Source organism: Pseudomonas fluorescens (assembly GCF_001648775.1).
In the GTDB taxonomy this organism is placed as follows: Bacteria; Pseudomonadota; Gammaproteobacteria; order Pseudomonadales; family Pseudomonadaceae; genus Aquipseudomonas; species Aquipseudomonas fluorescens_M.
In genome coordinates this window covers 226,939-284,436 of the sequence record NZ_LVEJ01000016.1, presented here as the reverse complement: position 1 = coordinate 284,436, position 57,498 = coordinate 226,939, and the positions used below count along the sequence as shown (strand labels likewise).

The following is a 57,498-nucleotide window of genomic DNA, read 5'->3' as shown; positions in this document are numbered from 1 at the left end:
AAGCCTTGGCACGTTGGCTGGCGCAGATTCTCGGGTTCAAATTCGGCGGCAGTTACGACCCGGAAAAACATCGCGGCCGTGACCTGTATTTGTTACCGACGCAAACCATCGTCGGCGCCGCCCAGGCTCACGAGCTTGGCATCAAGGGCCCGGAGGATCTGTGGGGCGGCTTTGTCGAACACGACTTCATCTGCACCAAAGCCATCAGCCACGGCTTGCGTAGTCATCTGGCGCACGCCCCGCAAGGCTGGGCGCCGCTGTTTTCCGAGCGGGTGCGCAACGTGGTACTCGATGGTCTCAGCGTGTTTGCGCTGGAAGATGCGCGACCCGCCGCCGAGCATCTTCTGTACAACGGCCCGATCCGTTTGAAACCGATCCATGCCTGCGCCGGTCGCGGCCAGGAAGTGATCAAAAGCCTCGACGCCTTCGACGAAATCCTTGCTCGCCCCGACATTGAAAAACAGTTCAGCGAAGGCGTGGTGCTGGAGCAGGACTTGAGCGACGTGATCACCCACAGCGTCGGCCAGTCATTCATCGGCGACAAGGTGCTGAGCTACTGCGGTGATCAATACTTGACCAAAGATGCCCATGGGGAAGAGGTTTACGGCGGCTCGAATCTGCTGGTGGTGCAGGGTGGTTATGACGATTTGCTGGCGCTGGAATTGCCCGTCGATGTGCGACTGGCCATCGAACAGGCGCAGGTTTTCGACAACGCTGCGGATGAAGCCTACCCTCGTTTTTATGCCTCGCGGCGCAACTACGACATTGCCCAGGGTTTGGACAGCAACGGTAAATCCCGTAGCGGCGTGCTCGAACAATCCTGGCGCATGGGCGGCGCCAGCAGTGCCGAAGTCGCGGCACTGCAAAGCTTTGTCAATGATCCGGCGATGCGCGCGATTCGCGTGTCTTCGGTGGAAACCTACATCGATCAGCCGCTGCCGGCGGACGCCATCGAGGTCTATCGCGGCCCGGCTGAGAACAGCGAATTTCTCCTCAAATACGTAACGGTCAAATCCTATGACGGCTAGAAGCGAAAGCATTCAAATCGACATTGATGATGAGCAGATGAGCGGGACATTTCTCAGTCCCAAATCGAAAGTGCCGGGGGTGCTGTTTGTCCATGGTTGGGGCGGCAGTCAGGAGCGCGATCTTGAACGGGCCAAAGGCATCGCCGGGCTGGGTTGTGTGTGTCTGACGTTCGACTTGCGCGGCCACACCGGCGGCACCGGGATTCCGCTGACCCGGGTCACCCGCGAAGACAACCTGCGCGATTTGCTGGCGGCCTATGATCGGCTGCTCGCGCATCCGGCGCTCGATACGTCGGCGATCGCCGTGGTCGGCACCAGTTATGGCGGTTACCTGGCGGCGATCCTTACGTCATTGCGCCCGGTGCGCTGGCTCGCGTTGCGGGTGCCGGCGCTGTATCGCGACGAACAGTGGCACACGCCAAAACGCGATCTGGATAAAGCGGATCTGCGTGATTATCGGAGCACGCTGGTGCGCGCCGATAGCAACCGAGCGCTGCATGCGTGCTCGCAATTCACCGGTGATGTGTTGCTGGTGGAATCGGAAACCGATGATTACGTACCGCATGCGGCGATCATGAGTTACCGCGCCGCGTGTCAGCAGACCCACTCGCTGACGCACCGGATTATCGACGGCGCCGATCATGCGTTGAGCGAACCGGTTTCGCAGCAGGCCTACACCTCGATTCTGGTGGACTGGATTACCGAGATGGTTGTTGGGGAGCGGTTGAGCATTATTCAGTCGGCTTGATCTTTTAGTGTTCTTGCGGACGCCTTCGCGAGCAAGCTCGCTCCCACAGGGGATCGCGTTTCAAATGTGGGAGCGAGCTTGCTCGCGAAGGGGCCATCAACTTCACCGAAAACTCAAGAAGGTTTCTTCTCGATCCGCAGCGCCTTGGCTTTGGCCTCGACCACCAGATACATCACCACCGTAATCAGCAACGGCAGCAGAAAATAAATCGCCCGGTACGCCAGCAATCCCGCCACCAGACTGCCCCGCGAAGCCTCATGTTGCAGCAGCGCGACAAACACCGCTTCGAGCACGCCAAGCCCCGCCGGAATGTGCGTAATGACCCCGGCAATCGCACTGATCAACAACACGCCGAGTACCAACGGATAATCGAGTTTGCTCGGCAGCAAAGTGAAAATCACCGCCGCCATCAACGACCAGTTCAGCGCGCCCAGCAGCAGTTGCAGGACGGCCATGCGCAACGACGGCAGATTGATTTCCACGCCACGAATCGACCATTCGCGGCGCTTGGAAAACTGGCACGCCGCCAGATACCCGGCGCTGGTCAACAGCAATAAAACCCCGATGCCTTGCAACGCATCACTGCTGACTTTCCATCCCGGCGGCATGCTCACCAGTCCGCTGCTGAACACCGCACCGGCAATGGTCATGTAGCCAAACCAGTTCGTCGCCAGGCTCAAGCCGAGAATCTTGGCGATGTTGCCTTTGCTCACACCGAGGCGCGAATACAACCGATAGCGCATGGCGATGCCGCCGACCCAGGCGCTGAGATTGAGATTAAAGGCGTAGCTGATGATCCCCACCGGCAGGATCTGTTTCCAGGTCAGGTCCTGGCGGATGTAAGTGCGGCCGATCAGGTCGAAACTGGCGTAAACGAGAAAACTCAGCAGCGTCAGGCCGGCGGCAATGATCAGCGTGCGCACCTTGAAGTCGGCAAGGGTTTGCAGCACTTCCGCCCATTCAATGCGCGTAGCGAACAGCGTCAGCAAGACAATCAGGGCGAGGAAAAACAGCAGCGTCAGCGGACGTTTCCAGCGACTCCATTTCGAGTGCGTCGCTGGCGCCGAATGACCACTCGGGTGCGCTTCGGAATGGCTCATGAGTGGTCACCTCGAAACGGCTTGAGCCGCGGTTTGTGCGCCGGCAGCCAACCGGCCATCGCAGGAAAATGCCGCAGAAAGTGGAACACCATAAACCCCACGGTCATGTGCCAGATGCGCCCGCGCGGGGATTTGCTCGCGTCCATGGCTTTGCAGTGATTCTGGCTGAGGTCTTCGAGGCGCTCGAACAAGTGCTGATTAAACGCGCGGTCGCGGATCAGCACGTTGGCTTCCAGGTTCAGCGACAGGCTCAGCGGGTCGAGATTGCTCGAACCGACGGTGCTCCATTCGTCATCCACCAGCGCCACTTTGCCGTGCAGCGGGCGCTGGCAATATTCGTGAATCTGTACGCCGGCCTTGAGCAGGTAGTCGTAGGTCATGCGCGCCGCGAGTTTGGCCACCAGCATGTCCGGCTGGCCTTGCAAGATCAGGCGTACATCAACACCGCGACGTGCGGCATTGCGGATTTCCCGTAGCAAGCGGTAACCGGGGAAGAAGTAGGCGTTGGCAATGACCACGCGGCGTTTGGCGCGGCGCAGCACCTGCAAATACACGTCTTCGATATCGGTGGGGTGCTGATCGTTGTCGCGGAACACCAGCCGTACTTGTCCGTCGTGATCGTTGAAGGCCATTTCCGCGCGCCGCTGGCGTCGGCGCTGCCACCAGAATCGCGCGCGGCCCGGGCGACCGCTTTGCAGCAGGGCGAAATGATGAATGTCGGCGACCGCCGGGCCCTGAACTTCCACCGAATAATCCTGCTTGGCCTCGGGGCCGAAATCGGCCAGATGATCACCGGAAAAATTGATCCCGCCGATGAACGCAATCAGGCCATCGACCACGACGATTTTGCGATGCAAGCGGCGGAACCAGTTGGTGCGGATGCCCAAACGTTTGGGTGCCGGATCGAAGATCTGCAAATGCACGCCGGCCTCGCTCAGCGCGGTGAGATAACCGGTGCTCAACTCACCGCAACCAAAGCCATCGAAGCTGACGGTGGTGCGCACACCGCGCTTTGCCGCATCAATAAGAATCTCCTGTAACTCGGCGCCGACCTTGTCTTCGAAAACGATAAAGGTCTCCAGGAGGATTTCACTCTTCGCCGCACGCATCGCTGCGAAGACCCGAGGGAAATACTCCTCGCCATTTTCCAGCAACTCGACACGGTTGTTGCCCTGCCAGCGGTACTCGACCTCGACTTGGCCCGGCTCGCGTATCGGCGGGGTGATGGCTATCGGTTCCACGGCGGATTTCTCCAGCGGCGCGCTGCTCATAACTCGATCTCCACCGATAACGGGACATGGTCGGACAGGTGTGACCAGGGTCGATTCGCCAAGACTTTTGGCTGGCTGGTCTTGAGGTTGCGCACGTAGATGCGATCGAGGCGCAGGGTCGGCAGACGCGCGGGAAAACTGCGCGCCGATTTGCCCTGATGCTCGGCGAAGACTTCACGCAGGCCGCAGGGTTTGAGCAGGGCGTCGGCGCGCTGGCGCCAGTCGTTGAAGTCACCGGCGACGATCACGGGGGCGTCGTCCGGCAGTTCGGCGAGACGCTCGCCCAACAACGTCAACTGTGCGTTGCGATGACTTTCGCGCAGGCCCAGATGCACGCAGATCGCATGGATCTCGGTGCCGTCGCCGGGCAGGCGCAACACGCAATGCAGTAAGCCACGGTTCTCATGGCCGCTGATCGACACGTCGAGATTGTCGTGGCGGATGATCTGGAATTTCGACAGCAGTGCATTGCCGTGATCGCCCTCCGGGTACACCGCGTTGCGCCCGTAAGCGAACTGCGGCCAGAGGCTGTCGGCGAGGAATTCGTACTGCGGCATCGTCGGCCAGTTGGAGTAGCGCTTGGGGTGATGCTCGTGAGTGCCGTGGACTTCCTGGAGGAACACCACGTCGGCGGCGACGCTGCGCACCGCCTCCCGCAATTCAGGCAGGATGAAGCGCCGGTTGAGGGCGGTGAAGCCCTTGTGGGTATTGACCGTCAGCACGGTGAAAGTGCGCACCGTTGGCGCGACCACCGAGCCTTCATCGGTGAAGCCGACCGGTTCTGGAATGCTCATGACAACACTCCTTCGCCTGCCACTTCACCGGGCGTGGTGGCGAGGTCTTTATCCAGCTCGAAGCGCTGCAGCAGATCGCGGGCGTCATAGGGCGCGCGGACTTTGATGTCGTTGTCGAAATAGCAGAACACTTCGCGGGATTTGCGTGCGCGTGGCTTTAGGCGCGGCGCGATCAGGTGCGCATCTTTGGGTTGCTGGCCGTGGTGCCAGGCGTCGATGCGCTCGGCCCAACGTTTGAGCGCTGGCGCGGTATAGCCGCTGGCGTAAAGCTCTTCGGCGCCGTGCAGGCGCAGATAAACGAAGTCGCTGGTGAGGTCTTCGCGGTACGGCCATTTGCCGGCGGTGTCAGCGATCACCAGCGCGGTGTTGTGGCGTTTCAACAGGCGCACAAAGTCGGGATCGATAAAGCTGTCGTTGCGGATCTCCACCGCATGGCGCAGTGGTTTTTTGCGCCAGGCTTTCATGCTCGCGTGGCCGTGCAGGTGGGCATCGTGCTGATGGGCGAGGGTGGCGGCGGCTTCGGTATCGTGGGGCAGTTGAGCGAGAAACTGTTCGAAACGCTCAGGCTCGAATTTGAAGTTGGGCGGGAACTGCCACAGGATCGGGCCGAGTTTTTCCTTGAGTTCCAGCACCCCGGAGGCGAAGAAATTCGCCAGCGGTTTTTCGATCTCGCGCAAGCGACGGATGTGGGTAATGAAGCGCGGCGCCTTGACGCTGAAAACGAAGTCGTCAGGGGTTTCGGCGTACCACTGGGCATAGCGTTCGGGGCGTTGCAGGGCGTAGAACGATCCATTGATTTCGATGCTGTTGACCGCCCGCGAAGCGAACTGCAATTCGCGTTTTTGCGCCAGTCCCTTGGGGTAGAAGTCCCCGCGCCACGGCTCGTAGCGCCAGCCGGAAATACCGATGTGAATCGTCGCCATGCCACCCTCCCGTCGAAAGTCCTCGTGTTGCCGGTATCTTTTGATGACTGCGGGCGGTTCGGGAAAGTTTCGATGGCGTTACGGACGGTCACTTCGAAGGCGAAGATCAATAGCACTCCCCCTCACCCCAACCCTCTCCCCCAAGGGGGCGAGGGGGAAGGGAGCTGATCTTCAGGGTTTTCGGGATTTGAGTTCGACTCCGGATTTGCAAGTCGGTGTACTTCTCGCAGGCAACTCGGTCAGCTCCCTCTCTCGCAGTGAGAGGGGGAGGGGGAAGGGAGCTGATCTTCAGGGTTTTCAGGGTTTGAGTTCGACTCAGGACTTTCAGGCCAGTGCAGCAAGATCAGACAACCCGGTCGGCGCCCTCTCCCTCCGGGAGAGGGCTGGGGTGAGGGCGCTCTTGAACTTGCCGTACAAATATCGATCAGTTCCTTACAGGTTCAGCCACGGGAGATCGGAGTTTTGATCAAGTTCAGGATCGCCATTCTGCTGGGAGCATTGCTGTTTCTCGGTGCCAACGAACTGGAGGCCGCCGCACTGCCGGGCGTCCCGGCCGCCGCCGAAGAGCCGGCCAAACCCGAGCCGCTGGTGCAGGGCGGGCTGCTCGGTGCGATCAGTTCGAGCATCGATGACGTACAAGACAAACTCGACCTCAACGAACATCTGGTCGACGCCTGGCGCCTGCGCGCCGACCGCGCCGCCGATGAAGTCGACAAACTGGTCAACCAGCCATCGAACCGCTCGGGCTGGAGCGTCGCCGGGGATTTCCTCTCGTTGTCCGGCACCTGGCTCGGCAGTTTCGCGCTGTTGACCGTGCTCGGCAGCCTGTTGACCAAGCGTCTGCGTGAGGGCCGCTGGTTGCGCACCCGCCAGCGCAGTCAGGATTTGATCGGCTACTTGCTGCCGTACACCGTGCCGGCGCTGATCTGCCTGCCGCTGACCCTGTACGTCAGCCATTTTCTCCAAGCCTCGGTAGGCCGTGCGCTGGCGCTGTGTCTGGCCTACGCCACCAGCAGCGGCATTTTTTCCACCTCGATGTTGTTGTGCGTGGTGGTGATGTTCAACGTCGGCCACAAACGCCCGGCCGCGCGGATTATCCGCAACTATTGCCCGCGACCGCTGTTCCTGATCGGCTTTCTCGCCGCCCTCAGCGATGCGCTGACCAGCCCGCAGATCGCTCGCCAATTGGGCGGCAATATCACCAGCAGCATTGCGGTGTTCACCGGGCTGATCGCCTCGGTGATTTTCGGCTTGCTGGTCATTCGCCTGCGCCGCCCGGTGGCGCATCTGATCCGCAACCGCTCGCTGAGCCAACGCCTGAAACAGCCTTCGTTGCAAGAGTCGCTGCGGATTTTTTCCGGGCTGTGGTACTGGCCGATTGTGTTGATGGTGCTGGTCTCGGCGGTGAATCTGATCGGCATCGGCGAGGACAATCAAAAAGCCCTGCGCTGCGCGCTGTTCACCACTGTATTGCTGATCGGCACAGTGTTTCTCAGCACGATCCTGCAGCACTTGTTCAAGTCGCGAAAAGCCGAAGCGATCCAGCGCAGCAGCGCCTACAAAGAACGTTTTCTCAGCCTGTTGCACGCCTTGCTGCGCATTGTCATCGCCATCGCTTTCATCGATATCCTCGGGCGAATCTGGGGCGTCTCTCTACTCGATTTCGCCCAGAGCAGCACGGTCGGCCGGGCTATCAGCAATGCGCTGAGCAGCATCGGCCTGATCTTCCTGGTGACGTGGTTGCTGTGGGTGGTGCTCGACACAGCGATTCAGGAAGCACTGAAACCGCCGCTCAGCAAACGCGCGGCGCGCCAGCCGAGTACGCGGGTGAAAACCATTCTGCCGCTGCTGCGCAACGCGATCAAAATCATCCTCGTGGTGATTTGCGCGATCACCACCATGGCCAATCTGGGGATCAACGTTGCACCGCTATTGGCCGGTGCCGGGGTAGTCGGTCTGGCCATCGGTTTCGGTTCGCAGCAACTGGTGCAGGACGTCATCACCGGGCTGTTCATTATCATCGAAGACACCCTGTCGATCGGCGATTGGGTGGTGCTCGATTCGGGGCATGCCGGCACGGTCGAAGGGCTGACCATTCGCACGTTGCGGCTACGTGACGGCAAGGGTTTTGTGCACTCGGTGCCGTTCGGGCAGATCAAGGCTGTGACAAACCAATCGCGGCAGTTCGCTTTCGCGTTTTTCTCGGTGCAGTTCACCTACGACACGGATGTCGACAAAGCCATCGAACTGATCCGCGAGACCGGCGATTCGATCCGCGAAGACCCGTTCCTCAAGTACAACCTGCAAGGGCCGCTGGACGTGTTTGGCGTCGACAGGATGGATTTGAACGGGGTGGTGCTGACGGCGCAGTTTCGTACGGTGTCGGGCGGGCAGTATGCAGTCAGCCGGGCGTTCAATCAGCGTTTGAAGAAGCTTGTGGATAACACCGCGACGGTGCATTTCGCGCAGACTTATCCACAGCAGGTTTTGTTGCCGAAGCGGCAGCAGGGGAGTGAGGTGGTGGCGAGCGAGGTGCCGCAGGAATCGCGGACTTAACGCAAGATTAGTGGTGCAGTGCCGGCCTCTTCGCGAGCAAGCTCGCTCCCACGGGGGGAACGCGATCAAACTGTGGGAGCGAGCCTGCTCGCGAAGGGGCCAGTGAGGACAACCTCAATGCTGGATAAGCCTGTTTCGTATCTCAGCCATTTCCGGCTGATCCAGCTCCAGCCAGAACTGCGGCTTGCCGGCAATTTCCGCCGCCGCCGGCAACCCATCGCGATAGACCAACCGATTACTCACCAGCGCCGGCACTTTCACCCCCGGCAACAACGTCCCGGCCAGGTTCAACGGATCAACCCCGCACACCGCCACCAGACTGCCGTCATGCGGCCGCCGCCGTACCTCGCGCAACAATGGAATCGCCTCCGGCAAGGCAAACTGCTCGCCCGCCAGCCCACTGACAAATCGCCCGCCACGGATCTCGCCCCGCGCCTCCAACCGATGAAACGTGCGCAGCAATTCCCGCCAACTCGGCAACCAGTCTGCCTCACGTTCGAGCAGACGCCAGAACACCACGCCGTATCGTCGCAACAAGGTCATGGCGACATGTTCCAGGGTTGCGCTGTTATCCACAGCCGCTCCGCGCCGCAATAACGCCCAACGCCCGGCATCGTCCATGCCACCGATAAACGCACCGCGGCCACGCCGACTGCTGCGCTGCTGGCGCTTGCTCGCCGGGGTGATCAGCGCGCGCAGGCCGGCGAAGCTGTCGGCGTTTACCAGGCCGGCGCCGACCAGTTCCTGCAAGGCGATTTCCAGCTCTGTGCGCAGCAGATGCGCTTCATGAATCAGCTCATCGAAAAACAACGCGCCGTGCTGGCTCAGTGCTTCAAACACTTTCTGGGTTTTCGGCGACAGTTCGCTCACCGGCGTCTGTTCCGCCAACGCACTCCACAATCCCACCTGATTGCGCGGCAGCAACACGATCGGCGTGCTGCGCAACGCCGTGCCGCTGATTTTTTGCCGGGCACTGAGGCGCGTCCACACCAGTTTGCCGTTGCGGCACAGGTCATCCAGCCAGCTCGGCGAATAGTCTTTTAATCGCGCCGGGAGGAGGTCGCTGTCCCACGCCGAAGCCGCCGCCGCGTAGCCTTCGAACTGGGCGACAATCGCTGGCAACACGGCGCTGCCCTGACCGCGAGTCGACGGCGAAAGATGCTGCCAGTCGAACAGAAAACGCATGAAATCCTGCAACGCCACCGGTTCGATTTCCCGGCGCAGGCGCTTGACCGTGTAGCGGTGAATGCGCGCGAGCAGATGCCGTTCGCACCATTCCTCGACATTGACCTTGGGCGTGAATTGACCGCGCAGCACATAACCTTCGCGCTCCAGTTGCGCGAGGGCTTGCTGGACTTGAGTAGTCGGCAACGCGAGCGGCTCGGCAATGGCGGATAACGGCAGAGGGCCGAACGCACCGAGGCGCGCGCGGAGCACTTCGACCAGCGCCTCATCGAACGTCCAGGCTTGATCGAATCCCGGCAACGTCTCCAGCTCGGGTTGCATTTTGGCCTGTGGATAAAGCGCTTGCAGGCAGGTCAGGCGTTCGCGGGCAAGCCACACGCCATGCTCCGGGTTGATCTGCAAACGGCAGGCGCGACCACTGCTGGCCAAGGTCTGCAACCATTCACGCCAACCTTCGTTTGCCTGAACTTCCGCCTCGCTGATGCACGCCAGACTCATCAGCGCTTCATGCATTTCATCGACAGCGTTCGGCGTCGGCCACGCTTCCTCACGCACAGCGTTTATGGCGTCGGCATCCAGCGCACCGAGATCGTCGGTCGATTGCGGATCGCTCCAGCGCCGGTTGATCACCGCTTGAGTGCGACGTTCCTCCAGCGGCGCATCGTCGAGAAAGGTGTACGGCCGCGCACTGAGAATTTCTGCCGCGAGCGGCGAGGGTGCCGGCAGGTCGCGGCTGATCAAGCGCACCTCGCCACGCTCCATGCGCCGCAGCAGATTCAGCCAGCCTTCGCTGTCCATCGCTTCGTGCAGGCAGTCGTCGAGGGTTTGTTCGATCAACGGGTGCTCGGGAATTTCGCGTTCACCGGCGAGGTTTTCCAGGCAGGCAATCTGATCGGGAAACACGCTGGCGATCAGGTCTTCGCTTTTCATCCGCTGCAACTGCGGGGCGACTTTGCGCCCGCCGGTAAAGCGCGGCAGCGCCAACGCCACCCCGGCATTCCAGCGCCAGCGCACGCCGAATAACGGCGCGTCGAGTACCGCTTGAATCAGGATGTGCTCGGCACTGTTGCTGTGCAGGTAGCGCAAGATGTCATCCAGTTCAAAACTGTGGCTGGTGGACAGCGACAACACGATCGCGTCTTCGCTGGCGGCCGCCTGCAATTCGAAGTTGAAGGTGCGGCAGAAACGCTTGCGCAGGGCCAGGCCCCAGGCGCGGTTGATGCGGCTGCCGAACGGCGAATGGATGATCAGTTGGGTGCCGCCGGACTCGTCGAAAAAACGCTCCATCAAAAGCGTGTCTTGCGAGGGCAGGGCGCCGAGGGTCTGGCGGGCGCGGCCGAGGTATTCGACCAGTTGTTCGGCACTGGCGAGGTTGAGGCCAAGGGTCTGCGTCAACCAGTCGAGCGCCGGGTGCAGATCGCCGGGGCTGGCGCCCAGCAGTTCGTCGAGCTGCGCTTGCAGACGCGCTAGCGCGAACGACAATTCATCGCTGCGCCCCGGCGCTTCGCCGAGCCAGAACGGAATGGTCGGCGGCTGGCCGTGGGCATCCTCGACGCGCACCTTGCCGGTTTCCACGCGCAGGATCCGATAGGAGGTATTGCCGAGCTGGAACACATCGCCGGCAATGCTTTCCACGGCGAAGTCTTCGTTGACGCTGCCGATGTTCAGGCCTTGCGGCTCGAGCATCACGCTGTAATCGGCGTTGTCGGGAATGGTGCCGCCGCTGGTCACGGCAGTCAGTTTCGCGCCACGCCGGCCACGCAAGGTGCGGCTGACGGCGTCGCGGTGCAGATAGGCGCTGCGGATGCCCTGGCGACCGTTGTAGCCTTCGGCGAGCATGCTCAGCAGGGCTTGATAGTGTTTTTCGTCGAGGTCGCGATAGGGCGAGGCTTGGCGGAACATCGCCAGCAAGGCGTCTTCTGACCATTCCAGACAGCTGACTTCGGCGATGATTTGCTGCGCCAAAACATCCAGCGGCGCGACGGGGATGTGCAGGGTGTCGAGTTCGCCACGGCGCACGCAGTCGAGCAGGGCGGCGCATTCGATCAGGTCGTCGCGGGTGGTCGCGAACAATCGACCTTTTGGCGTGCCACCGACCTGGTGCCCGGAGCGGCCGACCCTTTGCAGAAAACCGGCAATGGAGCGCGGCGAGGCGATCTGGCAGACCAGATCGACTTCGCCGATGTCGATGCCCAATTCCAGCGAGGCAGTGGCGATCAGCACTTGCAGTTCGCCGCGCTTGAGCCGTTGTTCGGCGTCAAGACGGAATTCCTTGGCCAGACTGCCGTGGTGCGCCGCTACCGCGTGCTTGCCGAGGCGCTCGCTGAGGTGTCGGCTCAAGCGTTCGGCGAGGCGCCGGGTATTGACGAAAATCAGCGTGGTGCGGTGCTCGCGGGCCAGTTCGGCGAGGCGGTCGTAGACCAGTTCCCAGACATCATTGGCCATGACGGCCGACAACGGCACGGGCGGCACTTCGATGCCCAGATCCCGTGGGCGGGCGTGGCCGATGTCAATGATCTCGCAGGGGCGATCATGGCCGACCAGAAATTGCGCCACGGCTTCGACCGGTTTCTGCGTGGCGGACAGGCCGATGCGGGTCAACGGTTCGGCGCACAGCGCTTGCAGACGCTCAAGGCTCAGGGCCAGATGACTGCCGCGTTTGCCCGCTGCCATGGCGTGGATTTCGTCGATGATCACCGTGCGCGTGGTGCCGAGCATTTTTCGCCCGGATTCCGAGCCGAGCAGGACGTAGAGCGATTCCGGCGTGGTCACCAGAATGTGCGGCGCGGTTTTGCGCATGGCCGCGCGTTCTTTCTGCGGGGTATCACCGGTACGCACGGCGGTGGTGATGTGTACTTCCGGCAGGTTCATCTGCCGAAGTTGCTCGGTGATACCGGCCAGCGGATTTTGCAGGTTGAGGCGGATGTCGTTGGACAGCGCCTTCAGCGGCGAGACATAAACGACGAGCGTTTCGTCGGGCAGACCTTCAGGGTTTTCCAGGCCACGGTGGACGAGGTCATCAAGCACGGCGAGAAACGCGGTGAGGGTTTTGCCGGAGCCGGTGGGCGCGGCGATCAACGTCGAGCGGCGCTGGCGGATCAACGGCCATGCACGGGCCTGGGCGGCGGTGACCGTCGGGAAAGTCTTACTGAACCAGGCGCTGACGGCGGGGTGAAAGCCTGCCAGGGCCGCGTCCGTGGGGATGGGCAGATTCATGGCTTAAGTTATGCGGGCGCAGGGGGGAAGATGCAAGTACCGCTCGGGATCCTCAGTGTCTGGCAGGGCCCCTTCGCGAGCAGGCTCGCTCCCACACTGGATTTATGAGCGCCGCGCATCCCTTGTGGGAGCGAGCCTGCTCGCGAAGGGGCCAGATGCCACAGCACAAATCCTTGGGATGAACACTTTACGGATGACGGTTGCGCACTAAACCCGCAAAATGCAACGATTCCGGCAATTATCGACGACGGTTCCACAAGATCCGTCGCTACAGCCATCGTTCCAATCAGACTGGGCCTGCTGACTCTATGCGAATGCGCCTTATGTTACTGGGCGGCGGAAATGCCCTTGGGCAGGCGCTGATTCGCCTCGGTGCGGAAGAAGACATCGGTTTCCTCGCCCCCCGCCCGCCCGAAGACGGCTGGGATGCCGCGAGCCTGACCCAATTGCTCGACGACACCCGTCCCGATGCGTTGATCAACCTCGCCTACTATTTCGACTGGTTCCAGGCCGAGGCCGTCAGCGAAAGCCGTATGGCCGGTCAGGAGCGTGCCATCGAACGGCTGGCCGAACTGTGCCAGCACCACAACATCGTTCTCGTGCAACCGTCGAGTTATCGCGTGTTCGACGGCTCGCGCGCCACTGCCTACAGCGAAAAAGACGAGCCCGTGCCGCTGGGCTTGCGCGGGCAAGCGTTGTGGCGGATCGAACAAAGTGTGCGCGCCACGTGCCCGCAACACGTTTTGCTACGATTTGGCTGGTTGCTCGATGACAGCCCGGATGGCACCCTCGGTCGCTTCCTTGCGCGTGCCGAGCAGCCAGAAGAATTGCTGCTGGCCGATGATCGCCGCGGTAATCCGACGCCGGTCGATGACGCCGCACGGGTGATCATTTCGGTGCTCAAGCAACTTGATTGCGCGGCGCCGCTGTGGGGCACTTATCACTACGCCGGCCACGAGGCGACGACGCCGCTGGCGCTGGGGCAAGCTATTTTGACCGAAGCCCGCAGCCTGCATGCGCTTGCTATCGAAGCACCGACCGCCCAGGCACACGCCGCGCGCCCGGACGCTGCCGAAGAGCCACAGCACGCGGTACTGGCCTGTAAAAAAATTCTGCACACTTTCGGGATCAAACCCCGCGCCTGGCGCGCGGCACTCCCGGGCTTACTGGATAGGTTCTACCGTCATGGCTGAATGGACTGTTTTAATCACCGGTGGCGCCGGCTTCATTGGCTCGCACCTGACCGACGCCTTGCTCGCCAAGGGGCATTCGGTGCGAGTGCTCGATGACTTGTCGACCGGCAAGCGCAGCAATCTGCCACTGGATAATCCCAAGGTTGAACTGATTGTCGGTGACGTCGCCGACGCCGCCCTGGTTGCACGGGCGATGCAAGGTTGCAGCGCCGTCGCCCACCTGGCGGCCGTGGCCTCGGTGCAGGCTTCGGTGGACGATCCGGTGAAGACGCATCAGAGCAACTTCATTGGCACGCTGAACGTCTGCGAGGCCATGCGCCTGGCTGGTGTCAAACGTGTGCTGTACGCCTCCAGTGCAGCGGTGTACGGCAACAATGGCGAGGGCGCGTCGATCGATGAAGACACGCCCAAGGCTCCGTTGACGCCTTATGCCTCGGACAAGCTGGCGGGCGAACATTATTTCGATTTCTATCGCCGCCAGCATGCGCTGGAACCGGTGATTTTCCGCTTCTTCAATATCTTCGGCCCGCGTCAGGATCCGTCCTCGCCGTACTCCGGGGTCATCAGCATTTTCAGCGAGCGTGCGCAGAAAGGCCTGCCGATCATGGTGTTCGGCGATGGCGAGCAGACGCGTGATTTCCTCTATGTCGAAGATCTGGTCGATCTGCTGGTACAGGCAATCGAAAAGCCTGAGGTGGAAGTCGGTGCGGTGAACGTTGGCTGGAATCAGGCGATGAGCCTCAAGCAGATGCTCGGGGCGCTTGAAGCAGTGGTGGGTGAGTTGCCGCCGATCAGCTATGGCCCGGCGCGCTCCGGTGATATCCGCCACTCGCGGGCGAACAACGCGCGCTTGCTGGAGCGGTTCAAGTTGCCTGAGCAGACGCCGATGAGCGTGGGTTTGGCGCGGTTGCTCGGTCGTTCCTGAAAAGAACCCTCACCCTAACCCTCTCCCTGAGGGAGAGGTGACTGATCGAGGTGTACTTTCGAGTTACGCCGACGTGAAATACCGAGTCGAGCTCAGTTGTGCAGAGCACACAAATCGGCTCCCTTTCCCCCTCGCCCTGAGGGAGAGGGCTGGGGTGAGGGGGATGGATCTCAAACTCACCACGCATTCCAGGCAGACATGAAAAAGGCGCCCTTTGACAGGCGCCTTTTTCACGGCCGGAATATGTCGCTACTCCTGTGGCGAGGGAATGTTATCCCCCGATCAACTGCGTACGGTCGCCGTCAGTTCTATGCCTGCTCACCACCAAGCCTCATCCACCACCACGTGAACGTTCGGTCAATCGACTTAGAACTTATAGCCCAAACCAACCATGTAGATGAACGGATCCACATCCACATTGACCCGAGCGCGAGTGCCTGGCGCCACCGCGTTGTTCTCGACGGTAGCGCGGGTGTCGATGTCGATGTAACGCACTTGGGCGTTGAGCATGATGTTGTCGGTCAGCATGTAGTCGGCACCGACCTGCCAGGCCAGACCCCAGGAGTTTTTCGCCTTGAAGTTGCTGAAACCGTTGGCGCTGGCTTCGCTGCCGACGTGTTCGTCATAGATCCAGGTGTAGTTGATACCGCCACCGACATACGGCTGGAACGGCGACTTCGAGTCCAGCGGGTAGTAGACGACGCTGAGGGTTGGCGGCAGGTGTTTCAGGGTACCGAGCTTGCCGTTGGCCGCTGGCAGGGCAGTGCCCTTGAGCTTGACGTCATGCTCGAACGGCGTCGCCGCGAGCAGTTCGAGGCCGACGTGATCGGTGAGCATGTAAGCGAAGTTGAGACCCAGTTGGGTGTCGCTGCTCATGGTCGCCTTGCCGCCCAGATTGGTGCCGCTCAACGGACCCTGATCGACCTTGACGCTGGAACTGTCGGCCTTCGGGTTGACGGTGATCGCACCGGCGCGGATGAGGATGTCACCGGCTTCATGGGCGTGGGCGAGCGGGGCTGCGAGCGCGAGGGCAAACAGCGAGGCGCTGAGCAAGGACTTGTTCATGGGGGCTCCGAAAGGACGTTAAAAATGTCTGATGTCCTATGGTACGAAGCCAACTGATACGGTCTTTTGACTCAGCTCAATGAAACAGTGAAGGGGCGGGTTTCTGTGGAACCTTTGCCGGCCTCTTCGCGAGCACGCTCGCTCCCACCCTGGAATGTGATTTCCTGTGGGAGCGAGCCTGCTCGCGAAGACGATGGATCAATCAATACAAAACCGCCGGACTCACTCCGGCAGTTCATACACATAAATCTTGTCGGCATCCATCTGATACCCCGCATCCGCCAACTCACTGCTCGACGCCTTGACTTGCAACGGCCCCTCGACCCAGTACGGCTGATACAACTCATCAAGCTTCACGCCCAACTCGCTTTTCACATGCACGATCTGGTTCGACGGCGGTGGCGGCACGTGGATGCACGCGCCGAAATACGGCACCAGCAAAAAGTCCGTGGTGCGTCCTTCTTCATTGACTTCCAGCGGCACGATATAGCCCGGCAAACGAATGTTCTGCCCGTTCAGCGCCTTCACCACCGGCGCGTTCGGCAGGTCCTGCTTGGCCGCTGGTGCGGACTCGGCAGACAGCGCATCGCTCATCTTCGACATGTCGTGCAGCGGGGTCATGTTCGGCACTTCCGGCGCGGCGTCCGGCGGGATCATCTCCGACCACGTCAAGTCTTTCGGCGCCGCTGCCCACACGGGCAGGGCGACCAGCAACAGCAGCGCAAGCAAGGCGCGGGGCATGGTGAACATCCTCATAAACGGATCGACAGGCCATCGGCCAGGGATTGGCGATAAGCGCGCCAGGCCGGCACGCTGCCCATCAGCAGCGCGGCCGCCAGAATGCCACCGAGCAGCGTCCATTCATACTCGCTCGGCCACGCCAGCGGCAGGAACAAACCGTAATTGGCCTGCACGTAACCCTGCGCGGCGGCAATGCCGATGTACAGCAAAGCCACCCCGGCAATCACCCCGGTCAGCGCCAGTGCAAACGCCTCGAGCACCAACAGGCTCGCGATATGCCACGGTCGCGCCCCGACCGAGCGCAGAATCGCCATCTCGCGGCGCCGCTCGTTAAGGCTGGTGAGAATCGCCGTGAGCATGCCGATCAACCCGGTCAACACGACAAACAACGAGACCACGAACAGCGCTTTTTCAGCGGTACTCATCAGGCTCCACAACTCCTGCAAGGCCACGCCCGGCAGGATCGCCAACATCGGCTCGCCACGGAATTCGTTGATCTCGCGTTGCAGCGCAAAGGTGGAAATCTTGCTGTTGAGGCCGAGCATGAACGCGGTGATCGCTTGCGGCGTCAGGTCCATGTTGCGCGCCTGATCCGCCGTGATCCGCCCATTGCCGCGCGCCGGCACGCCGTTGTGCCAGTCGATGTGAATCGCCTCCATGCCGCCGAGGCTGATGTGCAGCGTGCGATCCACGGGTGTACCGGTACGCTTGAGAATACCGACCACGGTGAACGGTTTGTCGTCGTGCTTGACCAGACTGATCGCCGCCACGCCGTGGGCCAGCACCAGTTGGTCGCCGAGTTTGTAATGCAGCGCATCGGCCACTTCAGCGCCGAGCACCACTTCAAACGGATCAGTCGCGAACGCGCGACCGTCAGCCAGCTCCAGATGCTGCTGGCGACCGTACTGGTAATGCTCGAAATAGGCTTCGGTCGTACCCATCACTCGGTAGCCGCGATGGGAATCACCGAGGGACATCGGGATCGCCCACTTCACTTTCGGGTTGCTGGCGAAGTGTTCGAAGCTGTCCCAGCGGATATTGTTGGTGGCGTTGCCGATACGGAACACCGAGTACAGCAGCAGATTTACCGAGCCGGAACGGGCGCCAACGATCAGGTCGGTGCCACTGATGGTGCTGGCGAAACTGGCTTTGGCTTCGGTGCGCACCCGTTCAACGGCGAGCAACAGGCACACCGAGAGGGCGATGGCAAAAGCCGTGAGCAAAGCAGTGAAGCGGCGGTTGGCCAGGCTGGCCATGGCCAGACGAAACAAATACATCTCAGACCTCGGCAGACGTGGCGGCACGATTGAGTTCGGCCAGGGACAGATGACGGTCGAACAGCGGTGCCAGACTCTGGTCGTGGCTGACGAACAGCAGACTGGAACCGGCCTCGCGGCATTCAGCGAACAGCAAGCGAATGAAGTTTTCCCGGGCGTCGTAATCCAGTGCCGAGGTCGGTTCGTCGGCGATCACCAGCTCAGGCTGACCAATCAATGCGCGTGCGGCGGCAACCCGTTGCTGTTGGCCGATCGACAGTGAATCAGCACGACGACTAAGGATGCTTTCATCTTTCAAGCCCAAGTGGGCGAGCAGGGTCGCGGCGGCTTGATCAACGCTGCCGTGGCGCTGTTTCGCTCGCTGGGCGCGCAGTTTGGAAAAGTGGCAAGGCAGTTCGACGTTCTCACGCACCGAGAGAAATGGCAGCAGGTTGAACTGCTGGAAGATGTAGCCGGTGTGATCGACACGGAACGTGTCGCGGGCGCCGGCGGAGAGTTCGGTGAGTTCCTTACCGAGCAGGCGAATGCTGCCGCGACCGGGTTTCTGCACGCCGCCGAGCAGGCCGAGCAGGGTGGTCTTGCCGCTGCCGCTGGGGCCTTTGAGGAACAGGGTTTCGCCGGCTTCCAGACGAAACGCCGGGATGTCCAGCAGCGGCGGATGACCGGGCCAGTTGAAGCCCAGGTCGGACAGTTCGATGAGTGCTTGGGTCATGGCACCAGTTTCATGAGGTGAACACATAACCCCTGTGGGAGCGAGCTTGCTCGCGAAAGCGGCAGATCAGTCAATTCAAAGGCGCCTGACGAGTCGCATTCGCGAGCAAGCTCGCTCCCACAAGGGGATTCCGGTGAGGCTTAGAATTTCAACGACGCAGCCTTGGCCGTCACTTCGGTGCCTTGCTGGCCGCTGGCGCTGATCAGTTGTACCTGAATTTTCTGCGTCGCCGGGAAGGTATTGAAGACGTTAGCCAGATCCAGCGTCTTCAACGCACCCGGTGTGGCGCAGCTGAATTGGTAATGCGCGTGGATTTCGCTGTGGTCGTGGTGATGCTCGTGACCGTCCTTGTCCGCTTCATCATCGTCATGGTCGTCGGCATCCGGTTTATCGCCGAACAGTGGGCTTTCCAGTTCCTGACTGACCACTTTGCACCCGGCGGCTGCAGGGAGGCTGAACAGGGCCAAGGGTTTTTCCAGTTGCGCACGGGCAGCGGCGACCTTGGCCTTGTCGGCATCCGAAGTGGCGACGTGCTCGAAACCCACGAGGTTCATCGCCGGGCTTTCCAGCTCAAGCTCCAGGGTCTGGCCATCCAGCGCCGCGTTCAAGCGACCGACGCCGTGTTCATGCGCGCCAAGGCTGCCGTGTTCATGATCGTGATCGTGGTCATGCTCATCAGCCGCGTGGGCGATGGCCAGCGGCAACAGGGCAAACGGCAAAGCGAGCAGCAGACGACGCATGGCGGTCTCCGGGAAGTAAAGTGAAGAGTTTGTTATGTAATCTTATAACGAAAGTGCGCAGAGTTTGCCCGTGCGCTTGGCGTTGCACAAGTCCCGTGGGAGCATGCAGGTCAGAAATGTGCGGGAGCGAACTTAATGTTGCGGATACGCGGAACCGTCGGCGACGTGCCGGTGGACTTGACGGTGGAACTGGATGACGGCGATTGGGCGAAGCTCGGTTCGGCGCTGAGTGGGCAGGCGCCGGTCGCTCAATCTGAGGCGGTCGCATCAGCCCCGGCGGCGAAACCGCTGAATCAGGACGATGCGTTGTGGCAGGTGGCCAAGGATCTGTTGCGCAAGGCCGGGCAGCTCAGCGGGCCGGACCTGCTCGATCAACTGGAAGGGCTGACCGGCAGCGCGGTGGCGGGCAAGCGCTTGCTGGTGCGTTTGCGCCATAGCGCGGACGTGAAAGTGGCGAGCGGCGGGGATACGCCGCTCTATAGCTGGATCGAATGAGCGCTTAGTACAGCGCCGCGAACATCTTGCGGCGGTAAACGCTGACCAGCGGGTGATCATTGCCCAGCAGCTCGAACACCTGCAGCAAGGTTTTGTGCGGCAGGCCTTCGCTGTAACTGCGGTTGCGGATGAACAGCTTCAGGAGTGCATCCAGCGCCGCTTCATACTGCTGGCGAGCGAGTTGCTGGATCGCCAGTTGATACACCGCTTCATCGTCCAGCGGATCTTTCGCCAAGCGCGCTTTGAGGTCAGCGGCATCCGGCAGGTCGCGCGCCAGACCAAGGAACTTGATCTGTGCCTTGGCCCCGGCCAGTGCGGCCTTGTGCTCATCGCTCTTGACCGCATCGAGTACGGTTTGCGCTTCGTCCAGTTCGCCGCGCTCAGTCAGGCAACGCGCATAGAGAATCAGCGCTTTCGCGTTGGTGTTGTCTTCAGTGAGCATCACCACCAGCGCCGCTTCGGCATCGGCGTAACGGCCGTCATCGAACAACGCTTGAGCCTGTTCGAAAGGGTCGGCAGCGGCCGGCGGTGGCATTTGCACATGCGGCTCAAGCAGGGCGCGCACGGCGGATTCCGGTTGTGCACCGGCAAAGCCGTCGACCGGCTGACCGTCCTTGAACAGCACCACGGTCGGCAGGCTGCGAATGCCGAAACGGGCGACGATGTCCTGCTCGATGTCGCAGTTGACCTTGGCCAGCAGCAACTCGCCCTGATAGCTCTCGGCAATGCCTTGCAGCATCGGCATCAACGCCTTGCACGGCGCACACCATTCGGCCCAGAAATCCACCAGCACCGGTTTGTTGAAAGAGGCTTCGATCACCGACTGGTCGAAATCGGCCGTCGTGGCGTCGAAGATGTACGGCGTTTGCTCACTCATGGGGGATCTCGTCAAAGCGTGGATGGGGCAACTATACGGCTTGGCGGGGGGTGGCCGGAAGGCAGAGATGTGTTGTCTGGCAGGACGCCTTCGCGAGCAGGCTCGCTCCCACAGCGGAACGCATTCCAAATGTGGGAGCGAGCCTGCTCGCGAAGCTTTTAGTCACGCCGCGCATGATAAAGGCTGACATGCCGAAACTCTTCCGGCTCCGCCAGATCGGGCAACGTCATCGCTTCAAGCATCTCAATGCGCTCATACAGCGGATGCCGAAAATCCCTGACCCGCGAATCCGCCACCAACGCCTCACGACCGCGACTGAGAAACGCATCGAGCAACGGCAGATTCGCCCGGTCGTACAACACGTCCGCCACCAGAATCAGATCAAAGCGATCGGCCTCAGCAAAGAAATCCGTCGAATAACCCATCTCGACGTTATTCAGCGCGGCGTTCGCCCGGCATGCGGAAATCGCCAGTGGATCGAGATCGCACGCCACCACCTCCAGTGCCCCGGCCTTAACCGCTGCAATCCCGGCAATCCCCGATCCGGCGCCGAAATCCAGCACGCGCTTGCCGCGTACCCACTCGGGGAACTCGGCCAGGTAACGCGCCACCGCCAGACCGCTGGCCCAGCAAAATCCCCAGTACGGCGGCTCATGCAGGATTCGCTGAGTTTCTTCCTGACTGAATTGGCGACCCATGTTGTCGCCATCGATCAGCCATAGCTGCAAATCGGTGTCGGGCAACGCACAGACCTTGAGTCTGGCGTCGCCGAGCAATTCACCTAACGCCTGTTGCAGGTCAAGCGGTGCATTCATGGTGCTTTGACAAATTGCAGTTGGCCGAGCGCTTGAGTGGTCGCCTGGGTGATGGTTTGCGACGGCAGGTGCAGGATCAACTGGCCGGACTGGCTGGCGCGACCACGCAGCTCAACCCGCGCACCGGCCGGGAATGCGTCCGGGTTGAAGCGCAGGCGAAACGGCAGGATCTGGTTGTTGCCGATCAGGCTGGAACTGGCGAGCAATTGTTGCGGGCGATCCTTTTCATCGATCACCAGCAGCGCCAGTTCGACTTCGGCGCCGGCCGGCACGCCTTGCAGGGTACCGCTTAGCTCGCGCTGATAGGCCGGCAGCGGGCCAAGCTCGGCAGCTTCCTTGGCTTTTTTCTGTGCCTGTTGCGGTGCAGGGCCCGGCGTCGGCGGCTGGGGCTTGGGTGCATCGCTGCCGCAGGCCACCAACAGGCTGAAAAGACTGAGCAAAACGAGCGGACGTAACGGCATTGGAGGCTCCGGCAAAATGAAATCCATGGATCAAACGATCATGCCGTTCTGTATACCGCAAAGCCTATGGCTTGTCTTGCCACCGGGATGCGCTACCATGGCCCTCCCTTTTTTTGTTGCCAGCCACCATGCACTGTCCCTTCTGCGGTGCCAACGACACCAAGGTCATCGACTCGCGTCTGGTCGCCGAGGGCGAACAGGTGCGCCGCCGGCGTGAATGCCTGGCCTGCGGCGAACGTTTCACGACGTTCGAGACGGCCGAACTGGTGTTGCCGCGCCTGATCAAAACCGACGGCAGCCGCCAACCGTTCGACGAAGAAAAACTCCGCGCCGGCATGCAACGCGCGCTGGAGAAACGTCCGGTGAGCGTCGAGCGTCTCGAATCCTCTCTGGTCCACATCAAGCACAAGCTGCGCGCCACCGGCGAACGCGAGGTCAAATCCCTCGTGGTCGGCGAGTTGGTGATGGCTGAATTGCAGAAGCTTGATGAAGTCGCCTACATCCGTTTCGCTTCGGTGTACAAGCGCTTCCAGGACCTCAACGAATTCCGCGAAGAAATCGACCGCCTCGCCCGCGAACCGGTGAAAGAATGACCACCGTCGCCGAGCAGGCCATCCTCGACGCCCACTTTATGGCGCGTGCGCTGGAACTGGCGCGCAAAGGTCACTACACCACCCATCCCAATCCGCGGGTTGGCTGTGTGGTGGTACGCGATGGGCAGATTGTCGGCGAAGGCTGGCACGAACGCGCCGGCGAACCGCACGCTGAAGTCCACGCGCTGCGCGCTGCCGGTGAGTTAGCCCGTGGGGCCACCGCTTACGTGACTTTAGAACCGTGCAGTCACCACGGGCGTACGCCGCCGTGCGCCGATGCGCTGGTGAATGCCGGTGTCGCCCGTGTGGTAGCGGCGATGCGTGATCCGAATCCGCAAGTCGCCGGTCGTGGTTTGCAGCGTCTGGCCGATGCCGGCATCGCCACTGAAAGTGGTGTGCTGGAAGCGGAGGCGCGCAAGCTCAATCAAGGTTTTCTCAAACGCATGGAACACGGCTTGCCGTTCGTGCGGGTCAAATTGGCCATGAGCCTCGACGGTCGCACGGCGATGGAAAGCGGCGAGAGCCAATGGATCACCGGTCCCGCCGCACGTTCGGCCGTCCAGCGTTTGCGCGCTCAGGCCGCTGTGGTGCTGACTGGCGCCGACACGGTGCTGGCCGACGGCGCGCGTTTGACCGTGCGTGCCGACGAGTTGGGTCTGGATGCCGAGCAAACCGCGCTGGCCATGAGCCGTCCGCCGCTGCGCGTGTTGATCGACGGCCGCCTGCGGGTACCGCTGGATGCGCCGTTCTTCAAGGCCGGCCCGGCGTTGGTCGCCACCTGTGTCGCGATCGAAGAGCAATACGCTCACGGCCCCGAGTGTCTGATCGTGCCGGGTGATGACGGTCAGGTCGATCTGCATCAATTGCTGATCGAACTGGCCAACCGTGGCGTCAACGAGGTGCTGGTCGAGGCCGGTCCGCGTCTGGCCGGTGCTTTTGCTCAGCTTGGTCTGGTCGACGAGTTCGTGATCTTCATCGCCGGCAAGTTCCTCGGTTCTTCAGCGCGTCCATTGCTGGACTGGCCGCTGGCCTATATGAAGGACGCTCCCGAGCTGAAAATCACTGAAATTCGCGCGGTGGGCGATGACTGGCGAGTCACTGCCATCCCTGTCCTTTCGGCGAGCGTATAATTCCCGGCCATCGCGTTAGCGCTGGCTCAGTTCTCAAGGAGAACCCCATGTTTACCGGCATCATCGAATCCATCGGCAGTATCCGCGCACTGACCCCAAAGGGCGGTGATGTGCGGGTCCACGTCGCCACCGGCAAGCTCGACCTGAGCGACGTCAAACTTGGCGACAGCATCGCGGTCAACGGCGTCTGCCTGACGGCCGTCGAGCTGCCGGGCGACGGCTTTGCCGCCGACGTCAGCCGCGAAACCCTCGACTGCACCGCCATGAACGACCTGAAAAGCGGCAGCCCGGTCAATCTGGAAAAAGCCCTGACCCCGAGCACCCGTCTCGGCGGGCATCTGGTCAGTGGCCACGTCGACGGTGTCGGCGAAATCGTCTCGCGTTCCGACAATGCCCGCGCCGTGGAATTTCGCATCCGCGCGCCGAAAGAACTGGCCAAGTACATCGCCCACAAAGGCTCGATCACGGTCGACGGCACCAGCCTGACCGTGAACGAAGTCGATGGCGCCGAATTCATGCTGACGGTCATTCCGCACACCCTGAGCGAAACCATCATGGCGTCCTACAAGCCAGGTCGCCGGGTGAACCTGGAGGTCGACTTGCTGGCGCGTTATCTGGAGCGTCTGCTGCTTGGCGACAAGGCTGCCGAACCAAGCGCTGGCGGCATCACTGAAAGCTTTCTGGCCGCCAATGGCTACCTCAAATCCTGACTGAAGGGGGTGCCTTGTGGCGCTCAATAGCATCGAAGAACTGGTTGAAGACATCCGCCAAGGCAAGATGGTCATCCTCATGGATGACGAAGACCGCGAGAACGAAGGTGACCTGATCATGGCCGCCGAATGCTGCCAGGCCGAACACATCAACTTCATGGCCAAGCACGCCCGTGGCCTGATCTGCATGCCGATGAGCCGCGAGCGCTGCGAACTGTTGAAGCTGCCACTGATGGCGCCGCGCAACGGCTCCGGTTTCGGCACCAAGTTCACCGTCTCGATCGAAGCGGCCGAAGGCGTGACCACCGGTATTTCCGCTGCCGACCGTGCGCGCACCGTGCAAGCGGCTGCCGCCAAGGATGCCAAGGCTGAAGACATCGTCAGCCCGGGCCACATCTTCCCGCTGATGGCTCAGGCCGGCGGCACCCTCGCTCGCGCCGGCCACACTGAAGCCGCCTGCGACCTCGCGCGCATGGCCGGCTTCGAGCCGAGCGGTGTGATCTGCGAAGTAATGAACGACGACGGCACCATGTCCCGTCGCGCCGAACTGGAAGCTTTCGCCGCTGAACACAACATCAAGATCGGCACCATCGCCGACCTGATTCACTACCGGATGATCCACGAACGTACCGTTCAGCGGATTGCCGAGCAGCCACTGGACAGCGAACTGGGTCAATTCAACCTGGTGACCTATCGTGATTCGGTGGAAGGCGACGTGCACATGGCGCTGACCCTGGGCACTGTTTGCGCCGAAGAGCCAACGCTGGTTCGCGTGCACAACATGGACCCGCTGCGCGACCTGCTGATGGTCAAACAACCGGGCCGCTGGAGCCTGCGCGCCGCCATGGCGGCGGTTGCCGAGGCCGGCAGCGGTGTGGTGTTGTTGCTCGGTCACCCGCTCGATGGCGACGTGTTGCTGGCGCATATCCGTGAAACCGGTGATCAGCCCGCGCCGAAAAAACCGACCACTTACAGCATCGTCGGTGCCGGTTCGCAGATCCTGCGCGACCTCGGTGTGCGCAAAATGCGCTTGATGTCTGCACCAATGAAATTTAATGCGATATCCGGTTTCGATCTGGAAGTTGTAGAATACGTGCCCTCCGAATAATGACCGGTTGTTTCCGGACGCCAATTCGCGGCAAATAAATCACTGAGGGACGCGTAGCAGACGCGTCCCGGCTCTTTAAGAGAACTGACGAATGACCCTGAAGACCATCGAAGGTACCTTCATCGCCCCTAAAGGCCGCTACGCTTTGGTAGTGGGCCGTTTCAACAGCTTCGTTGTTGAAAGCCTGGTCAGCGGTGCAGTTGATGCCCTGGTTCGCCACGGCGTGAGCGAAAGCGACATCACCATCATCCGCGCACCTGGCGCCTTCGAAATCCCGCTGGTTGCGCAGAAAGTCGCCCAGAAAGGCGAGTTCGCAGCCATCATCGCCCTCGGCGCGGTCATTCGTGGCGGTACTCCGCACTTCGAATACGTGGCAGGCGAATGCACCAAGGGTCTGGCCCAGGTGTCCATGGAGTTCGGCGTGCCGGTCGCTTTCGGCGTCCTGACCGTTGATTCCATCGAGCAAGCCATCGAACGTTCCGGCACCAAAGCCGGTAACAAAGGTGCCGAAGCTGCCCTGTCCGCTCTGGAAATGGTCAGCCTGCTGGCACAGTTGGAGGCCAAGTGATTAGCGACGAAAGCGATCGTTTCAACCCGCGCGAACCGCGTCCAACGGACGCCGGCAAGCCTTCGAAAAGTGAAAAGCGCCGCGCTGCCCGTCAGTTGGCGACGCAAGCGTTGTACCAGCGCCACATGGCCAGTACTTCGCTGAACGAAATCGAAGCGCAGTTTCGCGTCGACAACGATTTCACCTTCGCCGATGCCAGCTACTTCCACGACATCCTGCACGGTGTTCCGGCCAGTCTGACCGAGATCGACAATGCGTTGGCGCCGTGCCTGGACCTGACCATCGAAGAGCTCGACCCGGTTGAACTGTGCGTACTGCGCCTGTCGACCTGGGAACTGCTCAAGCGCGTCGACGTGCCGTACCGCGTGGTGATCAACGAAGGGATCGAACTGGCGAAAGTCTACGGTTCCACCGACGGTCACAAGTTCGTCAACGGCGTGCTCGACAAGCTGGCCCCGCGCCTGCGTGAAGCTGAAGTGAAGGCGTTCAAGCGCTGATTGGCGCTTGAAACGGCTATGGGCGAGTTTGAGCTGATCCGCAATTTCTTCGCCGCCGCGCCTTGTGCGCAGGGCGGCGAAGGCGTTGCTCTGGGGATCGGCGATGACTGCGCCTTGCTTGCTGTTCCTTCCGGGGAACAGCTGGCGATTTCTACCGATACGCTGGTGGCCGGTGTGCATTTTGCCGACCCCTGCGATCCGTTTCTGCTCGGTCAGCGCTCGCTGGCCGTTGCGGTCAGCGATCTGGCCGCCATGGGCGCCACGCCCGTTGCCTTTACCCTTGCCCTGACTGTGCCGACGGTGACCGCCGATTGGCTGCAAGCCTATGCCCACGGTTTGAACCGGATGGCGCAGAGTTGCGGCATTGCACTGGTGGGCGGCGATACCACGCGTGGGCCGTTGAGTCTGACGGTTACCGTGTTTGGTCGCGTGCCTGCGGGCCAGGCGTTGACCCGCTGCGGTGCGCAGCCGGGTGACTTGCTTTGCGTCGGTGGTGAGCTGGGCAATGCTGCTGGCGCGCTGCCGCTGGTGCTCGGTCAGCGTGACGCCGAACCTCATGTCGCCCAACCGCTGCTCGATCATTACTGGTCACCACAGCCACAACTCGCCCTCGGTCAGGCCCTGCGCGGCAAAGCCACCTCGGCACTGGACATCTCTGATGGCCTGCTCGCCGACTGCGGCCACATCGCACTGGCGTCGAAGGTGCGGCTTGAGATTGAACGCGAGCGCGTACCGCTGTCGGATGCTTTAGTGGCGTTTCTTGGTCAGCGTGGCGCCGAGCGCGCGGCGTTGAGCGGTGGCGATGATTACGTGCTGGCCTTCACCCTACCGTCCGTCGAGTTGCCGGCGCTGCTGGCCAATGGCTGGCCGATCCATGTGATCGGTCGTGTGTCAGAAGGTCAGGGCGTGGTCCTGCTGGACCGTGAAGGGAAGGACATCACCCCGCAAATCCGGGGCTATCAACATTTTCAGGAGACACCGTGACAGATCACCCGAAACAGGTTCCGGCCGAATTCGTTCCGCCGTCGGTCTGGCGCAATCCCTGGCATTTCCTCGCGTTCGGCTTTGGTTCCGGCACCCTGCCGAAAGCCCCGGGCACGTGGGGCTCGTTAGTTGCGCTACCCTTTATCCCGTTGTGGCAGATGTTGCCCGACTGGGGTTACTGGCTGATGCTGGGGATCACCATGCTGTTCGGCTTCTGGCTGTGCGGCAAAGTCGCCGACGATCTGCGGGTGCACGACCACGAAGGCATCGTCTGGGACGAGATGGTCGGGATGTGGATTACCCTGTGGCTGGTACCGGAAGGTTGGTACTGGTTGCTCGCGGGTTTCCTCGTGTTCCGCTTCTTCGACATTCTCAAGCCGTGGCCGATCCGCTGGATCGACCGGCATGTGCATGGCGGCGTAGGGATCATGCTCGACGACGTCCTGGCCGGCGTGTTCGCCTGGCTGGCCATGCAGGGACTGGTGTGGATTTTCGCCTGATTCCAAGGGATATCAGGGGCAAGTGAGGGGACAAGGGATGGCTCGACGCTGGTTGGCGCTAGTGGTTTTGGCTTTGCTGAGTACCGTGGCCGGTGCGCAGGAAGCTGCGCCGACGCCGGCGGTCATCCATCTGGCCAGCGAAGACTGGGAAGACTACACCGCCGCCGACGGCCATGGCCTGGGCTGGGACGTGCTGCGCAAGGTGTTCGAACCGGTCGGGGTCAAGCTGGATATCCGCACCGTGCCATACACCCGTTCGGTCGGTCTGGTGCAGTTGAAGGAGGTCGACGCGCTGGTCGGCTCCTATCGCGATGAAGCCGAGCAGGTCCTGTATCCGCACTGGAATTTTGATTCCGACCACATCTATGCGTTGGGTCTGGCGAGCAATCCTTCGCCCACCCAGGCGACGCTGGGCAAGTATCGGCTGGCCTGGGTGCGCGGTTATCGCTATGAAAACTACCTGCCGAACATCAAGCGTTACAACCAGATCGAACGCCGTACCGGGATTCTGTTGATGCTCAAGCAGGGGCGGGCGGATTACTACATCGATGCACTGACCGAGATTGAAGCGGTGGTGAAAACCGCAGCTGATCCATCCCAGTATCGTTATTCACACTTGGCCGAGTTGCCGCTGTTTCTCGGCTTCGCCGACACGACTCAGGCGCGGGCGCTGATGGCGCTGTATGACCAGCGCATGGAGCAGTTGGTGAAGAGCGGTGAGCTAAAGCCGATCTTCGAGAAGTGGAAGCAGCCGTATCCGTTCACCTCGAACTGACCACTTACCCCTGTGGGAGCGAGCTTGCTCGCGAAAGCGGTGGTTCAGTCAGCATTGGGGCGATGGACATGACGCCTTCGCGAGCAGGCTCGCTCCCACAGGGGATCGAGGCAACTCAGTAGTTATCAAACTTTTTGATCGTTATGCCCGATAATTCAGCCTAAGCGTCTGTAGGAACCTGCTGTTACAATGCCGGCCTGCGAATTTTCAGACTCTTTAGATCAGGAGCACACCGGTGCCTGTCGTCTTTGTCGCCGCTTCCAAGCTGCCAACGCCTTTTGCGCAATTCACCATGCACGGTTTTCTCGATGAAGCCACCGGCCGCGAGCACGTCGTGCTGAGCCTGGGTGAATTCGCCGACGGCGCCCCGGTACTCGGCCGTTTGCACTCCGAATGCCTGACCGGCGATGCCTTGTTCAGCCAGCGCTGCGACTGCGGCTCGCAGCTGGAAGGCGCCCTCAAAGCCATCGCCCGCGAGGGCCGTGGCGTGTTGCTGTATCTGCGTCAGGAAGGTCGCGGCATCGGCCTGCTGAACAAGATCCGCGCCTATGAGTTGCAGGACGGCGGCGCCGACACCGTTGAAGCCAACGAACGTCTGGGCTTTGCCGCCGATCAGCGTGACTACGCGATGTGCCTGCCGATGCTTGAGCATCTGGGCGTGAAATCCCTGCGGCTGATGACCAACAACCCGCGCAAGGTCAAGGCGTTGACCGACATGGGCATCACCGTCGCCGAGCGCGTGCCGCTGCACACCGGCCACAATCCGCACAACAAACTCTATCTGGCGACCAAGGCCAGCAAGCTCGACCACATGATGGGCAATGAGCATCAGGGCGAGGTCGACCGCGCGTGACCCGCGGTCAGGTGCGGCGCCGGTTGTCGGTCGATTGGTGGAAATACCTCGCACTGGCGCTGCTGCCGCTGTTCGTGCTCAACGCCCTGTTCGGTCAGGGCGAAGGGATTCTGCCAGTGCTGGCGATGCCGTTCTTTATTGCCGGCGTGGCGTCGATGTTTGTCAGCCTGAAGTTTTTCAGCCGCTACAAACATGCACTGATCGCCACACAAAAAGCCCTCGATACCCCGGATGAGCCGGCAGCGTGGATTGCTCTCGCAGCACGTCGTCGCACGGCTTTTCTCGCGGCAGCGTTGCCGGCGTGGATCGGCGCACTGGCGGTGTTTGTCGGCCTCGAAGCCGTGCCGCTGATGCTGCTGGCGTTGTCCACAGCAGTGCTGTTCTATCTTTACCGTATCCCGCGTCAACTCGGCTGATGCGCCTTCTCTGGCTGGCGCTTCTGCTGCTGGCCGTCTCGGCTCCGGTGCTGGCGAACCTGCGGGTGGTCAGCCTCGCGCCGTCCCTTTCTGAAATCGTTGTCGAGCTGGATTCGGCTGACTTGTTGGTCGGCGTGCTGGATGCCGGTGAGCGTCCTGCCGAGATTGCCAATGTGCCGTCGGTTGGGCGCTATGGCCAGCTCGACATGGAGCAGTTGCTCAGCCTCAAACCTGACCTGTTGTTGCTCTGGCCCGGCAGTGTCGGCCCGGCGCAGCGTGATCAACTGAAGCGTCTGGGCATTCCGATCTTCGTCGCCGAATCGCATTCGTTAGATCAACTCTCCATGCAGATAGAAGCCATTGCCACGCAATTGGGCAGGCCTGAACGTGGGCTGAAACTGGCTACAGATCTGCGGCAAACACTCACCGACCTACGCCAGCGCTATCACCGGGAAGTGCCCTTGCGGGTGTTTTATCAGGTGTGGGACAAGCCGCTGTACACCGTCGGTGGCGGGCAGATCATCAGTGATGCGCTAGAGGTGTGTGGCGCGCGTAATGTGTTCGCCGACCTGAGTCTACCGGCGCCGCAGGTGAGTATCGAGGCGGTGTTGCAGCGTGATCCTGAGGTGATTCTGGCGGGGGATCAGGCGCAACTCGATGCGTGGAAAACCTGGCCGCAGGTAGCAGCAGTGAAGCAGGGAAAACTACTGTTGGTTACCGATAAAGGCCTTGAGCGCCCAAGCGGCCAAATGATCGATGCCACCGCCAAACTCTGCCAATTGATCGCGCCTGACCGCTGAAACCGGTGTGACTTCTTCGCGAGCAGGCTCGCACACAGGGGATTGCATTCCAAATGTGGGAGCGAGCCTGCTCGCGAAGGGGCCAGTCAAATCACCGAAGATTCAAATCAAAGCTGGGGAGTCCAGGTGACCCCAAACATCCACGCCCGACCTTCCTCACGATAACCATACTGACTGCCGTCATAGCTGTAATTCGCCCGGCTGTAGCCTTTGTCGAAAACGTTATCCACTTTCAAATCCAGCTTGATCTCGCGGTTCAGCGCCCAACTGCTGCGCAAGCCGAACAACGCATAACCACCCAGCGGGTTTTCATTTTTCAGATCGTCATAGCTGCTGCTGACCGCCTGCCAACTGGCGCCGAGTCTGATCTGGTCAAACTGACGATCCAGATCCCAACTCACCGTGCGCCGCGCACGCCGTGCCAAGGTGTGCCCGGTATCGCGATCGCGTGGATCGATGATCGAAACACCAAGGTTGCTCTGCCAGTCGAACAGTTCCTGCTTCAGCGCTGCTTCGAAACCGTTGATTCGCGCCGAAGCTACGTTCTCCGGACGTGAATGGCTGCCGAAGATGATCGCGTCTTCCAGGTCGGTACGGTAAATCGACGCTTCCAGGCGGCTGCTGTCGCTCAACTGGCTGCGCCATTGCAGCTCGTAGCTTTTCGAGGTTTCCGGTTTCAGATCCGGGTTACTGAAGTCCGGGTAGTACAGGTCGTTGAAGGTCGGCGCGCGGAAGCCTTCGCTGTAGCTCAGCAACAGATCATTGTCCGGGTTCAACGGCAGGGTGAACGTGCCGCTCCAGGTGTTCTGGCTGCCAAACTGCTGGTTATCGTCATGGCGCAGGCCCAGCTCGGTGGAAAAGCTGTCAGCCTGATAACGATGCTGGATGAAGGCGGCACGGTTCCAGCGGCTGTCCTCATCGAATGCGGTGCTACTGTTGACCCGATCTTCGTACCAGTCGCCACCGAGTATCAGGCTGTTGCGCGGGTCCAGCGTCAGGTCGTTCTGCCAGTTCACCGAGTCACGGTAGGTGTTGAACACCGTGCGCTCGTCGCTGAGCTTGTCGAGGGTCTTTTCGCGGTTCTCGGTATGGCCGAACTCGACGCGGGTTTTCCAGGTTTCGTTGACCCGCGCATCGACGTAACTGCTGACGCTACTGACGTTGAAATCGCTGTACGGCTGCTGTTGCACCGACTCGAACGTGTTCATGTCGAAGCGGCCGAACGGGTTGTCGAACTCGCTCTTGCCACGGTTATCCAGCAGATTGGCGCCGATTTCGATGTCATCGGTCAGCGCATGGCTGAGGCTCAGGCTGATCGATTTGTTGCGATAGGCATCATGATCGCCATCGCTTGGGTATGACTCGTTAGTGCGGTCAATCCCGGCAGTTTCATCGAGGCTGGCGCCGAGATTGAAACGGGTTTGCTCATCGCCGCCGGACAAGCCAACGCTGCGCTCCCAGGTCTGGTTACTGCCAAAACCGACGTGCATCCGTGGCTGCAAGCCTTGCTCGGTGCCGCGCCGGGTGAAAATCTGAATCACCCCGCCAATCGCATCGCTGCCGTAAATCACCGAACGCGAACCGCGCAGCACTTCCACTCGCTCGATCTGCTCGATGTTCAGATGCTGCAGATTGCTGTCGCCGGAGGTCGAGCTGCCGATGCGCTGGCCGTCGACCAGCACCAGGCTCTGCGCCGACTGCGTGCCGCGAATGTAGATCCCCGGCAGACTGCCGCGCCCGCCGGTCTGCGCCACTTGCACGCCGGGGACGCGACGCAGCAAGTCCGGCACGTCGCTCGGTTGCAGGCGGTCGATGTCTGCGCGGGTGAACACGGTGTTGGCGGCGCTGCTGTCGTTGCGGGCTTCGACCTGACGGTTGGCGCTGATCAGCGTGTCGGGCAGTTTCAGCGCCTGATCACGTTCGAAGGTATCGGCGAGGGCGTTGGCGGTTGGCAGCAGGAAGAAGGGCAGGGCTAGGCGCGAGAGTTTCATGGACAGTCCACTGGTGTTTCAGGTGTACACAAATCAAATGTGGGAGCGAGCTTGCTCGCGAAGACGGTGTGTCAGTCAAAAATGAGTCGACTGACAGTCCGCTTTCGCGAGCAGGCTCGCTCCCACAAGGGTATTGCGTTTATTTGTCGAGTAAGGCCAAACGCTGACGAATCGACGACTCGATCCCGGCCTCATCCAGCCCGCACTCGGCCAGCATTTGCGCAGGCTTGGCGTGTTCGACGTAAACATCAGGCAAGCCCAGATGCAGCATCGACTTGAGGATGTTCTCCCGCGCAAGGAATTCGCTGACCGCACCACCGGCGCCGCCCATGATCGCGTTCTCTTCGATGGTTACCAGCAACTCATGGCTGCCGGCAATCTCGCGCACCAGTTCTTCGTCGAGCGGTTTGACGAAGCGCATATCGACCACGCTGGCATCCAGCTTTTCAGCGACTTTCAGCGCCTCGGCCAGTTGCACGCCGAACACCAGCAAGGCCACTTTGCTGCCCTGACGACGGACGATGCCTTTACCGATTTCAATCGGCTCAAGATCTTTCTCAATGGTCGCATTCGGGCCGCTACCGCGTGGATAACGCACAGCCGCCGGGCCGTTGTACAGATGGCCGGTGGTGAGCATTTTGCGCAATTCGTTTTCATCGCTCGGGGTCATGATGACCATGCCCGGGATGCAGCGCAGGTACGACAGATCGAAGCTGCCGGCATGGGTCGGGCCGTCTTCGCCAACCAGGCCGGCACGGTCGATGGCGAACAGCACGTCGAGGTTCTGCACCGCCACATCATGGACGAGCTGGTCATATCCGCGCTGGAGGAACGTCGAGTAGATCGCCACCACCGGTTTTGCGCCTTCGCAGGCCATGCCGGCGGCGAACGTCACCGCGTGTTGCTCGGCAATCGCCACGTCGAAGTAGCGCAGCGGGAAACGTTCGCTGAACGCCACCAGGTCCGAGCCTTCCTTCATCGCCGGGGTAATCCCGACCAGACGCGGGTCAGCCGCCGCCATATCGCACAGCCACTCACCGAACACCGCCGAATACTTCGGCCCGCCGGCTTTCTTCGGCGCAGCGGCCGGAGCGTCCAGTGGTTCCAGTTTGGTGATGGCGTGGTAACCGATCGGGTCGACTTCCGCCGGGGCGAAGCCTTTACCTTTCTTGGTGACGATGTGCAGGAACTGCGGGCCTTTCAGATCGCGCATGTTACGCAGCGTGGCGATCAGCGTTGGCAGGTCGTGGCCGTCGATCGGGCCGATGTAGTTCCAGCCCAGCTCTTCGAACAGGGTGCCGGGGACCAGCATGCCTTTGGCGTACTCTTCGGTGCGACGGGCGATTTCCCAGGCGCCGGGCAGGCGCGACAGGACTTTCTTGCTGCCTTCACGCATGCTCGCGTAAGTACGGCTGGAAAGAATCTTCGCCAGATAATTCGACAGGCCGCCGACATTGCGCGAGATCGACATGTCGTTGTCGTTGAGGATCACCAGCATGTTGGCGTTGACTTCCGGCGCATGGTTCAGCGCCTCGAAAGCCATACCGGCGGTCAACGCGCCATCACCGATCACGGCAATCGCCTTGCGATCACTGTTTTGCAGGCGGGCGGCAATCGCCATGCCCAGCGCAGCGCTGATCGAGGTACTGGAGTGGCCGACGCCAAAGGTGTCGTACTCGCTCTCGGCGCGACGCGGGAAGGCAGCAATGCCGTCCTTCTGGCGCAGGGTGCCCATGCGCTCGCGGCGACCGGTGAGGATCTTGTGCGGATACGCCTGATGACCGACGTCCCACAGCAGACGATCGTCCGGCGTGTCGAAGACGTAATGCAACGCGATGGTCAGCTCGATCACGCCCAGGCCGGCACCGAAATGCCCACCGGTCTGGCCGACCGTGTAGAGCAATTCCAGGCGCAACTCATCGGCCAGGGTTTCCAGCTCGGCTTCGCCTAACCGGCGCAGGCCGTCCGGCGTATTCGCGCGGTCGAGCAGGGGCGTGGTCGGGCGCTTGCGGGGAATCTCATGAAACGTCGTGGGCATCAGGCGAATCGTTATAGGTATAAAAGATGCGGCAGTTTACCTGATGCATCGCCCCCTGCCCACGCGTTGGTCTTTTTTGGCTGATTCGCCGTCAGTTGCGCCGCTCAACGATATACCGGGCCAGCTCACGCAATGGCTCGGCTGCCGCGTCAAACGGTCGCAGGGCGTGCAGGGCCTGATCGCGCAGTTCCAGCGCGTAGGTCTTGGCGGCGTCGAGACCGAGCAGCGCCGGGTAGGTCGGCTTGTCCCGAGCGATGTCGGCGCCCTGGCGTTTACCGAGGGTTTCGGTATCGCTTTCGACGTCGAGGATGTCGTCCTGCACCTGAAAGGCTAGGCCGATCGCCTGTGCATAAGTCTGCAGGGCCTTGAGTTCGTCCTTTTCGGCACGACCGCTGGCCAGCGCACCGAGTTTGACGCTGACTTCGATCAGCGCGCCGGTCTTGTGCCGGTGCATCTGTTCGAGGGCTTTCTGATCGAGTTTCAGACCCACCGAGCCGAGGTCGATGGCTTGGCCTCCCACCATGCCTGCCGGGCCTGCAGCCTGGGCCAGCGCGGTGACCATTTGCAGGCGGATGTCGCTGCTGCAATCGCTCAGGCGCGGATCGAGCAGGGCGCTGAAGGCCAGGCTCTGCAAACCGTCACCGGCAAGAATCGCGCAGGCTTCATCGAATTTTTTGTGGGTGGTCGGCTGGCCGCGGCGTAAATCGTCGTCGTCCATCGCCGGCAAATCGTCGTGCACCAGCGAATAAGCGTGGATCAACTCAACCGCGCAGGCCGCGCCGTTGGCTTGCTCAGCCTTGCCACCCAGTGCTTCACACGCCGCATAGGCGAGCAGCGGACGCACGCGTTTGCCGCCGTTCATCACGCTGTAGCGCATGGCTTCATAAAGCCGCGCCAACTCCGGCAGCGGCGCATTGAACAGAGTTTCCAGCGCTGCATTGACCCGGGTCTGGCTGGTCGCCGTGTACGCCGCGATCATTCTGGCTGTTCCGCGTCGAAGGGTTCCTCGGCGAGTTCGCCATCGCGCTCCAGCAGCACCTGCACCTTCTGCTCGGCTTGCGCCAGCGCTGCCTGGCAGTCACGGGTCAGGCCGATGCCCTGCTCGAAAGCGGTCAGCGAGTCTTCCAGCGACAATTCACCGTTCTCCAGACGCTCGACCAATGTTTGCAGGTCGGCGAGGGACTGTTCGAAATCCAGTGCAGCTTTTTTGCGGGCCATGGCGGCGATTTCCGGTTGACGTTAAACCGGCGCGACACTAGCAGATAGGGGGTTTATGGGCAAATGAGCAGGGTGCGACCGGGCCTTTTTCCTGAGGCGATTCTGGAAGGCTGAAACCTATTCGGCTCATTTTGTGAGCCGAATAATCTCTCTATTCGGCTCACACCCCTTAAAAAGCAGGTTTCCTACAGCAACAGCACATGTATCTGATTGTTAAAAAACCGCCGAATCGCTAATCTTCGCGCCTTCTACGACCCGATAGTCACGGGTCTTTCAGACGAAACGCAGTTTCACCGCTGTGAAGTACCGAGGATCGGGTGCAAGGTTTCGTTCAAGCATGGCAGGAGGCATTACATGCGTTCATTTCTTTTGCTGCTGATCGGGTTGGCCTGTGCGCCTGCGCTGATGGCCGCGCCGACGGCCGAGTTGTCGGAACCGGTCGGTGGCTGGCGCTATCACGGTCTGCTCGATCGCACGGAAAACCCGCAAGTCGCCTACCCGACGCCGCCAATCGATCGTGGCATCCAGCGCAATCGCACAATGATCCAGGGCGAGCTCAAGGCCATTGGGCATATGCGCCCGCCGCACAGCCTCGCGGTTAATGGCAATCCATTGAATCTGTACACCGACGATCAGGGCCGTTTCGCTCGCCCGTACGCGTTCGGCGCGGGCTCCAACAGTGTCGAAGTGATCAGCGCCGAAGGCCAGTCGCTCAAGCGCGTGCAATTTTATGAAGCAAATAACTTGCGCACGCCGGCGCGAATTCGTCTTGTCTTGGGATGGGACGACCCGAAGGCCGAGCTCGATCTGCACATTGTCACGCCCGATGGTCAGCATGCCTTCTGGGCGCAGCCGGCGCTGAGCAATGGCGGTGGCCTCGACCCGGATGGCGTCGATGGCCCGGGCCCGGAAATGTTCACCATGACCGCGCCGCTGCACGGCACTTATCTGGTTTACGTCAACTATTGGGGCAACTTCGGCAACGGCGGCTATAACTTCGAGGAGACCAGCAATCAAAACGAGGTGATCACCTCGCAGATCACCCTGGTGCTCAACGAAAACACCGTCGACGAAAAACGCGAAACGTTCATCGTGCCCCTGCGGGCGATCGGTGATCTGCTGCTGGTCAAGACTTTCAACTATTAAGCATCCCGCCACGGATGAAATCGGGTTTTGTTAACGATGAGTGATAACACTGTGACTCCAGTTGCCGCTACGCCAGCGACTCCACCTTCCCGGAAATGGCCGTTGCTGCTGGCCGGGCTGTGCCTGGTGGCCGGGGTGGCGGGCGGTCTTGGCTGGTTTTTGCACAAGCCCAAAGCGCCGCCGACGGATTTGGCCAGTGACAAGCTCGGCTTGAGCCGCCCTGACGCGTTGCTGGAAACCCGCTCGTTGAGCCAGTTGCCCAAGGACCTGCTGACGGTGCCGTTCCTCAAGGCCACGCTCACCGAAGATTTTGTCTTCTATTACGAGACCCACGCGGATCGCCTCGGCTTGATCGGCAGCCTGCGCCGGATCATCTACGAGCATGACCTGAAGCTGCAGGACAGCCTGATCGAACAGCTTTTCGATCAACCGGCTGACGTAGCGTTGTGGCGTGGCGCGGATGGTCGCTTGAAGGATTTTCTGCTGGTGATGGATCGCGGCGGGCTGGCGAAACTGCTCGAACCGCTGGCGAAAGTCGCGCTGGATGACACGCAGCTCAGTCAGATGGGCGAACTCAAAGTCGGCGGCGATAGCGTGCCGCTGTACCAACTGACCTATAACGCCAGCAAAGCCCTGCTGTTTGCCTCCCACGGCGACAAACTGGTGGTGCTGTCCAATCCGGCCAAGTACTACGACCCGCAAAGCGGCGCCTCTGAAGAGTCCGGCCACGTCTCGCCACAAGCGCTGGCGGCGTTGCTCAATGGCGAAAAACTGTTCCCTGAAGCGTTCGGCCTGCCGGCGAAAACCGCGGAAACCAAACAGCGCCTGTCGGTTAATTCCAGTGTTCTGGCCATGGGTTATCAGCGTTTCATCCCGAACTTCGCCGGGCTGCGTTTCGACATGGACGACAAGGGCTGGCACAGCTATCTGGCCATGGACGAACTGGATAACCAGCCAGACTTCGATTTCAAACCGGTCTGGCAAGCGATGCCGCTGGGTGCCAGTGCCTGCGTCACCTTGCCGGTCGCGGCCGAACCGCAAAAACCATTGTTGGTAAAACTCGGCGCCGAAGAAGCGGTGGCGCAAACGCTCACCGAACACGTGGCCGGCGCGGCAGGCCTGTGCTGGTACGCCGATTCGCGTTTGTACACGCCGTTGCTGGTGGCCAGCCTGAAAGATGAGGACAGCAGCAAACTCGATGGCGACCTCGGCAAGCTGTTCGGTTCGATGGTCGGTGCGTTCGAGGCCAACGTCGACGAAAACGTGTTCCCGGTAGTAGAGAAGCAGGAAGGCCAGAACCACGTCTGGCAGCGTCAGGTCAGCTCCAATTTCGGTCCGTACGCGGCGAAGACTGCGGAAAACCCGGACGCGATTTCCGGCAAGGCGTTCATGAAGGTCAGCCTCGCCCGTCATGGCTCGACCCTGCTGTTCTCCCTCGACGACAAACTCGTCGACAAGGCCCTCGGCACCCTCGACAAACGCTTCCCGCCGATGGCCGACGTGCTGCCCAAAGATGTACCGATGCCGATCTACTTCGGCCCGGATTCGATGGCGCAACTGATGCAGCAGGAAACCCTCGACAGCCTGCCGCAGGACATGGAGCCGGTGTTTTACAACGCCGCGCAAACCTACCTGATCCCGAAACTGCGCACCCTCGGCGGCTACGGCAAATATACCCTGACCTTGCCTGAAGGCAGCGAGCCCGATGGCCACTGGCAATGGTTGCCGCTGGAATGGAAAGCGCTGTGACCGCACTGATCCGCAGCCTCGGCTTGCTCGCGCTGTTACTCAGTGCGGGCGCCCGAGCCGTCGAAGCGCCAGCGCTGGATCCGGCGCAATCCCAGGTGTTTCGTGCCTGGTTCGTGCGCATCGCCCAGGAGCAACTGAGCCAGGGCCCGAGCCCGCGCTGGTATCAGCAGGACTGTGCCGGGTTGGTGCGCTTTGCCGCCAATGAGGCATTGAAGGTCCACGACGACAAATGGCTGCGCAGCAATGGCCTGTCCAATCGCTATCTGCCCCCGGAACTGTCGCTCAGCGATGAGCAGCGCAAGCTTGCCCAGCAATGGCAGCAGGGCGGCGGCAAGGTCGGGCCATACGTCAATGCGATCAAACTGATTCAGTTCAACAGCCACTTGGTTAGTCGCGACGTGTCGCAGGCACGGCCCGGTGATCTGATGTTTTTCGATCAGGGCGACGACCAGCACCTGATGATCTGGATGGGCCGTTACATCGCCTATCACACCGGCACCACTACCCCAACTGACAACGGCATGCGTTCGGCAAGCCTGCAGCAACTCATGACATGGAAGGACACCCGATGGATACCCGACGCAGCCAACCCCAACTTCATCGGCGTCTATCGACTGAACTTTCTCTCCCAATGACCGGTGCCCGCATGTTGCGACTCTGTTCCCGAATTCCTTTGCTGCTGGCGCTGTTGCTGCCAGTGGCCACCGTTAGTGCCGAAGATTCGGTCGAGCCGAGCGGCTATACGCCGGTCTCGGGCGAAAGCTTTTTCCTGCTGGCCGATAGCAGTTTCGCGGCCGACGAACAGGCGATGGTGCGCCTCGAAGCGCCGGGTCGTGACTACCGTCGTTTCCGCATGGAACCGTATGGCGGCGCCGACATCCGCGTGTACCGCATCGACAAGCCGCTGGATTTCCTCAAGCGCCAGAAGAACCTGCATCGCGTGGTCAGTGACGGTCAGTTCAAGGGCGAAGGCTTGTCCAACACCCTCGCTTACTTGTGGGACAACTGGTACCGCAAATCCCGTCGGGTGATGCAGCGCGCGTTCTCTTATGAATCGCGCAAACAGGTCACCGAAGAAGTGCCGGAACTGAAGATGGGCAACGCCATCGCCGCGCCGACACCGTACGACGCGCAGCCGCAATTTGCGCTGATTCCCGGTCTGCCGGTGGTCAGCCAGTTCCGTTATCCGTTGTGGCAGGCCAAGCCGATCGAGCCTCCGGCCGGGGTCAATCTGGCCGGGTCTTCCAGCGATTTCGTCAGCGTCGCGCCGGGCAACGTTTACATCCCGTTGGGCAATTTGAAGCCGGGTCTGTATCTGGTCGAAGCGCTGATCGGCAAGTACCGCGCGACCACCATGGTCTTCGTTTCCAATACCGTCGCGGTAAGCAAGATTGCCGGCGATGAATTGCTGGTCTGGGCTGCGCGCAAACACGAAGGCAGTTCGGTACCGAAGGTCAACGTGCTGTGGACCGATGGCCTCGGCGTGATGAGCAGCGGCGCTACTGACGCCGATGGTTTGCTGCGCCTGAAACACGTCAGCCCGGAGCGTTCGTTCGTGATTGGCGAGGACGAAGAGGGCGGTGTATTCGTCTCGGAAAACTTCTATTACGACAGCGAAATCTACGACACCAAACTGTATGCCTTTACCGACCGGCCGCTGTATCGCCCGGGCGATTGGGTGTCGCTGAAAATCGTCGGTCGCGAATTCAAGAATGCGCGGGATTCGGTGTTGCCGGGCGCGGCAGATGTCACGGTCAGCGTGCTCGATGCTACCGGTACCGAGTTGCAGCACCTCGATCTGAAACTCGATTCGAAGGCCGGCACTCAGGGCCGTTTCCAGTTGCCGGACAACGCGGTGGCGGGCGGTTACGAGATTCGTTTCAACTATAAGGATCAGGCTTACAGCAGCGCCTTCCGTGTGGCCGAATACATCAAGCCGCATTTCGAGATTTCGCTGAATCTGGCCAAGCAGGATTACCGCACCGGCGAACCGGTCAAAGGCAGTCTGGTGTTGCTCTACCCGGACGGCAAACCAGTGGCCAACGCCAAACTGACCTTGAGCCTGCGCGCCCAGCAACTGTCGATGGTCGACAACGAGCTGCAATACCTCGGGCAATTCCCGGTGGAACTGACCAGCACCGAACTGACCACCGACAGCAAAGGTAACGCGACTCTCGACCTGCCGGCGGCCGACAAACCGAGCCGCTACATGCTTACCGTGTTCGCCAGCGATGGCGCGGCGTATCGGGTCAAGACCACCAAGGAAATCCTCATCGACCGTGGCGCCGCGAGTTTTCTCTTGAGCGCGCCGCAACGCTTCAGTGCGGTCGGCGACAAGGTTGCGTTCAGCTACGCCAACGAAGGCGGCAGCGAGCAAAGCAAAGCGGTGACGCCGAGCACGTATGGCTGGGTGCGTCTGGAAGACCAGAGCACTGGCGAAGGCAAACTGGCGGCGACGGATAAAGGTTTCAGTCTGGCCTTTGAGCGTCCGGGTACCTACAACCTGACCTTGAAAGATCAACACGGTCGCGTGCTCGGTGCCACTGGGCATTCGGTCACTGGCGACGGCGTCAAAGCGGTGCCGGGCACCGTGGAAATCGTCCTCGACAAGCCTGAGTACAAGGCGGGCGATGAAGCGCTGGCGCTGATCACGTTCCCGGAGCCGGTCAGCGATGCTCTGCTGTCGCTGGAGCGCGACAAGGTCGAAGCCACCGCGCTATTGGCCAAGGGCGGCGACTGGCTGAAACTGGAAAAACTCAGCGACACCCAATACCGCGCGCGCATCCCGGTGAAGGACAACTTCGCGCCGAACCTGACCTTCTCGGTGCTCTACACCAAGGGCGGGCAGTACAGCTTCCAGAACGCCGGGATAAAAGTGGTCGCGCCGCAAATCGACGTGGCGATCAGCACCGACAAAGCGGTGTATCTGCCGGGCGACACGGTCACGGTTGACCTGACTACGCAGTTCGCCGGCAAAGCGGTTCCGGCGCATCTGACCGTCAGCGTCGTCGACGAAATGGTCTACGCGCTGCAACCGGAAGTCGCGCCGACCATCGACCAGTTCTTCTACCACCCGCGCCGTAACAACGTGCGCACCAGCGCCAGCCTGTCGTTCATCAGTTACGACGTTGCTTTGCCGGGCAGCCCCGGCGCACCCGGCAAAGCCAACCGCAGCGAGCGCGGGGTGAAAGTGCTGGAACGTCCGCGTCGTGAGGACGTCGACACCGCCGCGTGGCAGCCGGAGTTGTTGACCGGTGCCGACGGCAAAACCCGCTTCACCTTCAAGATGCCGGACTCGCTGACCCGCTGGCGCATCACTGCCCGCGCGATCGCCGATGACGGTCAGGTCGGGCAGAAGAAGCAATTCGTCCGTTCGGAAAAACCGCTGTACCTGAAGTGGAGCGGCCCGAGCAAATTCCGCAAAGGCGATCAACCGCAACTTGGTGTGTTCGCGTTCAGTCAGGCCGATAAACCGGTCAAGGCTGAACTGGTCACTCACTACGCCGGTGCCGAACAACGCCTGCCGGTAACCCTGAACAACGGCATCAATTACCTGCCGCTGCCGGCGTTCGCCCTGGCTTCCGGCGAGTGGACGGCGGAGTTGGTGCAGGACGGCAAAACCGCCGACTCCCTTGCCGTGCGCCTGAGTGCGACCGGTGACGGCTGGCAAGTGACGCAGACGCAAAGTCTTGATGTCGCCAGTGGTGACACGCCGTTGAGTCTGCCGGCCGACGCCACGGATATTCGTTTGCGTCTGGATGACAGTCCGCAAGCGCTGTTCCGTTCGGCTCTTGATGATCTGCTCAGCTATCCGTACGGCGGCGTCGAGCAGACGGCCAGTCGTTTGCTGCCATTGAGCATCGCTTATCCGTCGCTGGCGTCGAATCCGCAGATCCGTGATCGCTTGCGCCTGATCATGCAGAACAGCCGTCTGCGTCTGGTGCAAATGGCCGGGCCATCGGCGAGCTTCACCTGGTGGGGGTACGACGGTGAGCCGGATGCTTTCCTCACTGCCTACGCCTATTACGCCGACTGGAACGCCAGCCAAGTGCTGGAGCTCACCCTACCGCCGGAGCACTGGCAGCGTGTGCTGGAGGTGTACGCCAAGCAGGCGCCGAACACGCCGTTGCTGCAACGGGCGCTGATTCTGTCGTTCGCCAAGCAGATGCATTTGCCGGTGAACACACTGCTCAGCGGCTTGATGGACGATCTGGCCAAGGCCGGTGAAGGCAATGCCGAAACCATGCTCGACGATGGTGAAGACAGTCTGGTGATGAGTGATCCGGATTCGGCGCTCGGTCTGGCGGCAGCGCGGGTGTTGACCGCTTCGTTGGCCACGCAATCGAAAGTGGCCTTGCCAGACGCGTTCAATCGTCAGGTGGCGGCTGCGCAACAGCGTCTGTCGGTCAGTTCGCAGCCGTTTGCCGAAGCGTTGAACCTGTCGCTGCAACCGTTCGATCAGGCCCATGCGCAAGCGTTACTGCAACGTCTGCTGCCTCAGCAATCAACCCTTGAACGTGCGCTGGCGCTGACCTGGCTGCAACGCAGCATCGCTCAGGCTTCGCCGACCATTGCCCTGACACCGGGTGAAGGCTGGAAGAAAAACTACGGTGCCAGCGGCGAGATGTACTGGACGTGGCAAGGCGCGACACCAGTGCCTAGCGTGTTGACCGTGTCGGGCACACAAGAGCGTCCGCTGCGTGCGGCGCTGAGCTTCCAGACCCAACAACCTGCGGTCGATCCGATGGCCGTGACCATCACCCGTCGCCTGTCGCGACTGGTACCAGGCGACGAAGCGTTCACCTTCAAACTGGAGCCGGTCGGCAGCAAGCCGCTGTCCAGCGACAGTCTGTATCTGGACGAAGTGATCCTCACCAGCAAAGCGCCGAAACCGCTGCGCTACGGCATGCTCGAAGTGCCGCTGCCACCGGGTGCCGATGTCGAGCGCACGACGTGGGGCATCAAGTTGCAGGGCAAGGACGGCACCGAACCGACGGCGCTGGAGAAAGCGCGCTTCGAACCGGGTCAGTTGGCTTATGCGGTGCCGGTCGATGCGTTGAGCGGTGAGTTGCGCCTGCGCCATCTGGTGCGCTTCTCACAGAAGGGCCAGTTCAACCTGCCGCCGGTGCGTTTCAAGCAAGTCTACGCACCGCAGCATCAGGCCCAGGAAGCGAAAGCGGCCCTCGGTCAGGTCACGGTCAACTGACATGACCCGGCCGCTGCTGTGGCTGCTGATGTGTGTGATGCCTGCGCTGGCGACGGCGCAGGATGAGCCGCTGCGCGTGGCATACAAGGGTGAGTTGTTGTCGTTGAGTCAGACGCAACTGATCAAGCGTGAACCGTTGCCGTCGTCACTGGATACACCGCTGGGCAGTTTGTGGAAGTTGTTTGTCTACGCATGGCTGGTGGACACCGGCGCGCGCGAACCGGCTTATGAATGTCGCGGACAGTCGAAGGAAGAGGTTTATTGCTGCACGGCGGGCGGCAAGATCGAACGCGATCAGGCGTTGGTTAAGTCGTGTGGGTTGTATTTCGAGCCTGCGCGGTTGGGCATTTCTTCTGCCGATTGGCGGGCGTACTGGCAGGCGCGACAGGCTCCGTCGTGGTTGCTGGATTTGCCGTCGGTGCAACCGGCTCAACGGGTTTCCGTGGTTGAGTTATTGAAGGTATTGGCCGTGTTGCCGGCGCAGGATCAGGCGCGTCGAGTGCTTCTCGATGTGGTGCTGAATGCGGCGGACGGCAATGTCGTGGGTGAATTGGGCGGGCGCTTGCGGGTGAAAACCTGGAGCTGGCTTGGCGATCAGGACCCGCAATCGCGGCAGGGTGGGTTTGCTGGCTGGACAGCTGATGGCTCGCCGATCTGGGCGGGCGGACGTGGCACCAGCCAGATGGTCTTGCGCCATTACGGCCAGGGGTTGGCGACCGTTTTGCCAGCGGTATGGCCGGCAGAGGCGGGGCGTTGTGTTGAAGTCGGGTTGTTCTCGCGTTATCCGGTTACGCGGGTTCTAACTGGCGAGCGGGTGGTGACTTCCGGCCCGTTACAAGGCGATTACCGCGTCGAATTCGCCAATGGCAACGCGCTGGATATCCACAGTGACGGCGAACTGTTTCTGCTCAACGACAAACTCGTCGCCAGGCTTGATCGCGAAGAATACGTCGCCCGCGTCCTTGAGCGCGAAGCCAAACCGGAACCTGCCGAAGCCGCCAAGGCGTTGGCCGTGGCGATTCGCACGTATCTGCTGCAAAACGCCACGCGCAACGGCGACTGCCTGAGTATCGATGACAGCAGCAATCGCCAGCGCGTCGCACCACGGCCAGCTTCGGTGGAATCACGCAACATCGCGGCGTGGACAGCGGATCTGGTGCTGGCCGGTAGCACCGTCACCTATCACTCCGATCAACCCGGCCCGGACAAACTCGCCTGGCAACAAGCCGTCGAGCAGGCTAACGCCGGTCAACGTTACGACGCGATTCTGCTGCACGCCTACCCGCGCGCCAGCCTTAGCCGTTGGGACAACCCGGTTGCTTCCTGCGAAGCGCTGCCCACCGCGCAAGACTGGCTGCAAAAACAGCGACGCGGCTGGCGCCCGAAGCTGGAAAGCGAAACCGGCTACAACGAAGTCAGCACATTCGCCGTGTGCAAACTCGCCTTCGGCCGGCCCTTCGTCGACCGTGAACGCCAACGTATTTACGTACGTGGCGTGCTGACCCTGCAGGATCGCCTCGACCTGACCCACGAATATCTGCACCTGGCCTTTGAAGCACACCCCAATGGCCAGGATGAAACCTACATCGAAGGGCTCGCCCGTCATCTTTTGCTGGAATAGACCATGACACTCCGTTATCCACAGGTCTTGTTGCTGCTCTGCACGTTGACCGCACTAGCGCCGGCCATCGCTGCCGACAGCGACAAACTCGACACCCCGGTCGGCGGCTGGCGCAGCGGCGCCCCCGAAGGCGAGGGCGAAAGCTTTCGCCAGACCGTCAACTACCCGGCCTCGTCGGTCAACACCCCGGTCGGCCAGGCCAACACTGCCCGCATCAGCGGCGACATCAAAGCCTCGCCCAAAAGCAACGAGCCCGGCCGACTGATCGTCAACGGCGTGAGCATGCCGCTGAAAATTGACGACAGCGGCCACTTCGATCGTCCGTTCTCCTTCCCCAATGGCAGCAACAGCGTCGAAGTGCGCAGCCCCGACGGCCAACAACGCCACCGCACGCAATTTCTCAACACCAGCGGCGGCGCCACCCCGGCAAAACTGCGCGTACTGCTGGCGTGGGACAGCGACGGCACCGACCTTGACCTGCACCTCGTCACCCCCGACGGCGCACACATCTGGTACGGCAACCGCGTCGCACCCAACGGTGCAGCACTCGACGTTGACGTCACCACCGGCTACGGCCCGGAAATCTTCGCCATGCCGGCGCCGATCAAGGGCCAGTATCTGGTGTATGTGAATTACTACGGCGGTGGCTATCGCGGGGATGAGGATGGCGGCGATGAGGCGGTGCAGGCGCTGACCACCGCGCAGGTGACGGTGATTACTGAAGAAGGCACACCGAACGAGAAAATGGAGACGTTTCTGATCCCGATGCGCGCGGTGGGGGAGCTGACGCTGGTGAAGTCGTTCAGTTATCCGTGAGACTCAGGTACAGCGAGCGCAACGTCTGCACACGATTGCGCCCCTGATCCTTGGCACCGTACAGCGCCTGATCGGCTTCCGAGAGCAGGCGGGACAAGTCGTAGCCGGATTCGCGAGTGGTTACTACGCCGATGCTGACGCTGAGCAACCCCGGCTCAAGAATCGACAATTGCGAAAAGGAGCGGCGGATTCGCTCAGCAATCTCCAGTGCAGTCTGCTCGTCGCAGTCGCTGAGAAGGCAAGCAAACTCCTCACCGCCGATCCGCCCGCAAACATCTTCCTTGCGCAGGCTCTCGACCACGATCCGGCCAAACGCGATCAACGCCTGATCCCCAACGGGATGGCCATAGGTGTCATTCAGGCGCTTGAAGTTATCCAGGTCGCACAGCAACAACGCTGCCGGTTCCCCGTATTGCTGACTTTCGGCAAGCAACTGCCCGGCGTTCATCATGAACGCGCGACGATTGCCAATGCCCGTCAGCGGATCGCTGAACGCCGCCGCTTTGAGCTTGAGCTCTGCACGCTCCTTGACCATCGCCAGCGTGATGTAGGCAATGCCGATGACATAGAGCATCGACTCGAACAGCATGAACGAGAAAAACGGCACGCCCTCGCCACTGCCCAGCAAAGCTTTGGTCACCGGCAGCCCTTCATCGGTCGCACTGCGAACCGCGTAGAACACGGTGTGCAAAACGGTCAGCACCAGCGCCGGCATAAACGCGACGTCCAGGGTGTGGCGGCTGCGCCAGAGCTCCAGCGTGGTCATCACGCCGTAACCGAATGCCAGCAAGGAGTAGATTAGAACCCGATTGGGCATCGACTCGTAGAAGGCGGGAATCAGGCACAACGTCAGCCAGGCGAACGCCCCCGCCATAATGCCGGACACTGAAGGCCTGCGCCCGACCAGCGTGCGCATGGCCGTCCAGTTCATTGCGGCGCTGAGCAGTAAAATCACATTGCCAAACACAATGGGAATCAAGTCGACGCCTCGATCACGCCAACTGACCAGCACCACGCCCAGGGCGCCCAGCAGCATCATGCTGCCGAGATAGGCAAGCGGCGGCTCGCGGGTTTCGCGATACCAGGCGTGCAGCGTCAACAACCCCATCAAAAAGAAGACGAAGACCGAAACGACCAGCAGGGTCGGGATATGCAGGGCCATTCCATGGATTCCCGTGAGGCTCAATACCGGAATCCGGCCGGGGTCGGGGATGCGGGTAAAAACAGAGGGCGGTGACAGGGCTGGATTTAGCACCGAGCCATTGCAATTGGCAAGTGTCGGTTGCCGAATGACACAGCGGAACCGCCTAAAGGCTCACGCCGTATCCGCGGTTCACGGGGCTGAATAGGTACTGGCGGAGGATGGCATCAAGGTGACGCTGAAGTGCTCGTTGCCCACTGGTTTCTTTCCGGGTGTTGGAGAGGTTACGGCGATGATCGTCGCCTGATCCTGACGGCGCATCGGCATCACCACGCTGGTGTCGGCATTCAAGTAGCTGGCCATCGTCGCGAGCGTGAGCCCGACAAAAGGCGAAGCCGAGCCAGTGTCACCCAAGCGCTGAGTAAGGTCGTAACCCGCGCGCGAATCGAGCAGGTTCAGCGAACTGTGTGTTGCGTTGAGCGCTGGCAACAGCTGCGCCATTGCCGTGGCGTTCGAGCCACTGTCGAAGAACAGCCGGGTGGGCTTTTGCGTGAGCCCGGCCGTTGCCTCGTTCCAGCCAGCGGCCAGCTTCAGCGTCATCGCCTCACGCTTCAGCGGTTCGCCGTTATTCGGCCGCCGCAGCGACACGCTGACCGGCCGATGCAGCCTGGCCAGTACCGGCAGCGCATCCCATTGCTCGAACGCACGCTGGGTCCAGGGTTGAGGAATGAACGGCGAGGGCTGAAACGCCACGGCGGGTTTGCGTGCTCCCCAACCGGTGAACTCCGGGTCGATTCTGTTCTCGTTGATCCTGGCAAACTGAGCGTAGTAACGCAGCCATTCAACGCGCTCGGGGCGCCCGACGACCATGGCGACCATCGAGTCGGTGAGCTCACCGGGCTTACGCGGCCCGGGCCCACCAATCAGCGGCGCTTTTTTTGCGGAGAGGGCAAACGACATGCTGAAGCCCTCTACGTTGTAGATCAGCACGGCGGGGAGGTCGGGGTTTTGCTCGAACAACTGGAATAACGCTTCCAACAGACCTTCAGGGGTGTCGTTGCAGACTATGCCGTCTTGCAGATTACGCACGCGATGCCAGTGCAGGCCCGCCTCCGTGCGGTAAGAGTCGACCATGCCTGAGAGCATCTTTCGGGTTCTATCTGGAGAGAAGCGCAGGTTCGGCGTAGCGGGGTTCCAGCCTCGGACCACGGTGATGGTGGGAATGGGCCATTTCTCCACGAAGTCGCGTAAACCCAGTTCGAGCGCGTCAGCCTTGCGCTTTTCGTAGGCCAGGTCCTTGTCGTCGCTATCCACTGGGTATTTTCCTGGATCGGTCGGCAGGATGCTGCCCGCGTGCAGGGAATCGGCCTGTTTCGCATTCTGCTCCTGCAAGGCTTTCCAGACCTGACCCTGCCGGAATACATCGAGACTTATGCCGACGGCGAGCACATCCAGAGTGCCTAGACGGGGCGAAGTGGCTGGCGCGCGGTAACGGTCATTCACGGGCATGGTTGGCGCTTCATTGGCCGAAGTGTAGGGCGTGACGGTGGAGGGTGGACTGACAAAGCAACGAGTGAGCGTCAGCGGCTGTTCAGCCGCTTGAGGCAGAGGGCCGGTCAGGAAAAAACCGATGAAAAGCAGGCAGGCAGGATTGATAGGCAGGCGGTTTTTGCGCTTGCGACGCAGGCTGGCCGTGCCGCCATCGTCGGCGCACCGGCTGTCGCTATCCAGTGTGCGCAAAGGGGCGAAGCAGACTTTCTTTACTTGAGTTGCGTCGGTCATCGTGTGTTTCTTCCTTGAAAGTTACCCCGTGGCTGACCTTTCACGTTGATCCCCGACCATGATGACCATCGTGCGGGGGCAAACTCATGACAGCTTTGCTCGCGGCCGCTTATTGACGGTGCGCCTCGAATACGTAGGGGTTTCCCGGGTCCGGGAAGTGCAGCAGGTACTGCGCAACCGGCGTTTTACCATCGGACAGCCGATAATCCATTTTCAGACCGAGAGGGCTGTTTTCCAGCTCTGGACCCAGATAGGAATTGTCCGGATAACTGAACTGGTTCCGCGGCGCCCTGCGAATGCCTGCACAGGACGCAAACAGCGGCGGTAGTGCGTAAAGGTGTCGCTCGTGCACCAACAGCACCTGAGTGTAGCGAACACCGTGGCCACTGCTCACATACTGCATCTCGACACACGTCGAGGTGCCATGGCGCCAAACCGTAGCCGACGCCAGATTTTCCGGGTCGACGGGATCATTTGTGCGCCATGCCGGTGGCGCGAAGTTGCTGGCGTCGCGCAGTAGCCAACGCTGTTTGCCGATCATCAGGGCCTCGCCATCGAAGACAATCTCGGGCATGCCTTTGGGCGGGCTGAGAGCCAGATCTTCGGGGGCGCTCCACTGCGCCTGGTCATAACGTTCAAACGCCGGGCGCATGGCATTGACCCAAAGGCAGTGCCTCGGTGATTCCGAGCAGGGCATGCTCAGTTCGGTCCCGGGCCCTGTAAACAGGTTGCTGCCCAGCGACTCATAAAAAGCACGGTAATCACTGAATTGTACCGGGGCTGCCTTCGCCAGAAAGGACAGGCTCGCGCCACTAAACAGGATCAGACAACGGGTAAGTTTGCTCATCGATGCCCCTTGGCGCCGGATGCCTATTGATGTCACCGGAAATGACGGCATGCAAATCGTTTTTTCGATGTCGGCTGTGGACTGATACGTGTGCGAATAATGTGGGGACGGGTTTATTTCAGACATTAAAAAGCCGGCTTGTGGCCGGCTTCTCGGGGACTGGCTTGGCCTATTTTTGGTAAGCCTTGCCAGCCTTCAAAACGTACATCCGGATCTGCGTCCGGCTGTGGGACTTGGTCAGACGTTGGTCTGCCGCGTCGGGCGCTGCCTGAGCCGCGGGGCGGGTCGATGCGCAAATGTGGGGCGCAGGATACTGAGTTTTGCCTGGGATTCCCAGTCTGAAGTGCGGTTTAGAGCGACTTCTTCGCCAGAAATCCGGGATTTGTACCGATTGTCCGGGCCTCTTCGCGAGCAGGCTCGCTCCCACAGGGATTGTGCAAAGTAGAAAAGGCGCACCGGATCAAAGAAACGGCACCACCGGCCGCCGTTTGCTCACTGTCGACCACCAGAACACCCAGCCCAATATATGAATTCGCTGCTCTTCGATTTGCGCCGGATGGAACACTTCGTCCGGGTATTCGCTGTTGTTGTGGCTGCGCAGGCGCAAGCCGTTGCCGGGCATGCGGTGCAGGTATTTGATGCGTAGCATGCCGTCGTGTTCGATGGCGTAGATTTCGCCGTCGACGACTTGGGTCAGGCCGCGGTCGATGGCGACGACGGAGCCATCTTCGATGCGCTCGGCCATGCTGTTGCCGATCATGTGCGCGCAGATGGCGTCTGTATGGCGAATGTCCAGTTTGTCGAGGTGCGCGCGCAGCAGGCGAATGGATTGGTCCGGGTCATGGATGACGTGTGTTTTGCCGGAGCCGTTGGTGAGCGGCGTTTCCTTGAAGAAGGCCAGGTCGATGTCGTTGGGATTGATGAACCGATAGGCGCCCTGAGGATCGTGGGCGTCGTAGGTGTCGCCGTTGCTGGCAGGGGGTGTCAGGCTCGGCGATTCCTTGGCGCCTTCGCCGGTTTTCAGCCATTCGCTGTTGACGGACAGCAGGCGTGAGACTTCTTCCATGCGATACGCCGGGACGCCCCGGGTGTACCAGTTGTGGACATTTTGGGCTTCCGTGCCCCAGAACTTTGCGAAACCCGTCGTCGAGATGTTCGCAGCTTCCAGGAGTGCCTTGAATCTTGGACCGCTAGTGTTCTTTCTCATAAACACGGAGTCTACGGCCGTGCTAGAGCAGTTTGAATAAACCGGGCGTTCAAAAACGGGCTGAATTTTGCGACGGGATGTAAGACGTTCTTGTGGGAAATTACACAGGTTAAAACTTTTCTGTAGTCCGCTATAAACACTCTGTTTAAGGCAGCTTTTCACAGGCACAAAAAACCCCGGATCAACCGGGGTTTTCTTCAAGCATCACGCGTAGCGCGGGAGCTTAGCCTTTGTAGGCGGCAACCGACTTGGTGATTGCTTCGCGGGCGGCGTCTGCACCGGCCCAGCCTTCGATCTTGACCCATTTGCCTTTTTCGAGATCTTTGTAGTTCGCGAAGAAGTGCTCGATCTGCTGGATCAGCAGTGGCGGCAGGTCGGTGTATTCCTTCACGTCGACGTACAGCTGGGACAGCTTGTCGTGTGGCACTGCGATGACTTTGGCATCGCCGCCGCCGTCGTCGGTCATGTTCAGGATGCCGACTGGACGTGCGCGGATCACCGAGCCTGGAGCAACCGGGTAAGGGGTCACAACCAGCACGTCGAGGGGATCACCGTCGTCAGCCAGGGTGTTCGGGATGTAACCGTAGTTGGCCGGGTAGAACATTGGGGTGGCCATGAAACGGTCAACGAACAGGCAATCGCTGTCTTTGTCGATTTCGTATTTGATCGGCGCGTGGTTGGCCGGAATCTCGATCGCGACGTAGATGTCGTTCGGCAGGTCTTTGCCAGCCGGAATCTTGCTGTAGCTCATTGGGCGTTGCCCCCGTAGTTGACCAAAAACACTTGGCCGGATTGACCAAAAAGTGGCGGCGATTATAGGCATATTCTGCCGTCGACGCCATGTACCGAAAGTCGTGCAGCGCTTAGTCGTGCGCCTGATAGACCGGGTCTGTGGCCTGAAGTTGCCGCAACCTGCCCAACGGGTCCTGACGGTAGAAAAGCTGTAGCTGCGCATAGACCTGTGGATAAGCCTCGTGCAGCAGATCCGGGGCGCTGAAAAAGTACTCGCTGGTGACGGCGAAGAACTCGGCGGGGTTTTCCGCCGCATACGGATCGATGGCGGTTTCGGCATCAGGGTTGCGATCGAGCTGACGGTTGAGGTCGTCGTAGGCGTGTTGCATCACCTCGGCCCAGTCGCTGACGCGCATGTCGGCGTGCAGCGGCGGCAGGCCGTTGGCGTCACCGTTGAGCATGTCGAGTTTGTGCGCCAGTTCGTGGATCACCAGGTTGTAGCCTTCCCAGCCACCACTGGCCATCACGCCGGGCCAGGCGAGGATGATCGGCCCCTGTTGCCAGGCTTCGCCGCTGTGCTCGCCGTCCCATTCGTGTTCGACACCGCTGGCGTCGCGGTGACGTTGCGGGCTGAGGAAGTCGTCGGGATACAGCACGATCTCATGAAACCCCTGATACCAGTTCAAATCGCCCAGATGCAGCAGCGGCAATTGCGCCTGCGCCGCGAGCAACAGGCGTTGTTCCTGATGCAGTTCGACGCCGGGCAGGGCGGTCAGGTGTTTGTCGTCGAGGAAGAGTACGCAGGCTTCGCGCAGCCACTGATCTTCGGCAGCGCTGATGCCGTCAAGAAAGCTCAGGTGATGGCGCACCCGTCGCCACATTTCATCGGCAATCGGGTGCTTTGCCAGCAGGCGCCGGCGACGCCAGGCGCTCAGCGACCACATCGGCTTAGTGTGATTGGGCTTTGGTGCCGCCGAATCGGCTGCGAACCACGCCGATGATCATCGGGACCAGCGACAACAGGATGATGCCAACGACCAGCAACGACAGGTTTTTCTTGATGAATGGCACGTTGCCGAAGAAATAACCCAAGGTCACCAGACCGCCAACCCACAACACCGTACCGAACACGCTGAAACCGAAGAACCGCGGGTAGGGCATCTTCGCCACACCGGCGACGAACGGCGCAAAGGTGCGGATGATCGGCAGGAAGCGCGCCAGCGTCACGGTCTTGCCGCCGTGCTTGTCGTAGAAGTCGTGGGTTTGTTGCAGGTAATCGCGACGGAAAATTTTCGAGTTCGGGTTGCTGAACAGCTTTTCGCCGGCCGTTCGTCCGATCACGTAGTTGGTGCTGTCGCCGAGTATGGCCGCGAGCATCAGCAGACCGCCCAGCAGCACCGGATCCATGCCGCCGCCTGCAGCAACGGCGCCGGCGATGAACAGCAACGAATCACCCGGCAGGAATGGCATCACCACCAGACCGGTTTCACAGAAAATCACCAGAAACAGGATGGCGTAGATCCATGGCCCATAGTTGTTCACTAGCAAATCGAGGTAAACATCGAGATGCAGGATAAGGTCGAGCGGGTTGAAATCCATGGGGGCACCTGTTTGACGGCCCGACTCGGCAGGCCTGTGCGGATGACTTCGTGTAAGCCTACAAGCGGGTGTAGTTTTTCTTACAAGCCGGAAAGATCGGGATTATACGGTCTGAAGGATGAAAAGCGCGTTGGTTTTGTAGCGAGGGATGTCGAGGTGTGAACAATTGTCAGCAAGCAGTCGGCGTGCCTGAGGGAGCGGGCTCCCTCATCACACGTTTCATTGACAGTCAGAGTTCGTCGCTGATCGGCAGCACGTAGTTCTTGAACTCGGTGTCTTCCTTGAACCCGATGGATTCATAGGTTTTCTGCGCGACTTCGTTGTTGCTGCTGGTGGAGACGCGCATGCGCACGGCCTGGGTTTCCTTGGCCATTTTCTTCGCGGTGCGGATCAGGTTGTCGGCGACCAGTTGGCGGCGGGCATCTTCGGCGACATAGATGTCGTTGAGGATCCATACGCGTTTGAGCGACAACGAGGAAAAGCTTGGATAGAGCTGACAGAAACCCATCAGTTTTTTGTCGTCATCATCGGCCAGGGCCAGATAGATCACCGATTCCTTGCGGCGCAGGCGTTTTTCGAGGAACGCGCGGGAGGAATCCGGGTAAGGCAGGGAACCGTAGAACTCGCGATATTTGACGAACAACGGAGTCAGTAAATCCAGATGTTCGAGGGTCGCTTGAATAATCCGCATGATAGGTCTCGTCTTCAAGTGGCTGTCTTCAACTGCTCTGACGGCGATGGGAAACCCGTGCGGCCGTGCATCGATCCTGCCTGAAACCTGCGCAGAAACGCAATGCGGAAACGGTTCAGGCAGGAGGCGGGCTGAGTAGGAAGTTTCCTTTCATGTCCGCACCGGCGTCCGACTCCAGCGTCTGAACCTGTGCTTCGTCCTTCAGATTCACGCCCGACAGCTGTCTGCGACAAGCTTCGCGCATCAAATACAGCAAGCGATGCGCCGCCATGCCGTAGCTCAAGCCTTCGAGCCTTACATTGGAAATGCAGTTGCGGTAGGCGTCGGTCAGGCCGATCTTTGGATTGTAGGTGAAATATAAACCGAGGCTGTCCGGAGAACTGAGGCCCGGGCGTTCGCCGATCAGCATCACCAGCATTTTTGCGCCGAGCAGTTGACCGATCTCATCGCCAACTGCAACACGGCCCTGTTCCACCAGAATAACGGGCGCCATCGACCAGCCGTCGGCGCTCATCTGCTCTTCCAGTCGTGTGAGAAACGGCAAGGTATGCCGATGCACCGCAAGCGCCGACAGGCCGTCAGCCACGACAATCGCCAGATCGACACCGCCCGGATGCGCCTGCGCGTATTCGCGCAAGCGTTGGGCCGAGTCGTCGCTGAGCTTGCGCCCCAGATCCGGGCGTTGCAGGTAGCTGTTGCGATCCACGGCGGCGCTGTGCAGCAACAAGGATTCGCGTCCGCGCTCGCTCAGTTGCGCGCTGAGGCCAGCGTGATCGAAAGGCAGATGCACGGCGTCGCGCGCCTGGGCGTGGGCAAACTGGAAGTCCAGTTGCGCAGTGGTTGGCAGGCTGGTGCCGGTGCGGCCCAGAGCAATACGCGCCGGAGTCAGGCGGCGTAGTTCCAGCCAAGGGTTTTGCGGGTCGATGGGCGGTTTTTCCATGTGACTCATCCCAGTTGCGCCAGCGCCTGGCGGAAGGCCGGCGGCAAGTTGTTACCGAAGCGGACCTTGCCGTCCGCTTGGGTGAAGATGCCCATGTTCGCCAGCCATTGCTCGAACTCCGGCGCCGGTTTCAGGCCCAGCGTCTGCCGCGCATAGAGCGCGTCGTGGAACGAAGTGGTCTGGTAATTGAGCATGATGTCGTCGGAGCCGGGAATGCCCATGATGAAGTTGATCCCGGCGACACCGAGCAACGTCAGCAGGGTGTCCATGTCGTCCTGATCGGCTTCGGCGTGGTTGGTGTAGCAGATATCGCAGCCCATCGGCACGCCGAGCAGCTTGCCGCAGAAATGGTCTTCGAGCCCGGCGCGGATAATCTGTTTGCCGTTGTAGAGGTACTCCGGGCCGATAAATCCTACAACCGTGTTGACCAGGAACGGCTTGAAATGTCGCGCCACGGCGTAGGCCCGGGTTTCGCAGGTTTGCTGATCGACACCGTGATGGGCGTTGGCCGACAGCGCACTGCCTTGGCCGGTTTCGAAATACATCAGGTTCTGCCCGAGAGTGCCGCGATTCAGACTCAGGCCGGCGTCGTAGCCTTCCTGCAAGACATTCAGGTTGATGCCGAAACTGGCGTTGGCCGCTTCGGTGCCGGCAATCGACTGGAACACCAGGTCCAGCGGCACGCCACGGTTGATCGCCTCGATCGAGGTGGTGACGTGGGTCAGCACGCAGGCCTGGGTCGGGATGTCATAGCGCTGGATGATCGCGTCGAGCATCTCCAGCATCGCGCAAATCGAGGCGATGCTGTCGGTGGCCGGGTTGATACCGATCATCGCGTCGCCATTACCGTAGAGCAGGCCGTCGAGAATGCTTGCAGCGATGCCCGACGGTTCGTCGGTCGGGTGATTGGGTTGCAGGCGCGTCGACAGGCGCCCACGCAGGCCGAGGGTGCCGCGGAATTTGGTGACCACGCGGATCTTTTGCGCCACCAGCACCAGATCCTGCACGCGCATGATCTTTGATACCGCCGCGACCATTTCCGGAGTCAGGCCGGGGGCGAGATTACGCAGGCTGGTTTCGTCGGCGGCCTCGCTGAGCAGCCAGTCGCGGAAACTACCCACGGTGAGGTGGCTGACCACGGCGAAGGCTTGCTTGTCGTGGGTGTCGATGATCAGCCGGGTGACTTCATCAGCCTCATAAGGAATCAGCGCTTCTTGCAGGAAATGCGTGAGCGGGATGTCGGCCAGTGCCATTTGCGCAGCTACGCGCTCGCCATCATTGAGGGCGGCGACGCCGGCGAGGAAGTCCCCGGAGCGCGCCGGGCTGGCCTTGGCCATGACGTCCTTGAGACTGTCGAAGCGATAGGTCTGGGCGCCGACGGAATGGGCAAATGCGGCCATGGGGCGGTGTCCTCCTGATTCTGTGGATAACTCAGTTCCCTGTGGGAGCGAGCTTGCTCGCGAATGCGGTGTGTCATTCAGCATCCCTTTCGCCTGACCCTACGCCTTCGCGAGCAAGCTCGCTCCCACATTGGATTTGTGTGCACCTCTATATAGCGGGCACCGGGCGAAAGGCCCGGTGCCGGTGCAACTAGATACCTTCGAGCATAGCGTCTGCCGGCGCTTCGGCGCGTTGCTTGGCGGTCAGCTGGAAATACAGGTAACCAGCGGCCATGAAGCCAAGGAACACACAACCGATCAGCGTGTTGAACCACGCCA

51 protein-coding genes and 1 pseudogene (2 of these 52 cut by a window edge) are annotated in these 57,498 nt (G+C 61.0%); 24 read left to right on the top strand and 28 right to left on the bottom strand.

What is annotated here, in order from left to right:
- Positions 1–1,028: the 3' portion of a DUF3182 family protein gene (locus tag A8O26_RS15930; protein WP_064118867.1), read on the top strand. It extends 82 nt beyond the left edge of the window; 1,028 of the gene's 1,110 nt are visible here — the last part of the coding sequence; its start codon lies off the left edge, out of view; its stop codon occupies positions 1,026–1,028.
- Positions 1,018–1,776, top strand: a complete 759-nt coding sequence (locus A8O26_RS15925) for an alpha/beta hydrolase family protein (protein WP_064118866.1) — start codon at positions 1,018–1,020, stop codon at positions 1,774–1,776. The genes A8O26_RS15930 and A8O26_RS15925 overlap by 11 nt, the downstream gene beginning before the upstream one ends.
- Before the next feature lie 113 nt (positions 1,777–1,889).
- On the opposite strand, the gene A8O26_RS15920 is transcribed toward A8O26_RS15925, so the two are convergent.
- Genes A8O26_RS15920 through A8O26_RS15905 form a run of 4 tightly spaced genes read right to left on the bottom strand, consistent with a single transcriptional unit; the run spans position 1,890 to position 5,864 of the window.
- Positions 1,890–2,876: a lysylphosphatidylglycerol synthase domain-containing protein gene (locus A8O26_RS15920; protein WP_064118865.1), complete on the bottom strand. Its 987-nt coding sequence runs from the start codon at positions 2,874–2,876 to the stop codon at positions 1,890–1,892.
- On the bottom strand, positions 2,873–4,147 hold the full coding sequence (clsB, locus tag A8O26_RS15915; RefSeq protein WP_064118864.1) for a cardiolipin synthase ClsB: 1,275 nt from the start codon (positions 4,145–4,147) through the stop codon (positions 2,873–2,875). Before clsB ends, A8O26_RS15920 begins: the two co-directional genes overlap by 4 nt.
- Positions 4,144–4,941, bottom strand: a complete 798-nt coding sequence (locus A8O26_RS15910; protein WP_064118863.1) for an endonuclease/exonuclease/phosphatase family protein — start codon at positions 4,939–4,941, stop codon at positions 4,144–4,146. Before A8O26_RS15910 ends, clsB begins: the two co-directional genes overlap by 4 nt.
- A complete protein-coding gene (locus A8O26_RS15905; RefSeq protein WP_064118862.1) occupies positions 4,938–5,864 on the bottom strand; it encodes a DUF72 domain-containing protein in 927 nt (308 codons plus the stop codon). The genes A8O26_RS15910 and A8O26_RS15905 overlap by 4 nt, the downstream gene beginning before the upstream one ends.
- A 462-nt stretch (positions 5,865–6,326) precedes the next feature.
- Here A8O26_RS15905 and A8O26_RS15900 point away from each other — a divergent pair, with 462 nt between their 5' ends.
- Entirely contained in the window at positions 6,327–8,420 is a 2,094-nt protein-coding gene (locus A8O26_RS15900; protein ID WP_064118861.1) for a mechanosensitive ion channel family protein, read from the top strand.
- A gap of 114 nt (positions 8,421–8,534) precedes the next feature.
- On the opposite strand, the gene A8O26_RS15895 is transcribed toward A8O26_RS15900, so the two are convergent.
- Positions 8,535–12,821, bottom strand: coding sequence for a DEAD/DEAH box helicase (locus A8O26_RS15895; RefSeq protein WP_064118860.1), 4,287 nt, complete (start codon positions 12,819–12,821; stop codon positions 8,535–8,537).
- Positions 12,822–13,129: 308 nt separating this feature from the next.
- Here A8O26_RS15895 and A8O26_RS15890 point away from each other — a divergent pair, with 308 nt between their 5' ends.
- Together A8O26_RS15890 and A8O26_RS15885 are read left to right on the top strand one after the other, a co-directional pair.
- Positions 13,130–14,014, top strand: coding sequence for a sugar nucleotide-binding protein (locus A8O26_RS15890; RefSeq protein ID WP_064118859.1), 885 nt, complete (start codon positions 13,130–13,132; stop codon positions 14,012–14,014).
- Positions 14,007–14,939 (top strand): NAD-dependent epimerase/dehydratase family protein, encoded by a 933-nt coding sequence (locus tag A8O26_RS15885; RefSeq protein ID WP_064118858.1) that lies wholly within the window; start codon positions 14,007–14,009, stop codon positions 14,937–14,939. The genes A8O26_RS15890 and A8O26_RS15885 overlap by 8 nt, the downstream gene beginning before the upstream one ends.
- A 366-nt stretch (positions 14,940–15,305) precedes the next feature.
- On the opposite strand, the gene A8O26_RS15880 is transcribed toward A8O26_RS15885, so the two are convergent.
- From A8O26_RS15880 to A8O26_RS15860, 5 genes are all read right to left on the bottom strand, one after another.
- Entirely contained in the window at positions 15,306–16,004 is a 699-nt protein-coding gene (locus A8O26_RS15880) for an OmpW/AlkL family protein (RefSeq protein WP_007910962.1), read from the bottom strand.
- A 222-nt stretch (positions 16,005–16,226) separates the two neighbouring features.
- Positions 16,227–16,745, bottom strand: coding sequence for a DUF3299 domain-containing protein (locus A8O26_RS15875; protein ID WP_064118883.1), 519 nt, complete (start codon positions 16,743–16,745; stop codon positions 16,227–16,229).
- 11 nt (positions 16,746–16,756) lie between these two features.
- Positions 16,757–18,022 carry an ABC transporter permease gene (locus A8O26_RS15870; protein ID WP_064118857.1) on the bottom strand — a complete coding sequence of 422 codons (1,266 nt, stop codon included), beginning with the start codon at positions 18,020–18,022 and terminating at the stop codon, positions 16,757–16,759.
- Between the two features lies 1 nt (position 18,023).
- The gene (locus tag A8O26_RS15865) at positions 18,024–18,734 is read right to left on the bottom strand and encodes an ABC transporter ATP-binding protein (protein ID WP_064118856.1); all 711 of its coding nucleotides are present in this window, start codon (positions 18,732–18,734) and stop codon (positions 18,024–18,026) included.
- A 140-nt stretch (positions 18,735–18,874) separates the two neighbouring features.
- The gene (locus tag A8O26_RS15860; protein ID WP_064118855.1) at positions 18,875–19,474 is read right to left on the bottom strand and encodes a DUF2796 domain-containing protein; all 600 of its coding nucleotides are present in this window, start codon (positions 19,472–19,474) and stop codon (positions 18,875–18,877) included.
- 135 nt (positions 19,475–19,609) lie between these two features.
- Between A8O26_RS15860 and A8O26_RS15855 the strand changes: the two genes are divergently transcribed.
- Positions 19,610–19,969, top strand: coding sequence for a hypothetical protein (locus tag A8O26_RS15855; protein ID WP_064118854.1), 360 nt, complete (start codon positions 19,610–19,612; stop codon positions 19,967–19,969).
- Between the two features lie 4 nt (positions 19,970–19,973).
- Here A8O26_RS15855 and trxA read toward each other — a convergent pair whose 3' ends face one another.
- The 3 genes from trxA to A8O26_RS15840 form a co-directional block, all read right to left on the bottom strand.
- Positions 19,974–20,846 (bottom strand): thioredoxin, encoded by an 873-nt coding sequence (gene trxA, locus A8O26_RS15850; protein ID WP_064118853.1) that lies wholly within the window; start codon positions 20,844–20,846, stop codon positions 19,974–19,976.
- A gap of 158 nt (positions 20,847–21,004) precedes the next feature.
- Positions 21,005–21,661 carry a class I SAM-dependent methyltransferase gene (locus tag A8O26_RS15845; RefSeq protein WP_064118852.1) on the bottom strand — a complete coding sequence of 219 codons (657 nt, stop codon included), beginning with the start codon at positions 21,659–21,661 and terminating at the stop codon, positions 21,005–21,007.
- Positions 21,658–22,122 carry a YbaY family lipoprotein gene (locus tag A8O26_RS15840; RefSeq protein ID WP_064118851.1) on the bottom strand — a complete coding sequence of 155 codons (465 nt, stop codon included), beginning with the start codon at positions 22,120–22,122 and terminating at the stop codon, positions 21,658–21,660. Before A8O26_RS15840 ends, A8O26_RS15845 begins: the two co-directional genes overlap by 4 nt.
- A 128-nt stretch (positions 22,123–22,250) precedes the next feature.
- Between A8O26_RS15840 and nrdR the strand changes: the two genes are divergently transcribed.
- From nrdR to A8O26_RS15780, 12 genes are all read left to right on the top strand, one after another.
- The gene (nrdR, locus tag A8O26_RS15835; RefSeq protein WP_007910946.1) at positions 22,251–22,715 is read left to right on the top strand and encodes a transcriptional regulator NrdR; all 465 of its coding nucleotides are present in this window, start codon (positions 22,251–22,253) and stop codon (positions 22,713–22,715) included.
- Complete coding sequence (gene ribD, locus A8O26_RS15830) at positions 22,712–23,845, top strand: bifunctional diaminohydroxyphosphoribosylaminopyrimidine deaminase/5-amino-6-(5-phosphoribosylamino)uracil reductase RibD (protein WP_064118850.1); 1,134 nt, start codon at positions 22,712–22,714, stop codon at positions 23,843–23,845. The genes nrdR and ribD overlap by 4 nt, the downstream gene beginning before the upstream one ends.
- Before the next feature lie 47 nt (positions 23,846–23,892).
- Positions 23,893–24,555, top strand: a complete 663-nt coding sequence (locus A8O26_RS15825) for a riboflavin synthase (protein ID WP_064118849.1) — start codon at positions 23,893–23,895, stop codon at positions 24,553–24,555.
- Between the two features lie 16 nt (positions 24,556–24,571).
- Positions 24,572–25,663: a bifunctional 3,4-dihydroxy-2-butanone-4-phosphate synthase/GTP cyclohydrolase II gene (gene ribBA, locus A8O26_RS15820; protein WP_008081846.1), complete on the top strand. Its 1,092-nt coding sequence runs from the start codon at positions 24,572–24,574 to the stop codon at positions 25,661–25,663.
- Positions 25,664–25,754: 91 nt separating this feature from the next.
- Positions 25,755–26,231, top strand: a complete 477-nt coding sequence (gene ribH, locus A8O26_RS15815) for a 6,7-dimethyl-8-ribityllumazine synthase (protein WP_003228649.1) — start codon at positions 25,755–25,757, stop codon at positions 26,229–26,231.
- Positions 26,228–26,728: a transcription antitermination factor NusB gene (nusB, locus tag A8O26_RS15810; RefSeq protein WP_064118848.1), complete on the top strand. Its 501-nt coding sequence runs from the start codon at positions 26,228–26,230 to the stop codon at positions 26,726–26,728. The genes ribH and nusB overlap by 4 nt, the downstream gene beginning before the upstream one ends.
- An 18-nt stretch (positions 26,729–26,746) precedes the next feature.
- A complete protein-coding gene (gene thiL, locus A8O26_RS15805) occupies positions 26,747–27,712 on the top strand; it encodes a thiamine-phosphate kinase (RefSeq protein WP_064118847.1) in 966 nt (321 codons plus the stop codon).
- Entirely contained in the window at positions 27,709–28,212 is a 504-nt protein-coding gene (locus tag A8O26_RS15800; RefSeq protein WP_007910933.1) for a phosphatidylglycerophosphatase A family protein, read from the top strand. The genes thiL and A8O26_RS15800 overlap by 4 nt, the downstream gene beginning before the upstream one ends.
- Positions 28,213–28,249: 37 nt before the next feature.
- Positions 28,250–28,987 (top strand): substrate-binding periplasmic protein, encoded by a 738-nt coding sequence (locus A8O26_RS15795; RefSeq protein WP_064118846.1) that lies wholly within the window; start codon positions 28,250–28,252, stop codon positions 28,985–28,987.
- Between the two features lie 235 nt (positions 28,988–29,222).
- Positions 29,223–29,840 (top strand): GTP cyclohydrolase II, encoded by a 618-nt coding sequence (gene ribA, locus A8O26_RS15790; RefSeq protein ID WP_008081835.1) that lies wholly within the window; start codon positions 29,223–29,225, stop codon positions 29,838–29,840.
- Positions 29,837–30,256 (top strand): hypothetical protein, encoded by a 420-nt coding sequence (locus A8O26_RS15785; RefSeq protein ID WP_064118845.1) that lies wholly within the window; start codon positions 29,837–29,839, stop codon positions 30,254–30,256. Before ribA ends, A8O26_RS15785 begins: the two co-directional genes overlap by 4 nt.
- Positions 30,256–31,056, top strand: coding sequence for a cobalamin-binding protein (locus tag A8O26_RS15780; RefSeq protein ID WP_064118844.1), 801 nt, complete (start codon positions 30,256–30,258; stop codon positions 31,054–31,056). Before A8O26_RS15785 ends, A8O26_RS15780 begins: the two co-directional genes overlap by 1 nt.
- A 107-nt stretch (positions 31,057–31,163) precedes the next feature.
- Here A8O26_RS15780 and A8O26_RS15775 read toward each other — a convergent pair whose 3' ends face one another.
- From A8O26_RS15775 to A8O26_RS15760, 4 genes are all read right to left on the bottom strand, one after another.
- Positions 31,164–33,047 (bottom strand): TonB-dependent receptor domain-containing protein, encoded by a 1,884-nt coding sequence (locus tag A8O26_RS15775; RefSeq protein WP_064118843.1) that lies wholly within the window; start codon positions 33,045–33,047, stop codon positions 31,164–31,166.
- Positions 33,048–33,186: 139 nt separating this feature from the next.
- Positions 33,187–35,085 carry a 1-deoxy-D-xylulose-5-phosphate synthase gene (dxs, locus tag A8O26_RS15770; RefSeq protein WP_064118842.1) on the bottom strand — a complete coding sequence of 633 codons (1,899 nt, stop codon included), beginning with the start codon at positions 35,083–35,085 and terminating at the stop codon, positions 33,187–33,189.
- Between the two features lie 91 nt (positions 35,086–35,176).
- Positions 35,177–36,064: a (2E,6E)-farnesyl diphosphate synthase gene (gene ispA / locus A8O26_RS15765; protein ID WP_064118841.1), complete on the bottom strand. Its 888-nt coding sequence runs from the start codon at positions 36,062–36,064 to the stop codon at positions 35,177–35,179.
- Entirely contained in the window at positions 36,061–36,303 is a 243-nt protein-coding gene (locus A8O26_RS15760) for an exodeoxyribonuclease VII small subunit (protein ID WP_003228627.1), read from the bottom strand. The genes ispA and A8O26_RS15760 overlap by 4 nt, the downstream gene beginning before the upstream one ends.
- Before the next feature lie 354 nt (positions 36,304–36,657).
- On the opposite strand from A8O26_RS15760, the gene A8O26_RS15755 reads away from it, so the two are divergent.
- The 6 genes from A8O26_RS15755 to A8O26_RS15730 are packed head-to-tail and all read left to right on the top strand — an operon-like array spanning position 36,658 to position 46,841.
- Positions 36,658–37,449 carry a YfaP family protein gene (locus A8O26_RS15755; protein ID WP_064118840.1) on the top strand — a complete coding sequence of 264 codons (792 nt, stop codon included), beginning with the start codon at positions 36,658–36,660 and terminating at the stop codon, positions 37,447–37,449.
- A 36-nt stretch (positions 37,450–37,485) separates the two neighbouring features.
- Positions 37,486–39,198 carry a DUF2138 domain-containing protein gene (locus A8O26_RS15750; RefSeq protein WP_064118839.1) on the top strand — a complete coding sequence of 571 codons (1,713 nt, stop codon included), beginning with the start codon at positions 37,486–37,488 and terminating at the stop codon, positions 39,196–39,198.
- Positions 39,183–39,833, top strand: coding sequence for a DUF1175 domain-containing protein (locus tag A8O26_RS15745; RefSeq protein ID WP_034153738.1), 651 nt, complete (start codon positions 39,183–39,185; stop codon positions 39,831–39,833). The genes A8O26_RS15750 and A8O26_RS15745 overlap by 16 nt, the downstream gene beginning before the upstream one ends.
- Positions 39,830–44,404: an alpha-2-macroglobulin family protein gene (locus tag A8O26_RS15740; RefSeq protein ID WP_081265202.1), complete on the top strand. Its 4,575-nt coding sequence runs from the start codon at positions 39,830–39,832 to the stop codon at positions 44,402–44,404. Before A8O26_RS15745 ends, A8O26_RS15740 begins: the two co-directional genes overlap by 4 nt.
- Before the next feature lies 1 nt (position 44,405).
- Positions 44,406–46,025 (top strand): DUF2300 domain-containing protein, encoded by a 1,620-nt coding sequence (locus tag A8O26_RS15735; RefSeq protein ID WP_064118838.1) that lies wholly within the window; start codon positions 44,406–44,408, stop codon positions 46,023–46,025.
- A 3-nt stretch (positions 46,026–46,028) separates the two neighbouring features.
- Positions 46,029–46,841, top strand: a complete 813-nt coding sequence (locus A8O26_RS15730) for a YfaP family protein (protein ID WP_064118837.1) — start codon at positions 46,029–46,031, stop codon at positions 46,839–46,841.
- On the opposite strand, the gene A8O26_RS15725 is transcribed toward A8O26_RS15730, so the two are convergent.
- The 11 genes and pseudogenes from A8O26_RS15725 to eat form a co-directional block, all read right to left on the bottom strand.
- Entirely contained in the window at positions 46,828–48,003 is a 1,176-nt protein-coding gene (locus A8O26_RS15725; protein ID WP_064118836.1) for a GGDEF domain-containing protein, read from the bottom strand. The two genes, A8O26_RS15730 and A8O26_RS15725, sit on opposite strands and share 14 nt — an antisense overlap.
- 186 nt (positions 48,004–48,189) lie before the next feature.
- A pseudogene (locus A8O26_RS15720) lies at positions 48,190–49,764 on the bottom strand (type VI lipase adapter Tla3 domain-containing protein); the annotation flags it as partial.
- A gap of 109 nt (positions 49,765–49,873) precedes the next feature.
- Entirely contained in the window at positions 49,874–50,611 is a 738-nt protein-coding gene (locus A8O26_RS15715; protein ID WP_064118835.1) for a hypothetical protein, read from the bottom strand.
- A gap of 460 nt (positions 50,612–51,071) precedes the next feature.
- Positions 51,072–51,818 (bottom strand): S24 family peptidase, encoded by a 747-nt coding sequence (locus tag A8O26_RS15710; protein ID WP_064118834.1) that lies wholly within the window; start codon positions 51,816–51,818, stop codon positions 51,072–51,074.
- A 223-nt stretch (positions 51,819–52,041) separates the two neighbouring features.
- Positions 52,042–52,569 (bottom strand): inorganic diphosphatase, encoded by a 528-nt coding sequence (ppa, locus tag A8O26_RS15705; RefSeq protein WP_003205933.1) that lies wholly within the window; start codon positions 52,567–52,569, stop codon positions 52,042–52,044.
- Positions 52,570–52,681: 112 nt separating this feature from the next.
- Positions 52,682–53,494, bottom strand: coding sequence for a zinc-dependent peptidase (locus tag A8O26_RS15700; RefSeq protein ID WP_064118833.1), 813 nt, complete (start codon positions 53,492–53,494; stop codon positions 52,682–52,684).
- A 4-nt stretch (positions 53,495–53,498) separates the two neighbouring features.
- Positions 53,499–54,149: a DedA family protein gene (locus A8O26_RS15695; RefSeq protein WP_064118832.1), complete on the bottom strand. Its 651-nt coding sequence runs from the start codon at positions 54,147–54,149 to the stop codon at positions 53,499–53,501.
- Positions 54,150–54,378: 229 nt separating this feature from the next.
- Complete coding sequence (locus A8O26_RS15690; protein WP_003228592.1) at positions 54,379–54,840, bottom strand: GNAT family N-acetyltransferase; 462 nt, start codon at positions 54,838–54,840, stop codon at positions 54,379–54,381.
- Between the two features lie 115 nt (positions 54,841–54,955).
- Positions 54,956–55,780, bottom strand: a complete 825-nt coding sequence (gene eutC, locus A8O26_RS15685; RefSeq protein WP_064118831.1) for an ethanolamine ammonia-lyase subunit EutC — start codon at positions 55,778–55,780, stop codon at positions 54,956–54,958.
- Positions 55,781–55,785: 5 nt separating this feature from the next.
- Complete coding sequence (locus A8O26_RS15680) at positions 55,786–57,180, bottom strand: ethanolamine ammonia-lyase subunit EutB (protein ID WP_064118830.1); 1,395 nt, start codon at positions 57,178–57,180, stop codon at positions 55,786–55,788.
- A gap of 190 nt (positions 57,181–57,370) precedes the next feature.
- Positions 57,371–57,498: the 3' end of an ethanolamine permease gene (gene eat, locus A8O26_RS15675; RefSeq protein ID WP_064118829.1), read on the bottom strand. It continues 1,243 nt past the right edge of the window; 128 of the gene's 1,371 nt are visible here — the last part of the coding sequence; its start codon lies off the right edge, out of view; the stop codon is at positions 57,371–57,373.

Bases quoted from the DNA above. Each gene is read 5' to 3' on its own strand.
- A8O26_RS15690 (WP_003228592.1), bottom strand. From the start codon at position 54,840: ATGCGGATTATTCAAGCGACCCTCGAACATCTGGATTTACTGACTCCG.
- A8O26_RS15920 (WP_064118865.1), bottom strand. From the start codon at position 2,876: ATGAGCCATTCCGAAGCGCACCCGAGTGGTCATTCGGCGCCAGCGACG.
- A8O26_RS15700 (WP_064118833.1), bottom strand. From the start codon at position 53,494: ATGTGGTCGCTGAGCGCCTGGCGTCGCCGGCGCCTGCTGGCAAAGCAC.
- nrdR (WP_007910946.1), top strand. From the start codon at position 22,251: ATGCACTGTCCCTTCTGCGGTGCCAACGACACCAAGGTCATCGACTCG.
- ispA (WP_064118841.1), bottom strand. From the start codon at position 36,064: ATGATCGCGGCGTACACGGCGACCAGCCAGACCCGGGTCAATGCAGCG.
- dxs (WP_064118842.1), bottom strand. From the start codon at position 35,085: ATGCCCACGACGTTTCATGAGATTCCCCGCAAGCGCCCGACCACGCCC.
- A8O26_RS15910 (WP_064118863.1), bottom strand. From the start codon at position 4,941: ATGAGCATTCCAGAACCGGTCGGCTTCACCGATGAAGGCTCGGTGGTC.
- A8O26_RS15875 (WP_064118883.1), bottom strand. From the start codon at position 16,745: ATGCCCCGCGCCTTGCTTGCGCTGCTGTTGCTGGTCGCCCTGCCCGTG.
- A8O26_RS15695 (WP_064118832.1), bottom strand. From the start codon at position 54,149: ATGGATTTCAACCCGCTCGACCTTATCCTGCATCTCGATGTTTACCTC.
- A8O26_RS15885 (WP_064118858.1), top strand. From the start codon at position 14,007: ATGGCTGAATGGACTGTTTTAATCACCGGTGGCGCCGGCTTCATTGGC.
- A8O26_RS15840 (WP_064118851.1), bottom strand. From the start codon at position 22,122: ATGCCGTTACGTCCGCTCGTTTTGCTCAGTCTTTTCAGCCTGTTGGTG.
- A8O26_RS15880 (WP_007910962.1), bottom strand. From the start codon at position 16,004: ATGAACAAGTCCTTGCTCAGCGCCTCGCTGTTTGCCCTCGCGCTCGCA.
- A8O26_RS15895 (WP_064118860.1), bottom strand. From the start codon at position 12,821: ATGAATCTGCCCATCCCCACGGACGCGGCCCTGGCAGGCTTTCACCCC.
- A8O26_RS15710 (WP_064118834.1), bottom strand. From the start codon at position 51,818: ATGAGAAAGAACACTAGCGGTCCAAGATTCAAGGCACTCCTGGAAGCT.
- ribD (WP_064118850.1), top strand. From the start codon at position 22,712: ATGACCACCGTCGCCGAGCAGGCCATCCTCGACGCCCACTTTATGGCG.
- A8O26_RS15865 (WP_064118856.1), bottom strand. From the start codon at position 18,734: ATGACCCAAGCACTCATCGAACTGTCCGACCTGGGCTTCAACTGGCCC.
- A8O26_RS15745 (WP_034153738.1), top strand. From the start codon at position 39,183: ATGGAAAGCGCTGTGACCGCACTGATCCGCAGCCTCGGCTTGCTCGCG.
- trxA (WP_064118853.1), bottom strand. From the start codon at position 20,846: ATGAGTGAGCAAACGCCGTACATCTTCGACGCCACGACGGCCGATTTC.
- A8O26_RS15730 (WP_064118837.1), top strand. From the start codon at position 46,029: ATGACACTCCGTTATCCACAGGTCTTGTTGCTGCTCTGCACGTTGACC.
- thiL (WP_064118847.1), top strand. From the start codon at position 26,747: ATGGGCGAGTTTGAGCTGATCCGCAATTTCTTCGCCGCCGCGCCTTGT.
- A8O26_RS15825 (WP_064118849.1), top strand. From the start codon at position 23,893: ATGTTTACCGGCATCATCGAATCCATCGGCAGTATCCGCGCACTGACC.
- A8O26_RS15890 (WP_064118859.1), top strand. From the start codon at position 13,130: ATGCGAATGCGCCTTATGTTACTGGGCGGCGGAAATGCCCTTGGGCAG.
- A8O26_RS15740 (WP_081265202.1), top strand. From the start codon at position 39,830: ATGACCGGTGCCCGCATGTTGCGACTCTGTTCCCGAATTCCTTTGCTG.
- A8O26_RS15775 (WP_064118843.1), bottom strand. From the start codon at position 33,047: ATGAAACTCTCGCGCCTAGCCCTGCCCTTCTTCCTGCTGCCAACCGCC.
- ribH (WP_003228649.1), top strand. From the start codon at position 25,755: ATGACCCTGAAGACCATCGAAGGTACCTTCATCGCCCCTAAAGGCCGC.
- A8O26_RS15680 (WP_064118830.1), bottom strand. From the start codon at position 57,180: ATGGCCGCATTTGCCCATTCCGTCGGCGCCCAGACCTATCGCTTCGAC.
- A8O26_RS15750 (WP_064118839.1), top strand. From the start codon at position 37,486: ATGAGTGATAACACTGTGACTCCAGTTGCCGCTACGCCAGCGACTCCA.
- eutC (WP_064118831.1), bottom strand. From the start codon at position 55,780: ATGGAAAAACCGCCCATCGACCCGCAAAACCCTTGGCTGGAACTACGC.
- A8O26_RS15760 (WP_003228627.1), bottom strand. From the start codon at position 36,303: ATGGCCCGCAAAAAAGCTGCACTGGATTTCGAACAGTCCCTCGCCGAC.
- clsB (WP_064118864.1), bottom strand. From the start codon at position 4,147: ATGAGCAGCGCGCCGCTGGAGAAATCCGCCGTGGAACCGATAGCCATC.
- A8O26_RS15725 (WP_064118836.1), bottom strand. From the start codon at position 48,003: ATGGCCCTGCATATCCCGACCCTGCTGGTCGTTTCGGTCTTCGTCTTC.
- A8O26_RS15905 (WP_064118862.1), bottom strand. From the start codon at position 5,864: ATGGCGACGATTCACATCGGTATTTCCGGCTGGCGCTACGAGCCGTGG.
- ppa (WP_003205933.1), bottom strand. From the start codon at position 52,569: ATGAGCTACAGCAAGATTCCGGCTGGCAAAGACCTGCCGAACGACATC.
- A8O26_RS15845 (WP_064118852.1), bottom strand. From the start codon at position 21,661: ATGAATGCACCGCTTGACCTGCAACAGGCGTTAGGTGAATTGCTCGGC.
- A8O26_RS15870 (WP_064118857.1), bottom strand. From the start codon at position 18,022: ATGTATTTGTTTCGTCTGGCCATGGCCAGCCTGGCCAACCGCCGCTTC.
- A8O26_RS15795 (WP_064118846.1), top strand. From the start codon at position 28,250: ATGGCTCGACGCTGGTTGGCGCTAGTGGTTTTGGCTTTGCTGAGTACC.
- A8O26_RS15735 (WP_064118838.1), top strand. From the start codon at position 44,406: ATGACCCGGCCGCTGCTGTGGCTGCTGATGTGTGTGATGCCTGCGCTG.
- A8O26_RS15755 (WP_064118840.1), top strand. From the start codon at position 36,658: ATGCGTTCATTTCTTTTGCTGCTGATCGGGTTGGCCTGTGCGCCTGCG.
- A8O26_RS15780 (WP_064118844.1), top strand. From the start codon at position 30,256: ATGCGCCTTCTCTGGCTGGCGCTTCTGCTGCTGGCCGTCTCGGCTCCG.
- A8O26_RS15715 (WP_064118835.1), bottom strand. From the start codon at position 50,611: ATGAGCAAACTTACCCGTTGTCTGATCCTGTTTAGTGGCGCGAGCCTG.
- A8O26_RS15925 (WP_064118866.1), top strand. From the start codon at position 1,018: ATGACGGCTAGAAGCGAAAGCATTCAAATCGACATTGATGATGAGCAG.
- A8O26_RS15860 (WP_064118855.1), bottom strand. From the start codon at position 19,474: ATGCGTCGTCTGCTGCTCGCTTTGCCGTTTGCCCTGTTGCCGCTGGCC.
- A8O26_RS15855 (WP_064118854.1), top strand. From the start codon at position 19,610: ATGTTGCGGATACGCGGAACCGTCGGCGACGTGCCGGTGGACTTGACG.